General features: G+C 56.9%; 56 protein-coding genes and 1 tRNA gene (2 of these 57 only partly in view). 17 read left to right on the forward strand and 40 right to left on the reverse strand.

Going from position 1 to position 56,488, the window contains the following annotated elements:
* The 8 genes from MN188_RS06805 to MN188_RS06840 all read right to left on the reverse strand — a co-directional run.
* Positions 1-1,150: the 5' portion of an AAA family ATPase gene (locus MN188_RS06805; RefSeq protein ID WP_242106871.1), read on the reverse strand. 1,121 nt of this gene lie to the left of the window's left edge; 1,150 of the gene's 2,271 nt are visible here — the first part of the coding sequence; the start codon lies at positions 1,148-1,150; the stop codon falls past the left edge of the window.
* A 204-nt stretch (positions 1,151-1,354) separates the two neighbouring features.
* Positions 1,355-3,247 carry a type IV secretory system conjugative DNA transfer family protein gene (locus MN188_RS06810; protein ID WP_242106873.1) on the reverse strand — a complete coding sequence of 631 codons (1,893 nt, stop codon included), beginning with the start codon at positions 3,245-3,247 and terminating at the stop codon, positions 1,355-1,357.
* Positions 3,240-5,048: a relaxase/mobilization nuclease domain-containing protein gene (locus tag MN188_RS06815; protein ID WP_242106875.1), complete on the reverse strand. Its 1,809-nt coding sequence runs from the start codon at positions 5,046-5,048 to the stop codon at positions 3,240-3,242. The genes MN188_RS06810 and MN188_RS06815 overlap by 8 nt, the downstream gene beginning before the upstream one ends.
* On the reverse strand, positions 5,035-5,625 hold the full coding sequence (locus MN188_RS06820) for a helix-turn-helix domain-containing protein (protein ID WP_242106878.1): 591 nt from the start codon (positions 5,623-5,625) through the stop codon (positions 5,035-5,037). Before MN188_RS06820 ends, MN188_RS06815 begins: the two co-directional genes overlap by 14 nt.
* A gap of 174 nt (positions 5,626-5,799) precedes the next feature.
* Positions 5,800-6,081, reverse strand: coding sequence for a hypothetical protein (locus MN188_RS06825; RefSeq protein WP_091429010.1), 282 nt, complete (start codon positions 6,079-6,081; stop codon positions 5,800-5,802).
* Entirely contained in the window at positions 6,068-6,292 is a 225-nt protein-coding gene (locus MN188_RS06830; RefSeq protein ID WP_091429009.1) for a hypothetical protein, read from the reverse strand. Before MN188_RS06830 ends, MN188_RS06825 begins: the two co-directional genes overlap by 14 nt.
* A complete protein-coding gene (locus MN188_RS06835) occupies positions 6,289-6,492 on the reverse strand; it encodes a hypothetical protein (RefSeq protein ID WP_242106880.1) in 204 nt (67 codons plus the stop codon). The genes MN188_RS06830 and MN188_RS06835 overlap by 4 nt, the downstream gene beginning before the upstream one ends.
* Positions 6,489-7,367 carry an ArdC family protein gene (locus MN188_RS06840; protein WP_242106882.1) on the reverse strand — a complete coding sequence of 293 codons (879 nt, stop codon included), beginning with the start codon at positions 7,365-7,367 and terminating at the stop codon, positions 6,489-6,491. Before MN188_RS06840 ends, MN188_RS06835 begins: the two co-directional genes overlap by 4 nt.
* Positions 7,368-7,845: 478 nt before the next feature.
* Between MN188_RS06840 and MN188_RS06845 the strand changes: the two genes are divergently transcribed.
* The 7 genes from MN188_RS06845 (at position 7,846) to MN188_RS06875 (ending at position 20,246) form a co-directional block, all read left to right on the forward strand.
* A complete protein-coding gene (locus tag MN188_RS06845; protein ID WP_242106884.1) occupies positions 7,846-8,763 on the forward strand; it encodes a GIY-YIG nuclease family protein in 918 nt (305 codons plus the stop codon).
* A 329-nt stretch (positions 8,764-9,092) separates the two neighbouring features.
* The gene (locus tag MN188_RS06850) at positions 9,093-12,365 is read left to right on the forward strand and encodes a helicase-related protein (RefSeq protein ID WP_242106886.1); all 3,273 of its coding nucleotides are present in this window, start codon (positions 9,093-9,095) and stop codon (positions 12,363-12,365) included.
* On the forward strand, positions 12,362-13,048 hold the full coding sequence (locus MN188_RS06855) for a DUF4391 domain-containing protein (RefSeq protein ID WP_242106888.1): 687 nt from the start codon (positions 12,362-12,364) through the stop codon (positions 13,046-13,048). Before MN188_RS06850 ends, MN188_RS06855 begins: the two co-directional genes overlap by 4 nt.
* Entirely contained in the window at positions 13,045-15,069 is a 2,025-nt protein-coding gene (locus MN188_RS06860) for a site-specific DNA-methyltransferase (protein ID WP_242106896.1), read from the forward strand. Before MN188_RS06855 ends, MN188_RS06860 begins: the two co-directional genes overlap by 4 nt.
* A 4-nt stretch (positions 15,070-15,073) precedes the next feature.
* Positions 15,074-18,148: a type III restriction-modification system endonuclease gene (locus tag MN188_RS06865; RefSeq protein ID WP_242106898.1), complete on the forward strand. Its 3,075-nt coding sequence runs from the start codon at positions 15,074-15,076 to the stop codon at positions 18,146-18,148.
* A 218-nt stretch (positions 18,149-18,366) separates the two neighbouring features.
* Positions 18,367-19,110, forward strand: coding sequence for a DUF6615 family protein (locus MN188_RS06870; RefSeq protein WP_289052999.1), 744 nt, complete (start codon positions 18,367-18,369; stop codon positions 19,108-19,110).
* Positions 19,110-20,246 carry a DUF4268 domain-containing protein gene (locus MN188_RS06875; protein ID WP_242106903.1) on the forward strand — a complete coding sequence of 379 codons (1,137 nt, stop codon included), beginning with the start codon at positions 19,110-19,112 and terminating at the stop codon, positions 20,244-20,246. The genes MN188_RS06870 and MN188_RS06875 overlap by 1 nt, the downstream gene beginning before the upstream one ends.
* A 190-nt stretch (positions 20,247-20,436) precedes the next feature.
* Here MN188_RS06875 and MN188_RS06880 read toward each other — a convergent pair whose 3' ends face one another.
* The 5 genes from MN188_RS06880 to MN188_RS06900 form a co-directional block, all read right to left on the reverse strand.
* Positions 20,437-20,967 carry a uracil-DNA glycosylase family protein gene (locus MN188_RS06880; RefSeq protein ID WP_242106906.1) on the reverse strand — a complete coding sequence of 177 codons (531 nt, stop codon included), beginning with the start codon at positions 20,965-20,967 and terminating at the stop codon, positions 20,437-20,439.
* A 206-nt stretch (positions 20,968-21,173) separates the two neighbouring features.
* Positions 21,174-21,371: a hypothetical protein gene (locus MN188_RS06885; protein WP_035262952.1), complete on the reverse strand. Its 198-nt coding sequence runs from the start codon at positions 21,369-21,371 to the stop codon at positions 21,174-21,176.
* 320 nt (positions 21,372-21,691) lie between these two features.
* Positions 21,692-22,984 carry a type II toxin-antitoxin system HipA family toxin gene (locus MN188_RS06890; RefSeq protein ID WP_242106908.1) on the reverse strand — a complete coding sequence of 431 codons (1,293 nt, stop codon included), beginning with the start codon at positions 22,982-22,984 and terminating at the stop codon, positions 21,692-21,694.
* Positions 22,984-23,229 (reverse strand): helix-turn-helix domain-containing protein, encoded by a 246-nt coding sequence (locus MN188_RS06895; protein ID WP_036560649.1) that lies wholly within the window; start codon positions 23,227-23,229, stop codon positions 22,984-22,986. The genes MN188_RS06890 and MN188_RS06895 overlap by 1 nt, the downstream gene beginning before the upstream one ends.
* 97 nt (positions 23,230-23,326) lie before the next feature.
* Positions 23,327-24,190 (reverse strand): hypothetical protein, encoded by an 864-nt coding sequence (locus tag MN188_RS06900; protein WP_242106910.1) that lies wholly within the window; start codon positions 24,188-24,190, stop codon positions 23,327-23,329.
* Between the two features lie 560 nt (positions 24,191-24,750).
* Here MN188_RS06900 and MN188_RS06905 point away from each other — a divergent pair.
* Positions 24,751-24,966, forward strand: coding sequence for a hypothetical protein (locus MN188_RS06905; protein WP_242106912.1), 216 nt, complete (start codon positions 24,751-24,753; stop codon positions 24,964-24,966).
* Between the two features lie 552 nt (positions 24,967-25,518).
* Here the strand turns inward: MN188_RS06905 and MN188_RS06910 are convergent.
* The gene (locus tag MN188_RS06910) at positions 25,519-26,757 is read right to left on the reverse strand and encodes an L-rhamnose isomerase (RefSeq protein WP_242106914.1); all 1,239 of its coding nucleotides are present in this window, start codon (positions 26,755-26,757) and stop codon (positions 25,519-25,521) included.
* A gap of 22 nt (positions 26,758-26,779) precedes the next feature.
* The gene (locus MN188_RS06915) at positions 26,780-28,882 is read right to left on the reverse strand and encodes a bifunctional rhamnulose-1-phosphate aldolase/short-chain dehydrogenase (protein WP_242106916.1); all 2,103 of its coding nucleotides are present in this window, start codon (positions 28,880-28,882) and stop codon (positions 26,780-26,782) included.
* Positions 28,883-29,069: 187 nt separating this feature from the next.
* On the opposite strand from MN188_RS06915, the gene MN188_RS06920 reads away from it, so the two are divergent.
* The 7 genes from MN188_RS06920 to MN188_RS06950 all read left to right on the forward strand — a co-directional run bounded on the left by MN188_RS06920 (position 29,070) and on the right by MN188_RS06950 (position 36,196).
* The gene (locus MN188_RS06920) at positions 29,070-29,882 is read left to right on the forward strand and encodes a DeoR/GlpR family DNA-binding transcription regulator (RefSeq protein ID WP_242107472.1); all 813 of its coding nucleotides are present in this window, start codon (positions 29,070-29,072) and stop codon (positions 29,880-29,882) included.
* Positions 29,883-29,907: 25 nt separating this feature from the next.
* Complete coding sequence (rhaS, locus tag MN188_RS06925) at positions 29,908-30,903, forward strand: rhamnose ABC transporter substrate-binding protein (RefSeq protein ID WP_242106918.1); 996 nt, start codon at positions 29,908-29,910, stop codon at positions 30,901-30,903.
* A gap of 80 nt (positions 30,904-30,983) precedes the next feature.
* Positions 30,984-32,531, forward strand: coding sequence for a sugar ABC transporter ATP-binding protein (locus tag MN188_RS06930; RefSeq protein WP_242106920.1), 1,548 nt, complete (start codon positions 30,984-30,986; stop codon positions 32,529-32,531).
* Positions 32,528-33,508: an ABC transporter permease gene (locus MN188_RS06935; protein ID WP_242106922.1), complete on the forward strand. Its 981-nt coding sequence runs from the start codon at positions 32,528-32,530 to the stop codon at positions 33,506-33,508. Before MN188_RS06930 ends, MN188_RS06935 begins: the two co-directional genes overlap by 4 nt.
* Complete coding sequence (locus MN188_RS06940; protein ID WP_242106924.1) at positions 33,505-34,506, forward strand: ABC transporter permease; 1,002 nt, start codon at positions 33,505-33,507, stop codon at positions 34,504-34,506. The genes MN188_RS06935 and MN188_RS06940 overlap by 4 nt, the downstream gene beginning before the upstream one ends.
* Positions 34,503-34,820: an L-rhamnose mutarotase gene (rhaM, locus tag MN188_RS06945; RefSeq protein WP_242106926.1), complete on the forward strand. Its 318-nt coding sequence runs from the start codon at positions 34,503-34,505 to the stop codon at positions 34,818-34,820. Before MN188_RS06940 ends, rhaM begins: the two co-directional genes overlap by 4 nt.
* Positions 34,817-36,196 (forward strand): FGGY-family carbohydrate kinase, encoded by a 1,380-nt coding sequence (locus MN188_RS06950; RefSeq protein ID WP_242106927.1) that lies wholly within the window; start codon positions 34,817-34,819, stop codon positions 36,194-36,196. The genes rhaM and MN188_RS06950 overlap by 4 nt, the downstream gene beginning before the upstream one ends.
* A 110-nt stretch (positions 36,197-36,306) precedes the next feature.
* Here the strand turns inward: MN188_RS06950 and MN188_RS06955 are convergent, their stop codons facing one another.
* From MN188_RS06955 to MN188_RS07005, 11 genes are all read right to left on the reverse strand, one after another.
* Complete coding sequence (locus tag MN188_RS06955) at positions 36,307-37,065, reverse strand: hydroxypyruvate isomerase family protein (RefSeq protein WP_242106929.1); 759 nt, start codon at positions 37,063-37,065, stop codon at positions 36,307-36,309.
* Complete coding sequence (otnC, locus tag MN188_RS06960; protein ID WP_242106932.1) at positions 37,062-37,712, reverse strand: 3-oxo-tetronate 4-phosphate decarboxylase; 651 nt, start codon at positions 37,710-37,712, stop codon at positions 37,062-37,064. The genes MN188_RS06955 and otnC overlap by 4 nt, the downstream gene beginning before the upstream one ends.
* Entirely contained in the window at positions 37,709-38,983 is a 1,275-nt protein-coding gene (gene otnK / locus MN188_RS06965) for a 3-oxo-tetronate kinase (protein ID WP_242106940.1), read from the reverse strand. The genes otnC and otnK overlap by 4 nt, the downstream gene beginning before the upstream one ends.
* Positions 38,980-39,690: an RraA family protein gene (locus MN188_RS06970; protein ID WP_242106942.1), complete on the reverse strand. Its 711-nt coding sequence runs from the start codon at positions 39,688-39,690 to the stop codon at positions 38,980-38,982. The genes otnK and MN188_RS06970 overlap by 4 nt, the downstream gene beginning before the upstream one ends.
* The gene (locus MN188_RS06975; RefSeq protein ID WP_242106944.1) at positions 39,677-40,384 is read right to left on the reverse strand and encodes an alpha/beta fold hydrolase; all 708 of its coding nucleotides are present in this window, start codon (positions 40,382-40,384) and stop codon (positions 39,677-39,679) included. The genes MN188_RS06970 and MN188_RS06975 overlap by 14 nt, the downstream gene beginning before the upstream one ends.
* Positions 40,374-41,162: an HpcH/HpaI aldolase family protein gene (locus MN188_RS06980; protein ID WP_242106946.1), complete on the reverse strand. Its 789-nt coding sequence runs from the start codon at positions 41,160-41,162 to the stop codon at positions 40,374-40,376. The genes MN188_RS06975 and MN188_RS06980 overlap by 11 nt, the downstream gene beginning before the upstream one ends.
* Entirely contained in the window at positions 41,162-42,289 is a 1,128-nt protein-coding gene (locus MN188_RS06985) for a cupin domain-containing protein (protein ID WP_242106948.1), read from the reverse strand. Before MN188_RS06985 ends, MN188_RS06980 begins: the two co-directional genes overlap by 1 nt.
* 14 nt (positions 42,290-42,303) lie before the next feature.
* Complete coding sequence (locus MN188_RS06990) at positions 42,304-43,356, reverse strand: ABC transporter ATP-binding protein (RefSeq protein ID WP_242106950.1); 1,053 nt, start codon at positions 43,354-43,356, stop codon at positions 42,304-42,306.
* 12 nt (positions 43,357-43,368) lie between these two features.
* Entirely contained in the window at positions 43,369-44,265 is an 897-nt protein-coding gene (locus MN188_RS06995) for a carbohydrate ABC transporter permease (protein WP_242106951.1), read from the reverse strand.
* Complete coding sequence (locus MN188_RS07000; RefSeq protein WP_242106953.1) at positions 44,181-45,065, reverse strand: carbohydrate ABC transporter permease; 885 nt, start codon at positions 45,063-45,065, stop codon at positions 44,181-44,183. Before MN188_RS07000 ends, MN188_RS06995 begins: the two co-directional genes overlap by 85 nt.
* Positions 45,066-45,134: 69 nt before the next feature.
* The gene (locus MN188_RS07005) at positions 45,135-46,409 is read right to left on the reverse strand and encodes an ABC transporter substrate-binding protein (protein ID WP_242106956.1); all 1,275 of its coding nucleotides are present in this window, start codon (positions 46,407-46,409) and stop codon (positions 45,135-45,137) included.
* 133 nt (positions 46,410-46,542) lie between these two features.
* Between MN188_RS07005 and MN188_RS07010 the strand changes: the two genes are divergently transcribed.
* Positions 46,543-47,196 (forward strand): GntR family transcriptional regulator, encoded by a 654-nt coding sequence (locus MN188_RS07010; protein WP_242106958.1) that lies wholly within the window; start codon positions 46,543-46,545, stop codon positions 47,194-47,196.
* Positions 47,197-47,224: 28 nt separating this feature from the next.
* On the opposite strand, the gene MN188_RS07015 is transcribed toward MN188_RS07010, so the two are convergent.
* The 11 genes from MN188_RS07015 to infA all read right to left on the reverse strand — a co-directional run bounded on the left by MN188_RS07015 (position 47,225) and on the right by infA (position 53,980).
* Positions 47,225-47,461, reverse strand: coding sequence for a hypothetical protein (locus MN188_RS07015; RefSeq protein WP_242106960.1), 237 nt, complete (start codon positions 47,459-47,461; stop codon positions 47,225-47,227).
* Positions 47,462-47,660: 199 nt separating this feature from the next.
* Positions 47,661-48,683 (reverse strand): site-specific integrase, encoded by a 1,023-nt coding sequence (locus tag MN188_RS07020; protein ID WP_242106962.1) that lies wholly within the window; start codon positions 48,681-48,683, stop codon positions 47,661-47,663.
* A 52-nt stretch (positions 48,684-48,735) separates the two neighbouring features.
* A complete protein-coding gene (locus tag MN188_RS07025; RefSeq protein ID WP_242106964.1) occupies positions 48,736-49,176 on the reverse strand; it encodes a helix-turn-helix domain-containing protein in 441 nt (146 codons plus the stop codon).
* Positions 49,154-49,363 (reverse strand): helix-turn-helix transcriptional regulator, encoded by a 210-nt coding sequence (locus tag MN188_RS07030; RefSeq protein ID WP_242106966.1) that lies wholly within the window; start codon positions 49,361-49,363, stop codon positions 49,154-49,156. Before MN188_RS07030 ends, MN188_RS07025 begins: the two co-directional genes overlap by 23 nt.
* A 136-nt stretch (positions 49,364-49,499) precedes the next feature.
* Entirely contained in the window at positions 49,500-50,429 is a 930-nt protein-coding gene (locus MN188_RS07035) for a hypothetical protein (protein WP_242106968.1), read from the reverse strand.
* 28 nt (positions 50,430-50,457) lie between these two features.
* Positions 50,458-51,645 carry a tyrosine-type recombinase/integrase gene (locus MN188_RS07040; RefSeq protein ID WP_242106970.1) on the reverse strand — a complete coding sequence of 396 codons (1,188 nt, stop codon included), beginning with the start codon at positions 51,643-51,645 and terminating at the stop codon, positions 50,458-50,460.
* 163 nt (positions 51,646-51,808) lie between these two features.
* Positions 51,809-51,883, reverse strand: a tRNA-Phe gene (locus MN188_RS07045).
* Positions 51,884-51,963: 80 nt separating this feature from the next.
* Positions 51,964-52,146, reverse strand: coding sequence for a DNA gyrase inhibitor YacG (locus MN188_RS07050; protein ID WP_242106973.1), 183 nt, complete (start codon positions 52,144-52,146; stop codon positions 51,964-51,966).
* On the reverse strand, positions 52,143-53,174 hold the full coding sequence (locus MN188_RS07055; protein WP_242106975.1) for a ribonuclease E/G: 1,032 nt from the start codon (positions 53,172-53,174) through the stop codon (positions 52,143-52,145). The genes MN188_RS07050 and MN188_RS07055 overlap by 4 nt, the downstream gene beginning before the upstream one ends.
* On the reverse strand, positions 53,171-53,752 hold the full coding sequence (locus MN188_RS07060) for a Maf family protein (RefSeq protein ID WP_242106978.1): 582 nt from the start codon (positions 53,750-53,752) through the stop codon (positions 53,171-53,173). Before MN188_RS07060 ends, MN188_RS07055 begins: the two co-directional genes overlap by 4 nt.
* A 9-nt stretch (positions 53,753-53,761) precedes the next feature.
* A complete protein-coding gene (gene infA, locus MN188_RS07065; RefSeq protein ID WP_008186030.1) occupies positions 53,762-53,980 on the reverse strand; it encodes a translation initiation factor IF-1 in 219 nt (72 codons plus the stop codon).
* Between the two features lie 197 nt (positions 53,981-54,177).
* Here infA and MN188_RS07070 point away from each other — a divergent pair, with 197 nt between their 5' ends.
* Positions 54,178-54,927 carry a DUF5765 domain-containing protein gene (locus MN188_RS07070; RefSeq protein ID WP_242106980.1) on the forward strand — a complete coding sequence of 250 codons (750 nt, stop codon included), beginning with the start codon at positions 54,178-54,180 and terminating at the stop codon, positions 54,925-54,927.
* Here MN188_RS07070 and MN188_RS07075 read toward each other — a convergent pair.
* The 3 genes in view from MN188_RS07075 to hisD are tightly spaced (at most 3 nt apart) and all read right to left on the reverse strand, a layout consistent with a single transcriptional unit that may run on beyond the window.
* Positions 54,924-55,376 (reverse strand): arsenate-mycothiol transferase ArsC, encoded by a 453-nt coding sequence (locus MN188_RS07075; protein ID WP_242106981.1) that lies wholly within the window; start codon positions 55,374-55,376, stop codon positions 54,924-54,926. The two genes, MN188_RS07070 and MN188_RS07075, sit on opposite strands and share 4 nt — an antisense overlap.
* Positions 55,377-55,379: 3 nt before the next feature.
* Positions 55,380-55,859 (reverse strand): UPF0262 family protein, encoded by a 480-nt coding sequence (locus MN188_RS07080; RefSeq protein WP_242106983.1) that lies wholly within the window; start codon positions 55,857-55,859, stop codon positions 55,380-55,382.
* 1 nt (position 55,860) lies between these two features.
* Positions 55,861-56,488, reverse strand: the final stretch of a protein-coding gene (gene hisD / locus MN188_RS07085) for a histidinol dehydrogenase (protein WP_242106985.1). Its footprint extends 677 nt past the window's final position; the window shows 628 of its 1,305 coding nt (coding positions 678-1,305); its start codon lies beyond the right edge, outside the window; the stop codon is at positions 55,861-55,863.

A 56,488-nucleotide genomic window follows, 5' to 3' on the forward strand; every position in this document is an offset into this window, starting at 1 on the left:
CGTTGTTTGCTTTGACTTTCGCGTTGGCCGTACCGATGTGCGCATTCACCACAGCAAATAGCGGGGCTGTGTCGGTGAGTGCCGCAGGGGCGCTTGGTTCTTTTCGCTTGGCAGAGATGTGCTCTACATTGCTATCAAGAGCAAGGCGAAGGGCGGCGATGTCCTTCTTGAAAGCCTCGCGGTCGAGGTACGGTGAATCAACAACGTCGGCGGCGTTGTAGCCAATCAGCAAACCACTTGAAGCATCCGTGTAATCGGAAAGCAGTTTGTCGATGTCCGCTAGGTCATTGATGTAAGTCTCGTCGAAATACGCCTCCAGGCTCTGTTTGAAGGCTGCATCGGTCTTCTGCTGGCAGAACGGGCACTGGCCTTTCAATTGATCGAAATACTGCCGCCCTTGCTGTACCCAGTCACTGTTGCCGAGCGTTTCGATCAGGGCAGCGATATCCACATCTTTTTTGCCAATGATCTTTTTCTTGAGGATCGCATCACCTTCCAGCGCCTGTATCTTTGAACTGTCCTGATCGGGCAAAGCGGTTGCCGTTCTCAGAGTTCCTGAGAAGACGATCTCCGCGTCTTTGCGGAGTTCAACTATCTCCTTCAAAGTCGCGATGTTGCTTGAGGCCTCTATCAGATAGCGATCGCGGAATTTTTTCTTGTCGCTGTTAAGGCCACTGAAGGCATCTTTCAGTTCACTGAAATTTCCCTTTGCGTCCCAGACATCCAGCAAGAGCTGTGTATCTAGCGTTTCGCGTTCTTTCTTTTTTCCGCTTTCTCCATCCTCCCCAATTAGGACTTTTCGGAGGTTTCTAAGCTTAGCATCGATCGTATCGGCCTCGCCCTTAAGAGTCTTGATCCTTGTTGCGACCTTGACGTTCTCGCCGAAGGTGTAGATACCCTTGATGCTGCTTTCTGCATCGAAATGCTTTTCGACAAAATCTTTGTTGTATACGCGGGCTTCTAACGCTGTCCCACCTGTCCAGGATATTTCGCAATCGGGAAAACTTCCCGAGCCTTCGACCACGCGAGAGATTGTTGTCTTGCCTGATCCGTTAGAGCCAAAGATGTAATTGAGCTTCTTTAACCCTTCGAGCTTGGTGCCTGTGGCATCATACGCACCTTCATTCGCCAAAAATATACTTTCAATCATTCAGACTTCTCAGCAATAAAATGAAACCGTCGAATCCTGCGACGGCTAGAGGTTATCCCTCACCGTCGCATTCGATCACATATCATGCAATCATAGCGTGTTGGTAGAAGGCAAACTTTGGCCACCCTGACCGACGCACAGCAGGCTCAGAATTGAGTTGAACCGGTATTGCTTGGATACTCCGGAATGTTTCGTGACTTGCCGCTACCTGTCGGAAGCTTGCTCCAAAAACCGCTCCACCCTCGTTGTTCCCGCTTGATAATCGCCTAATTCGGGTTGTTCTACGAGCTGCGCACCTCGAACTCCAGAAGTCATTTCTTCGATCTCTTCGCGCCGTTTTCCACCACCTTCGGGGCCACCAACAGGAACCTCCTTCGGCACCTCAAGCGCGCCTATCTTCGCCTCAAGAGCTTTGATCTGCCCTTGCAGCCCCCGCATTTGATCCCCGGCTGAGGGATATGGCAAATCGCCAGTCTGCTTGTCGAAGATCTGCTTAAAGAACCAATCCTCATAGTATTTGATCCGCTTGGCGCGCACTGGCATTTGCGCGTCAACCACCAAAACGATGTCATCAAGATCCATGCGCCGAGCCTCATCCTCGGGTAGCAAAGCGGTTTCTTCCGTCCGTTCAGACATGCTGCGACCGGCAAAAGGGTTGCGGCCGACCGAGCGCGAACGGGTCACGACGCGCTTGGTGGTTTTGCCGACGGCTTTGCTGAGCTCTTCGATGGTCTTTTCATCTGAGGGGGTCAGATAGAGCTTGATACCCGCGTTGCCCTGCAGGGCACGGCGGGCATTTTCGCCGTAGATCTCGTCCAGCGCCGGGATCGTCTGTGTGACGATCGCGAGATTGGCGCGATATGATCGCAGGGTTTCGATGCTGTCGAGAACGATCGGCATTTTGCCCAGGCGATTGAACTCATCGAGCATGATCATAACCGGCCAAGGTTCGTCCTTGCCGGGTTCATGGTCCTGCAGCGATGCCAACAAATCCGAGAAGAACAAGCGGATCAACGGCGCGAGGGGTTTCACCATGAGTGGTTCAACTACGAGATAGACCGAAAACGGCGTCTTTCGGATGTCGCGGAAATCTAAGTCTGAGGTCGCAGTTGCGCGGTCGATTGCCGGGTTCGACCACTGCTTCAGGCCAGATGTCATCAAGAGCGACAAATAGGACGTTAACGTGTCGTTGTTGGTCGATGCCATGCGCATGAAGATTAGCTTGGCAGCCGGATTAGCCACTTCATCTGCGCGTCTGCGATATTCCTTTTGCTTGTCACCGCCTGATGCGGTGATGCGGTAGATCTCGCCCAGGGTCGGCCGTTTGCGCTCGAACGCCAAAAGTCCCGCCGCCACAAACAGATCGATACCGCCATCAAGAAGCCCCTGAACTCGGTCATTATCAGCTTGCAGGAACAGCGAGGCCAGGAGTTGCAGCTCCATCTGCTGGCGGTCGACGTTGTCCAGCGCCGATATGCGCAACAAAGGATTGTAGCGGTGCGAGCGGCCGTCCTTCCAATCAGTGGGCGCAAACCGGAACACCTTGTCGCCTTGCGCTGCCCTGTGGCGCGCCGTTGCCTCGAAGTTTTCGCCCTTCACGTCCAGCACCACGGCACTGCCCTGATAGGTCAAGAGGTTCGGGATGACGAACCCAGTTGTCTTGCCGCGTCCGGTCGGGGCCACGATCAGAGCATGGGGGAAGACCTTGGACATCACGAAGGGTCTGCGACTCTTCGGCTTGCCCATTTTGCCGAGGACAAAGCCATGACCAGGCTTGCCGAAAAAGCCGTTCCGTTTCATCTCAGACATCTGCTGCCAGTTGGTTTCACCGAATTTGGTCAGCGCATCGTTCATCAAAACTGCGCTAAGCAAAACACCTCCCCCGGTGCAGATCCCGACAAGCAAGTGAACGATCTGCATATCGCCTGGATGGGTCGTTCGGAGAACCCCATAGCTGCGCGCCAGCATCAGGAAATCGATATCGGCCCCGACCCCGAACCATCGGAATGTCAGAAAGGCCGACGCTAGAACATAGCCCAACACCGCTCCCAGAAGGGCAAAGCTCATGACGCCGAGTGCGATCCGCGCCTTACCCATGCGTCACGCCCTTTTCGCCGTCGGCATCGACATGCCGCTCGCGTTGAACATCAATTTCTTCATTGGCGATCTCATCAAGGACATGCTCCATCGCCATACTGTTCGCCAAAGCGGCATCGCTCTGCAGATAGGCCTTGGCCGCATAGAGCCGGTCCAGGCGGTCTTCGATATGTTCCTCCAGCGTGGTCTCGTCGCCGATTGCTAAGTCCGGGGTGCTAACTTCACCGACCAGTTCCTCCAGCTCAGCACGCAAGGTTTCGCGCTCCAGATCGCTGCGGAAAGGATCTGCGGTCGGGTCGTCCCTCAAACGGCTCAGGATATCAGCGATGGTCGGCGGCAACCTGTCGACTATGGCTTCCTGCCGGTCGGCTTCCACCGCCCCACTGTCCTTAAGAACCTCAGCATCGGCCAAGGCACGGCCCAGATCACTATGGACCTGGTCGAGGCGATCGATTGCTTTCTCGAGCTCATCGGCGCGAGACAGGTCAAAGCCTTCCTTGTCGGCAATCGCATTCAAGTCCTGTCCGAGCCATTGCCGCTCCAGCGCGGCATTGCCAGCGCCGATTTCGACACGACGTGTCACCTCCTGCTCGTCAATGCCGGTGCCTCTCAAAGCCTGCTGAAGACGTTCGGCAAGGGCTGGATCCTGCAAAGCGCTTTGGGCGTCGGCCTGAATGTTCGCGGCGGAATAGATCCCACTTTTGGACGCGTCTTCGAGCAAGGTGTGGGACTGCGTCCCCATTGGGCTCAGATGCGACAGTGAACGATAAATGTCGTTCAGCTCATGCTCCAGCGCCGCGCGCCGCTCCACTGGGGCGTCCGCTACGATGCGTTCAGCTTGGTTGATCTTGTCGTGGAAGGCATCCACGACCTCATCAAACGAATGCTGTTCTTCGGCCATGCCATATACCTTTCCATCTGCTTCAATCGGTTTTCCCTGTGCCAAAAGCGTCGCGGCCTTGTCCAAGGCTGCTGCAATGTCGTGCTGGTTCTCGCGCGTGGCTTCGGCCGCTAGACCCAGATAGAGCTGCGCGTTCTGCGCTACTTCTGCCAGGGCACGGTCAAGCTCTGGCCCCACGCGCTCACGCTCGGTCAGCTTCTGGCCGGTGGATTCCGCGCGACGCTGCTCTAAATCGCTTGGCCTCTGCGTCGTGACCCCGCGCTCAAGCTTTCGGGTCGCTTCAAGGCGCAGCCCATAGCGGTCCGACACCTCGACCATAGCCTCGCGAAAACCGTCGTAGTTGAAGTGGTGGCCTTCCTTCAGAAAGAAGAACTCCCCATCCTTGCTGCGCCGGTTCAAAACGATATGCGCGTGCGGGTGATCCCGATCCTCGTGCACGGCCGCGATGTAGTCGAAGTGGCTGCCTTCGCCTTGAAAGAACCGCTCGCAGATCTCGCGCGTGATATCGGCGACATCCTCGCCGTGCGTGCCAATTGGGAAAGCCATCAAGAGATGTGAGGTATGTCCCAGCTTCGGGTGGAACCCCTCATTCCACTGCGCTGAAAACCGGCGCGTGACCTGCTCGATCTCTTTGGCTGACAGAACGCTTTGGCCGTCATAGGTGCCACGGCTGTCAATGATGAAGCTCGACTTAGTGGTCAGGTATTCCAACTGGTTGCGCAGCTGCGCTTTGTTGTGTGTGCCGCCATCGCGAATGGCTTTGAAGATCGCGGGTGAATGCCCCATGGCCGCGCGCGCCATCTGCTTTGCGCGGGCGCGCGGGACGCTGCCGCGAATGCGGCTCCAGTCCCGATCGAAGAAGGCCTCCTGCGCGGCGACTACAGCGCTATTCCGGGCCATCGGCAAAGCCCCCCAGAACGCGGGCAACTTCGCCGGACAAAGCGCTGCGTCGCCGCTGCGCCATGTCCTGAACCTGGTCCGCTATGTCGAAGATCAGCCCTGCCAATGCGCGGACCTGACCATGGGCAGAATTGCCATAGGGCGGCGTCTTGCCCTGGCGCTTTGCCTCGTTCAAGCGCTGTGCAATCTGGTTGATGTTGTTGCCAGTGCGATTGAGCGAGGCCGACAGCCCTTGCATCTGATTGGCCAGTTCATCGTCGGGAACGAAGAGATCGTTTGAGGTATGGATCAAACGCCGAAGCCCCTCGGCGCGGCTGGTGATATCATGCCGCGTCAGCACCGCATCAAAGCCTGCCAGCTCCTTTGGCGTGAGCCGGACATTCACCAGTTCGGAGCGCACGCGCGCATCAAGCTTGCGGCTTTGATCGGCCTTCAAGGTGTAGAAGATGCTGCGGGTCGTCACGCCGAATTCACGGGCCAGATCCTCGATTGGCACCCCTTCGGCACGCTTGCGCACGATGGCAAAACGCTGGTTTTGCGTCAGTCGCTTGTGCCGTGGTGCGCGCGGTCGGCCCATGTGAAGTAATCACCCCTATTTCTTGCCAGCATCATACAGGCAGCCCTGTTATGGCATTTCGCCATAATTGATTCAATATTATAATATTGCATCAACTGCCTGTATTCCGTTTGGAGCAGCCATCGGCTGCAACCGCCGGGCAAAGCCCGGCCGCATGCGCAAGGCATAGCACCACTAATCGTGGTTCCACGCCTCAGCATCGCCAAGCAATTGCAGCGCTATTGCGCGGGCCGCGCCTTCGGCGCTGGCATAGGTTTGATGATCGGGCAGCTCGTGCAGATCAAAGGGCTGTTGCGGGTCGTCCGGGGTCTCAACTCGGACATAGATCGCCCAGCCATCGATCAGTGCCGGATCGTCACAATACTCCTCCCCGCCATCGGGCAGAATGCAAAACCCATGCAGATGCACGCTGGCGCGCCCCTCTCGGGCCGCCTGCTCAACTTTAGAATACTTCATGGCAAACCTCGGTGCTTTCACTGATGAAAAATTTGCCAGGCTTGCCGTTCAGGCAGGTGCCATCATGACTGGTCAAACCAATGGCTGAGCCGTTCCGTGTGAAGGTGATGAGGTATTGCCCGAGGCAATCACACGTCACCACATACCCGCTGTTGACCCAGTGAACGCGGTTGCCCGCGTCCACTGCTGCTTTGATCTCTTCCAAAGTCATCGCAACGCCTCTTCGAGGATTGCGAGAGCCCCAAGACAATCGTCGATATAGGGCTGCTCTTCGCCGTCCAGATCATTGAGCTCCAACCGGTTCAAAACGGCGTAGAGCGTGGCGCGTGCTTCGCGGGCGGCGCTTCGCAAGCTCACTGTGTCTTCCGGACGCGCGGTCTCAAAATCATTGCTGTGATAATCAGGGATCATGCTGCCACCTCCTTGCTCTGACCTGCAGCTGCTAGGACAAAATCGGCAGCCTTTTGCGCCTCAGACGCCGCGCGAAAAATAGCCCTCTTGTCGTCTTTCAATGCCTTCAACCATCCTTCGACATATGCCGCGCTTTGGCCAAACTCCGGCGCAACCCCGATCTGAGCGCCGAGGAAACAGGCTCCAATTTCAGCAACCAGCTCTTCAAAGGCATAGGCCTCACGGTTCGCAAACTTCTTGATGCGCTCCAGCCGCTTTTCGCTGCCGGTCCAATGGATCACCTCATGGGCCAAAGTCCCATAGTAGCCTTCCGCATTATGAAACGTGGCAATCGGCGGCATGTGGATATGATCTTTCGCGGGGCTGTAATAGGCGCGCGGGTCGTCGCTGGTGAGGATCTCCGCCCCTGTCCGGCCAAAAAACGCCTCGAGCTCCGGATCTTCCGCCGTCCCAAGGTCGCGCGGGGCCTCGGGCCGGATGTAGTAATCCTTCGGCAAACCCTCGATTTGATCGGCATTGAACACGCGATAGGCGCGCGCATAGGGCAGTTCTTCCTCAATGCCCAATTCGTTCTCTCGGGTGAACGTCCCGTATTTGACCACGGTCGACGACGTTTCGCCTTTGCGGACTTGGCCGCCCAGCTCCTGCGCCTGTTTGTAGGTCATCCAGCGGCTCGAAACATAGCCATTCTTGGCCGCCATGACCCAGAGCATCAGGATATTAATCCCGCGATACTCCTCGCCATTGTGTCGGGTCGGCAAGGCAACGCCGGACGCGCTTCCGGTCCACGGCTTGCGCCAAGGCGGCGTGCCCGCCTCGATCTCTGCAATAATGGTGTCGGTGACATGGGCATAAACATCAAACTTCGGTGCCATTTGTGGCCTCCTCAATCAAAGTGACGCGGGTGAGGCTTCGTGCCCCCATCCGCCGATGGGCTGCGCCTCGGCCACCTGATCTGACCGAATACGCATGTATTCGGCGGAACAGAGTGGGAGAGGGCAAAGCCCGACCCATGGCCCTGAACGGGGCTGTCAATCGGCCACATTTGCGAAGAAAATGTCTGCGCCAAAATCAGACGCCAATTTGCCTCGCGAGGAATGGCTCGCCCGCGAGACAGGGGAAATTGGTGGCTGATTTTGGGGATGGCCCAAGGTTGACCGCCACGGTCAGGGATGTTGGGCGGACCAAACAAAAAGAAGGATGCCTGGATCGGGGTGAGCGGGCCTGCGGCCCGTTGAACCCCGGTGCAGTCTATTGCAATCAAGCCGTCCTAACGGGACGACAATCACGCAATTTCGTGTTTTAAGTGTGCTGCAAGACCAATTGTTAGAATCATGTTTTCAAGGAAAAATCGTGCAAGCAGAGGGCTCATTCGGTCGAACAATCCAGCTTTTCCTCGTAGACGGGAAGCCAACCGGGCTGCGAAAAGCGACGATCCATGGTTGGACAGGTTTACTTTTTGTAAGCGGGGCTTCAGCTTTCGGCGATCTGACCGCTCGTGAAGAGGTCGATCGGACCGGCATCTACATACTGTCAGGTCCTGATCCAGAAAAGGCCGGTGCATCCCGCGCCTATATTGGCTCTGGGAACTCTGTGGCTGAGAGGATCAAGCAAAGCGCGATCAAAAGAGATTTCTGGGAAACAGCCATCACCATCACCACAAGTGACGACGACCTATCCAAAGGGCACGCGGAATACCTTGAGGCGCGGCTCATAGAACAAGCAGCTCAAGCAGGCCGCGTCACGTTGGACAATGGCACTCAGCCGGACACAAGCAGACGACGACTGCCAGAGGCCGACATCGCCAATATGGAGCAGTTTCTATCAAACCTGCGCATCATCCTGCCCGTGATTGGCCTGGATTTGCTCAAACCACAACCGCGCGCGTTGACACAAACAGCGAAGCCGGTCGACGAGCGGACAGAAGGTGAAGTCCAGTTCGAGATCCGCCACAAGAGCGGCGTCAAAGCGACGGCTGTCGAAGAAGACGGTGAATTTGTTGTATTGGAAGGGTCCGAGGCGCTCACCGAGACCGGCTATGTCCAACAAAGCTATGGCAGCTTGAAGGAAAAGCTCATCTCAGACGGCATTTTGGTCGCGGACGGCAACCAAAAACTCCGATTCACGAAACCTTGGTCCTTCAATAGTCCTTCAGCCGCCGCTGCTGTCGTCTTGGATCGAAACAGCAACGGTCGCCTCGAGTGGAAGGTTAAGGGATCGAAGCAGACATACCATGACTGGCAACAAGCAGAAGCGAACACCCCCGCATAAGTGACGCCCTCCCCAACATCACAGGACTTCTACACCCAGTATTTCAACCCCCAATGATAGATGCCAAGCCCCGATTGAGGGTGCCGGGTGCTCGTTGAAACCCTAATCAGATGATCAGCATTCATCGATCGCGCGCGAACCTGCGGGCTCCATATTCTGTGCTATGCTGATGCTGGCCGAAGAAGGCTGTTTTTGAGACGCATCAAATAGAGGCAGTGGCACGGAGTTTTGGACACGGACAATCCGTGTACATAGGTTGAATTTGGGCTGTGAACACAAGCCGTTAAGCGCTACGTTTACAAAAAATCATTCGGACTCAGGGCAATCTTTTGAAAATCATCGACAACATTTCTGTCCTTTTGGGAGATGAACTGAAAGCAGGGGCCGAAGCTGGTGCAAAAATCCGAGTGGCGGCCAGTTGCTTTTCGATCTTTGCATACGAAGCGCTGAGGGATGAGTTAGAAAGCGTTCAGGAACTCGAATTCATCTTGACGGATCCAACTTTCATTCCAAACGAGGCTCTAGGTCGATCAAAGAAAGAGAAGCGGGAGTTTTTCATCCCGAAACAGCTTAGGGAAACCGCACTCTACGGCACAGAGTTCGAGATTCATCTTCGCAATAAGTTGACCCAAAAGGCCATTGCACGACAATGTGCGGATTGGATCCGGGAAAAAGCCACCTTCAAATCTAACGCAACAGATGCACCGATGCAGCAGTTTGCGCATATCGAAGCACGAAAAGGTAACCGAGTTTTCTCGCCAATCAGCGGGTTTTCAGCGGTCGACTTGGGCTACCAGCCAGGCAACGCTGTGTCGAACTTCACCCATGCTTTCGAAGACGATCTGTCTGCAAAGACATATCTTTCCCTGTTTGACCAGGTTTGGGCCAATCCTGCTAACGTCCAAGATGTGACAGAACAGGTTCTTCAACACATTGAGGCCGTTTACCAAGAGAATTCGCCGCAAAGAATTTACTTCCTGATCCTGTACAACATCTTCAGGGAATTCCTTGAGGAGGTTGATGACGATGTGCTTCCCAACGACCAAACTGGATATCTGGATAGTCTCGTCTGGAATAAGCTATTTAACTATCAACGAGACGCTGCCACTGGGGTCATCAACAAACTAGAAACGTACAATGGCTGCATCCTTGCGGACAGTGTTGGCCTAGGAAAGACTTTCACCGCGCTTGCGGTAGTCAAATATTATGAACTACGGAACAAATCTGTTCTGGTTCTCTGCCCCAAAAAACTCGCCGACAATTGGCGCAACTATAATACGAACCTTAAGACAAACCTATTTGCAGCCGACCGCTTCAACTACGACGTCCTCTGTCACACCGACCTCTCCAGAACATCGGGCGAGTCACTGGGCATCCCACTAGACCGGGTCAATTGGGGCAACTATGATCTGGTCGTCATCGATGAGTCTCACAACTTCCGAAATAACGATGTCTACAAAGATCGGGAAACTCGCTACCAGAAGCTGATGAACAAGGTCATCAGATCCGGCGTGAAGACGAAGGTTCTGATGCTTTCCGCGACCCCCGTTAACAACAGGTTCACCGATCTTCGCAACCAGCTCGCATTGGCCTACGAAGGGCATTCGGACACGTTGAGCCGAAACCTGAAGACCAAGTCTAGTGTTGAAGATATCTTCCGAAAGGCCCAAACCGCCTTCAACTCGTGGTCTGAGCTTCCCCCAGCGGAACGCACTGCACAATCCATTCTTAGAGCACTGGATCTTGATTTTTTTGAGCTCTTAGACTCGGTGACGATTGCGCGTTCTCGCAAGCATATCGAGCAATTCTACGACACGGCCGACATCGGGCAATTCCCCGAGCGTAAAAAGCCAATTTCCCATCACCTCCCTATCACGTTCCGCGAGGATGTCGTGGGGTTCGACGAGATATATGGCGACTTATCCCTGCTAAAAATGGCTGTCTACGCTCCGGTAAACTACATTCAGCCGAGCCAGCTTCGAAAATATGAAGAGCTCTACGACACCAAGACGGAGGGCTCCAAAGGCACGTTGCGCCAGGCCGACCGAGAGCGAAGCCTACAAGCGCTGATGACGACGAACCTTCTGAAACGCCTTGAAAGCTCAGTCGAGGCTTTCCGACTTACATTGGGTGCGCTGGACCGAAACATCGGCGCTATGCTGGATGCAATCGATCGCTTTGAGGCGAGTGGCGGCAACGGTAGGATTGAAGACGTTTTCAATGACGTGGACAACTTGGACACCGACGATGACGACCTGTCGGGGCTCGGCGAATTTACCATCGGCAAGAAGATCCAGATCGACCTCGCTGACATGGATATCCCAACGTGGAAAGTCGACTTGGGCGGTGACCGTGAGATCATTCAAGGCCTGTTGACCGAAATGGATAAGGTTGGCGTCGCAGAGGACGCCAAACTTCAGCACCTGATTGACGTCATCAAGCAGAAGATGGCCGCCCCCTTGAACCCTGGCAATCGCAAGGTTCTGATCTTCACAGCCTACGCAGATACGGCGGAATACCTTTATCGACATGTCGCACCAGCCCTGAAGGCTGCGATGGATTCCGAAACCGGCATCGTCACGGGCTCGGGCAACCCTAAAACGACCTTGAAGCCTCACTACGACTTCCAGTCTGTTCTGACGCTCTTCGCCCCCAAGGCGAAAGAGAAGGCGCTGATCATGCCAGAGGTGCCAGAAGAGCTGGACATCCTCATCGGCACCGACTGCATTTCCGAAGGGCAAAACCTGCAGGATTGCGATTATCTGATCAATTACGACATCCACTGGAACCCGGTCAGGATCGTTCAGCGGTTCGGCCGCGTAGATCGCATTGGATCGCCCAACTCTGCTATCCAGCTGGTAAACTATTGGCCGGACATCTCGCTGGACGAATACATCAACCTCAAAGAACGCGTCGAAAACCGAATGCACATCGTCGACCTCGCAGGCACCGGCGAAGACAACGTATTGACGGCCAAAAGCAGCGATACCGCCTATCGCAAGGACCAGCTACAGCGCCTTCAGGACGAGGTGATCGAGCTGGAGGACGTCAAGACGGGTGTCTCAATCACGGACCTTGGCCTCAACGACTTCCGCATGGATCTGCTCAACTACACCAAGGAACATGGCGACCTGTCTGGCCAGCCCAAAGGCCTGCACGCCATCGTCCCAACCAACCCTGCCAAGGGGCTGCAGCCCGGTGTGATCTTTGCCCTGCGCAACATCCACCCGGATGTGAACGTCAACCAACAGAACCGTCTTCACCCATACTATCTGGTCTATCTCGACAACGACGCACACGTCATCGCCGACCATACCGAGGTAAAACGCCTGCTCGATTTGATCCGTGCAAGCTGCAAGGGGCTGGATAAACCGCTCAAAACCCTCTGTGACGCCTTCAACGCTGAAACCCGCGACGGGCGCGAGATGGGCAAATACTCTGAACTGCTAAGCGACGCGATCAAATCCATGATCGAGGTGAAAGAAGAACGTGACCTCGACAGCCTCTTCTCGGGCGGGCACACCACGGCGCTGACACACACAATCGCGGGGCTCGATGATTTTGAGCTTCTTGCCTTCATCGTCGTGAGGGAGGAGGCATGACGGCACTGTTTGACTACCCCAAAGCCACGCTTCTAAAACGGGTTGTGCCCAAGACGCGGATATATGACCGCGTGCGCGCCAGCACTGCACTTAGGGACAAATTCGTCACTCAGGTGGATCAGATCTCATGGCGCGCCAAGCTGGCCCCTGAGACGATCAACCTACCTGCCACCAAATCTGTGCCGGAAATTCAGGTGTTCCGCGTCACGCTCAAATCCGACTCAGTGCACGATGACGTGCTCAAAGGCATCGACCGCGCCATCCCTTTTCCGATCCTGTTCGAGCTGGAACAGGACGGCCAGATCCAAATCGCCGCCGCCCACAAACGCCCGTCTGAGGCGGACGCGGCAAAATGGGTGCTCTCGGACTATCTGCGCTCGGACTGGTTGCCGATCGATACGCCCCGCAGCCCATTGCCAGTGGCGCTGAACCTTGGCGTGCTTTATGAACAGATCCTGACGGCGCTTATGCCGATTGTGCCGCAAACGGCGGAATCCTTGAGCACGCGGATGGACCGGACGCACGCGCTAAAAACCAAAGAGCGTGAGATCAGCCAGCTGAAATCCAAGTTGAAACGCGAGACGCAATTCAACATCAAAATGACACTGCACGGTCAGCTGCGTGAGGCGCAGGCAGACTTCGAGCATCTGAAAAAGCCGGAAAAGGCAGAGGGACGAGAATGAGTGACGAGATCGAAAAGCTGAAAATGCACAGCCCTGACCTGACGCAGGACAATATCGCCAAGATCCGCGCGCTCTTCCCCGGCTGCGTGACCGAGGCGGCGGGTGAGGATGGCAAGTTGCGCCTGGCGGTGGATTTTGACCAGCTGCGTCAGGAATTGTCGGACAGCATCGTCGAGGGGCCGCAGGAACGCTATCACCTGAACTGGCCGGGCAAGCGCGAGGCGCTGATCACCGCCAACGCCCCTATCGCCAAAACCCTGCGCCCCGCGCGCAATGAGTCCGTGGATTTCGACACCACCCAGAACCTGTTCATCGAAGGCGACAACCTTGAGGCGCTGAAGCTGCTGCAAGAGACCTATCTGGGTAAGGTCAAGATGATCTACATCGACCCGCCGTATAACACGGGGAAGGACTTCATCTACTCGGATAACTTTTCAGAGGGCTCAGACGCGTTTCTTACAAGGTCCAACCAAGTCGATGAAACCGGAAACCGATTGGTCGCAAACACGCTCTCAAACGGACGGTTTCACTCCGATTGGTTGTCCATGATGTACTCACGTCTGAAATTGGCCAGGAACCTGCTTGCCGATGATGGTGTAATTCTTGCATCGATCGACGATGCAGAAACCGCCAACCTCAAACGACTGCTGGATGAAGTTTTTGGGGAAGACAACTTCATCGATACAATTGCGGTTGAGATGTCGACCACTTCCGGCCCAAAAACGGTTAACGCCCAACAAGGTACAATCGTAAAAAACGTCGAGTTTGTGCATGTTTACAGAAGAACAGCTGAGTTTGACAAAAAACCACACACACCTCTTTTTGATGGCATCGACACCTACGACACGCACTATTCAGTGTGGCTGAACAATGATGGAACTCTGGGAACGCTATCCGAAAAGCTTCTTGCCGACGAAAAAGTAGGCGCCGACATTAAGCGTTTTGATCTGTTGCGCCGGAATGCCTTCAGCATCAACGATATAAACCAACTCTTGGCACTTTCCGAAGCTGCGAAAGAGTTTATCGACTCAAATCTAGAAAGCATCGCTCGTATCGACCGCCCGCCAGTTTCTGCGGGAGGGCAGACCCCGCCCATGGGTCGTTGGGAAAAGTTTGAGGCCGAACATCGTACTTACTATTTGACGACACTCCAAAATGGAACGCTTCAAGCGCTTATGCCGCTATCGCTGAACTTTAGAATGTCCGATGACTACAAACCTCGCTTCGGCAGGACGGTTATCCGTGGTGACCTTTGGAAAGGGTTTCATCAGGACATGGGGAACGTTGCGAAAGAAGGCTCAATGGCCTTTGCCAATGGGAAGAAACCGGTTCGATTGATTAAGCAACTAGTCAGATGGGCTAACAACTCCGATGGTGGCATTGTCATGGATTTTTTTGCAGGTTCGGGCACCACAGGACATGCCGTCATGCAAGCAAATGCAGAGGACGGACAAGCCCGAAAATTTGTGCTGGTTCAACTTGACGAGGAACCAGACCCAAAGTCTGAGGCTGCAAAAGCTGGGTTCAAGACAATCGCGGAAATATCTCGGGAGCGCCTTCGTCGTGCAGGCTCAAAGCTGCTCGAAGGCGAGTGTCACAGCGAATGGAACAAGGACGTAGGCTTTCGCTCGATCAAGATCGACAGCTCAAACATGGCCGATGTGTTCTACACGCCGGATCAGACCTCTCAGGCAGACCTGCTTTCGCGCGTGGACAATATCAAACCCGACCGCACGGCCGAGGACCTGTTGTTCCAAGTCCTGCTCGACTGGGGCGTTGACTTGACCCTGCCCATCCGCCGCGAGACGGTTCAGGGCAAGACCGTCTTCTTCGTCGACGACACCGCCCTGATGGCCTGTTTCGACGATGGCATCTCCGAAGACTTGGTCAAAGAGCTGGCAGGCCACGCCCCAATGCGGATCGTGTTCAAGGACACAGGCTTTGCCGACGACCAGACCAAGATCAACGTGCGCCAGATCTTCAAAGCCATGTCGCCCGACACCGAAGTAAAGGCGATTTGACCCCATGAAGATCAAGTTCAAGTCGCAAGACTATCAAACCGCTGCGGTAGAGGCCGTGGTCGATTGTTTTGAGGGTCAGCCCAACACGGCGGCCCAGGTCTACCGCATCGATCCCGGTGTCCGCGCGCAGATGCGCTCCGACGAAGACGGTTTTCGCAACGCCGATCTGGCCATGCCTATGTCCACGGTGCTGGAGAACATCCGCAAGGTGCAGCAGCGCCAGAACCTGCCCTTGTCGGAAAGCCTCAGCGTGTTTTTCGATCACAAGGGCAGACCGAAACCGGCCAGCTACAAACCGGGGTCTGCGATCAATCTTGATATCGAGATGGAGACCGGCACGGGCAAAACCTATTGCTACATCAAGTCCATCTTCGAGATGAACAAGCGCTACGGCTGGTCCAAGTTCATCATCATGGTTCCCTCGATTGCGATCCGCGAAGGCGCGGCCAAGTCGTTGGAGATGACGGCAGAGCATTTTGTCGAAGGCTACGGCAAGAAGGCGCGGTTCTTCATTTACAACTCCAAGCGGCTGCATGAGTTGGAGAGCTTTTCCTCGGACGCGGGCATCAACGTGATGGTGATCAACGTGCAGGCGTTCAATGCGAGCGGCGCTGACAACCGGCGGATCTATGAAGAGCTGGATGATTTCCAGTCGCGCCGCCCCATCGACGTGATTGCCAAGAACCGCCCCATCCTGATCCTCGATGAGCCGCAGAAGATGGAAGGCACGGCGACACAGAACGCGTTGCCCAAGTTCAACCCGCTGTTTATCCTGCGCTATTCCGCGACCCACAAGACGGTCCACAACAAGGTGCATCGTCTGGATGCAGTCGACGCATTCAGCCAGAAACTGGTCAAGAAGATCGAAGTGCGCGGCATTCAGGCCAAGGGTCTGACCGGCACAAATGCGTATCTCTATCTGGAAGGCATCCAGATTTCCAAAAGCGACCCGGTAGCGCGGGTTGAGATGGAGGTGAAAACCAACTCCGGCATCAAGCGGGTGCTGCGCAAGGTCGAGAAAGGTCGCAACCTGTTCGATCTGTCCAAGGGGCTTGATCAATACCGGGATTTCGTCGTCTCTGACATCGACGCTCGCGTGGACGAAGTGCATTTCACCAACGGCGCAGTCCTGAAGGCTGGTGAAGCAAGCGGGGACATCACCGAACGCGACATCCGCCGCATTCAGATCCGCGAGACGATCTCTGCCCATTTTGAACGCGAAAAGCAGCTCTTCGCCAAAGGCATCAAGGTGCTGTCGCTGTTCTTCATCGACGAGGTCGCCAAATATCGAGACTACGACGCTGAGGATGAAAAAGGCGAATACGCTCGGGTGTTCGAAGAGGAATACGAAGCGCTGAAAGCCGAGTATCTTGGCGAGTTGCCCCTGGAAGATGAGGCCTACCGGAAGCACCTAGACGGCATCGACGTCGGTGCGACCCACAACGGTTATTTCTCGATCGACAAGAAGGGACGGCAAGTCGACCCACAAGTTGTAGCTCGAGGGGAACTAGCGGGACAAACGAATGATGTTTCAGCCTATGATCTGATCCTAAAAGACAAGGAGCGGCTACTTTCGTTCGGGGAACCGACGCGGTTCATCTTCTCCCACTCCGCGCTGCGCGAGGGCTGGGACAACCCCAACGTCTTTGTGATGTGCATGCTCAAGCACAGCGACAACACCATATCGCGTCGTCAAGAAGTCGGCCGGGGTCTGCGCATTTCGGTCAACAAGAACGGCGATCGTATGGACCACGCATCAACCGTGCATAACATCAACATCCTGACCGTGGTGGCCAGCGAAAGCTACAAAGACTTTGTTGGTGGGCTTCAGAAAGAAATCGCCGAGAACCTGTCGGAGCGCCCCCGCCAGGCGAACGCAGAATACTTCGAAGGCAAGTCGATCATGGTGAACGGCAGCGAAGCCACCGTTTCCAGGGACATGGCCAAACGCATCGAGCGGTATCTCGTCAAGAACGACTACATCGATGACAACGATGGCATCACGCAAGCGTATCATGACGCGCGTGAGGCGGGCACGCTGGCTTCACTGCCCGATGAACTCCTCGACCAACAGGAACAGATCCTGCAGCTGATCGATACCGTCTTCAACGGAAGCCAGCTCGAGAACATGATGGGCGATGGCCGCAAGCCTAAAGCGATCCCGCGAAACAAGAACTTCGAAAAGAAGGAATTTCAGGAACTTTGGCAGCGCATCAACCGGAAGGCCGTTTATCAGGTCGAGTTTGACTCCGATGATCTGGTTAAACGCTGCGTCGATGCTTTGGACCGGGATCTCGTTGTCTCACCACTGCAATACGTCGTTACTGAAGGCCAGCTTTCAGATGAGCTAACCGAGGCCCAGCTTCGAACAGGAGCTGCATTTAAGCAATCAGGTATACGCAGTGAGGAAAGCAGTTCCGCACACTCGCTCGTTTCATATGACGTCATCGGCAAACTTGCGGAAGGCGCGGATCTCACGCGGGGAACGATTGGGAGAATCCTGACCGGCATGAGCGCTGCAAAGTTCTCGACGTTCCAGGCCAATCCGGAACAGTTCATCTCTGAGGCCTCACGCATAATCAAAGAGCAGAAAGCCACGACTGTCATCGAGCATCTTACCTATGATGCAACTGCCGACAGATACGACACCGATATTTTCCCCGCGACCCAGAGTGGCACTGATCTGACGCAGGCCGTCGGGAAGTTGCGAAACCACATTTACGACTATGCTGTTGTCGACTCCGGGGTCGAACGAAAATTTGTCGAAGACCTGGATACAAGCGATGAAATCGTCGTCTATTCGAAGCTACCGCAGGGGTTTCTGATCCCCACGCCCGTCGGTGACTACAACCCCGACTGGGCGATAGCCTTTAAAGAGAAATCGGTTCAGCACATCTATTTTGTCGCGGAAACAAAAGGTTCTCAGCCGTCTCTCAAGTTCCGCGAGTTGGAGCGCGAGAAAACTAAGTGCGCCAGAAAGTTCTTCGCGGAGATCGCGAACAGCGTCCCAAATGATCGGATAAAATACGATGTCGTGTCGGACTTTTCCGAGCTCATGTCTGCAGTTAGGGGCATATAGCGATGCTTGAAGAGCCCATTTTCTGCGTTGATCTGTACCAACACCGTTTGCCACGTCTGTTAATGAACCACATTGCGGATTAAGACAGCCTTAACCCCCACTTGTAAAAAACGAGATCGAATGCGCGGGTGTTGTGATCATGAGGGTGGCCTAGCGGCTCGGGACATCGCGGCAGTTAAGGCGCGTTGTCGGTCATTGGTTCGTTTCGAGGTTTGTTAATGGCGACACCTATCACTCTTCGCGACTATCTACGTAGGCGTGCAGCATGGGTTTGGAACGAACAGGGGCATGCTTTCACGCGCGGCTTGTCACTCCAGGAAGAGACTCTCACCGAAATGCTGTTGCTTCGGATGGCCCGTGATCATGCCAAGCACGGCTTGAGCGTAGCGATGTTCAATAAAACTGAGGAAGGCATCAACGGTGCCGATTGGGAATGGATCGTGCGCACGCCGTGGTGCGATCTTGGCCTCCGCGTCCAAGCCAAGAGATTGTATCACGCCAGCAAAGGATCGGACTATGGCGGCTTAGACCCCAAATCGGGACAATCAGCAAAATTGATTGCCAACGCGGGAACGAGCATCCCGCTCTATGTTTTCTTCAACCACGACCACGGCACTAACTCCAGCCTCCTCAACGGGGGCGGAGAACACCCTTATCGGGGGCGAAGCTATTGGGGGTGCTCGATCGCGTGTGCCAAGAAAGTCGAGGCCGAGAAGAGCAACGCTCTAAGCAAGCTGAAGAAGCATTCTAAGCCCTGGCACCGCCTATTCACACCGTCCGGCAACTGTAACGCGATGGGCGCACTGGGCATTGATCCTGGCGAGGCAGATCGCTCGATGCCAGGAGATAGGCGTCAGATTTTTGAACGCATCCGCGACCGTAATTTTATGTCCCAGTACATTATCCAGCATGATCTGGCTGGTGTTGCGATAATAGATTTCTCCGATTTTCGAGGTGAGTGATGTTCCGTGTTGATTTGAATCAAAACCGTTTGTCCCGCCTGACCCAGAAGCGCTTTTCTGACTTGAACCTACGTGAGCGTGACCACTTGCAGGAGTGGCTGGCCAACCAACCTGACGCCCTTGGTGAGGAATTGCTGATCATTCAGAAAGAGTTCGACGGGTTTGATGAAACCCGTGAACGCTTGGATCTGTTGGCGCTCGACAAGGACGGAAACCTCGTTGTGATCGAGAACAAGCTTGATGACAGCGGCAGGGATGTCACCTGGCAGGCGCTGAAGTACACCGCCTACGTCTCGGGCCTAACCAAGACGCAGATCGTCGATATCTACCAACAATACCTCGACCGCTATGCGGGCGGTGGCAATGCGGCCGTGCGGATCTGCGAGTTCATGGAAGTCGAGGAGTTAGAAGAGACCGTCCTGAACCCCGGCAATGACCAGCGCATGATTTTTATCGCAGCCAACTTTCGGCGCGAGGTCACGGCAACGGTCCTGTGGCTCCTCAGCCGCGGAATTCGCGCACAGTGCTTCAAGGTGACCCCGTATTCGTTTGGCGACGAGCTGATGGTCGACATTCAGCAGATCATACCCACGCCTGAGGCTGCCGACTTCATGATCGGAATGTCGAGCAAAGAAAATGAAGAGAAAGCCATCCAAGACACGCAGAAAAAGCGGCACAAGCTGCGCTTGGACTTCTGGGAAGCGGCCCTTGAACAGCTGCGTGTCGACGGCGTAACACTTTACCAGAATATCAGCCCGACCAAGGATCATTGGCTCAGCGCAGGATCTGGGACCCGGTCTTGCCCCTATCAGATGATCTTCTCGAGAGATGAAGCACGGGTCGAGATAAGCTTGCAGCGTTCTGAAACCGCAGAGAACAAATGGCTTTTTGATCAGTTATATGGACAGAAAGACACGATCGAGGCGGCGTTCGGTGCAAAGCTTGATTGGCGGCGCATGGACGACAAAAAGGCCAGCCGCATCGTCTACGCTCAACCCTTTGACGGCTTCAACCGGGAAGCATGGCCCGAGATGATTGGTTGGCTCGCGGCTCATATCCAAAAATTGGAAGCTGCCTTCAGCGAACCGCTTTCGCGCCTGAACCGGCAAGTTCGATCGCAAGATGAAACAATCTAACTGACAACCCAGTTTTCAGCGATGAAGGCCAGGACGGGAATCCCGCCCTGGCGCTCAGGTCACTCACTCGGTGACCGGATCTTCGTCCCGGCGCGGAAAGGAAATCATTTCGACGTCGGGGATCCTATCGGGAGTTCGACCTCAGAACAGAGGCAGCCCAATTTCGCACGCTTTGGGCCGTCCGCCGACTTCACTCAACTGCAGCGAATTGGTCTTCAGCCCAGCGACGGATTTTTTCTTCTCGCGGCATGCCTCGATATTGGCGCGGAATATTCCAGGCTTGGGCTGATGGGTGCCCTGTTCGGTAGGCTCTTATGTCAGGCATATGCGCTTCAAACACTTCGTGGGCGAACTGTGCCGCCTTTCCCAGATAAACGATGATTTCGGGCTGAACGCGTTGCAAACGGGCAATGAGCCTAGCTCGGTTCTCGGGTGCAAGAACATCCTGTTTGCGTGGCTGCGTGCTCCCATCGTATCCCTCGCGCTCGGGATATCGTGGCAGTGAGTGTGCATTGACTAAGCTGTAGGCATCCAGTTGCGGCGATGGAAAAACCAGCGGATGCAGGACCTGCAAGCGTCGCAGCATGATTTCAAGATTTTGTCCGGACTGCCCTGCGAAAGGCCGTCCGTCCCGTTCTTCTTCACGTCCAGGACAGGCCCCGACCAGCAGTACTCTTGGATGTACATCGACAAATCTGAAATCAGCAGCGTTCCTACACATCTCGAAAACCTAGCCGACCATGATCGGAAACCCAAGGGCACTGGCGACGGGGTGCGAATACATCCTTACAGTCCGGCCGATAGCGAAGTGAATAAGGCAGAAATCAATCGGCCATGCCTACGAAATTTCACCTGAAAGCCGAACTACAGCTTAGCTCTATCGCCCCCGAAGAAAGCCAGGGCAGGAAACCCGCCCTGGCGCTGAGGTCACTCGGTGACCGGATCTTCATCACGGCGCGGAAATGCGACCATTTCGACGTCAGGGAACATGCTGTGCTTGACGTTGATCGACGTGATGTTGCCGCTGTCGTCGGTGTTGACGAAGAGGACGCCGCAGCGGTCCCAGAAGTTCTTGCCGTCTTTTTCGCCGGATTTGACGTTCAGTTTCAGAGTTTGAGTAGCCATTTTTTGATCCTCGCTTTGAGTGTTTCGATGAACATGACCAAAGCTGGCACCAAGGGGCTGTCAGCGAGAAACTTGCCTCGCGAGGAATGCGCTGGCGCAGGGGAATTTTCTTATTGAAGCGGGGCTTGCCCCGCGTCTGACACGGATGCCCGCTTATGTTCAGCAATCAGAAACACGGCATTGAGGATCTGAGCTTGGCTACCCGTCTCTGAGCTAGCCGATCAAGACGAGCATGGAAAATCCAAGAGCTGCATCGGGACAGCAGATTGCTCGAAGCCAATATGATCTACCGATCATAAATCGGAAATATGATCTGCGGATCATACGGCATGAAAGGCAATCGCCCGACGTCGTATGCCAGCGGCAATGGCTTCCGCCAATGGCTGTGGGAACCCATACGGCAAGTCTGCGAGTGTCTTGTCCAAGGCGGGTTCAAGTTCTGCCGCGATGTCCGACAAGACTTCTTCAGCCAGCACCACACCAAAACCAGCCGCCTTTGCAGCCTGCGGGAAATGGCGCGGCACCACCTCATTGATCCGATAGTGCCCGTCGACCGCCATCGCGAGACGCATCCGGTTTTGGCGAATTTGACCGTCATCCACGGCTTTTTGTGCGCTCAGCACGTCATAAAGCGGGGTCAAAAGGAAACCGCCAGGGCGCAATGCAATACTGAAATTCTTGGCGTGCCCGTCCGTCGCGCCCAACAACCAAAACAGCACCTGCGCGCGGAAAAAGGCGCGTTGATCTTCGTCAGGGTCATCACTGCCCTGCAGCAGCCCGATCCCTTCGGTGATCCCTGGCCCGCCATCCATTTGGTATTTTTGACTGGGTGGGACTGAGAGCGCTTGGCAAAAGTCTTCCTGCGGGAGGCGGATCAACCGGCCATCTTTGGTCCAGCGCCGATCGAACCGGGTCACAACAAGGCTCCGCACGTCCTCGAAGTCGGCAATCTCGACTTCAGCCACATCCATGCCCATGGCCCGACAGAGGTTCATGCAGAAAAACTCGTTCTCAACACTGTCAGACAAATCGATCCCTGCGGGCAGAACGCCAAGCTGCGTCTTGAGGATATGGGTTGTTGGGGTGAGCCCCGATGGACGGATCCACGCGCCCTCGTGGCGTAGCAGCGCCGTTTTTTCCTGCGCCCCTGCGATAGAAATGCGGAAGTCGTCTTCCTCATCTAAGCCTAGCGGAGCGTTTGCGAGGTTGCGTAACATATCCGCAACCTGTGCCTCTGAAACGGGCTCTCCCTCGAGTGCGCCAAACTCGGGGATCTCGCCCGAAACGAACTGCAAGGCCCCTACGCAATCGCGCCCGATTTTCTCCAGCATGTGCCAGGCGTCCGTACCGCCTGCACGCACCCGAGCGGCTACGCGTTCGCGTATCGCCTGATTGTCGGGCAACAGGTTTTCCAGGTAGGCAATGACAGGGCCACCTTGGTGCGCCTCTTCGCGCAAAGGCAGGGATAGAGAGATGGGCATGGCGTGTTCCCACGACAGCCAGTCCGGATCATAGGTGAAGTTGATTGCGCCCGAGCTTGCGAGACGCAAAGCCCCCACCAACTTTCCATTCAGAAGCACCTGCATAGTGCCGCTACGCCCGCGTTTGGCCATCAGAAGATATCCTCGATTTCAAGCGAGCCACCGCGCTCCACCAATCGGAACTCAAGCCCAAGTGCCGCCATGACAGCGAGCACTGTGGCGAGCTTGGTTCCCGCATCGCCATTCTCCAGCGACGAGATTGTCGCGACGCGCAAATTCGTACGCGCGCTAATGTCGCTTTGGGTCCAGCCGCGCGCTTTGCGCGTCCGGCGAAGTGCCTCGCCGATCTGCTCGGCCGTTCGTGCTGTGAGGTCCATGATGCAGCTCCTTTTACGGCGTAGCGTAAATCAAAATAAATTACGCTGCAACGTAAATATTTCAATTTTATGCCACAGCGTAACATGCGAGCTACACTCACGCCTGCAGCCCCGCAGCGCGGACCTGATCGGGCGTCACCAGTTTTGACGCAATCAAATCCTCGATCTGTCGGTTAGTGATGTGGCGGCACAGAGGATGACGCTCGTGAATCCATTCGGCGAGGCTCGCTCGGCCTTTGGCTTCGGCCTCTCGCGCCTTCTCGCGGTCGGCCCGCACCTGGGCAAGCCCCTTCTCCCACCGGCGCATCTTGAACCAGTTGTCCGAGAAACAGACCTTGCTGCGCGTGTAGCCCTCGCTTTCCTTCGCATAGGCTTTGACAGCCTGAAGCAGGTCATCGGGCCCCACACCGGCTTTCACGGCCGCTGCGATCAGCTGCAGAGTCGTTCTCTGGTCTCGGATCCTGTCTTCGGGATAAGTCGCCAAGATCTTCTCAGCTTCAAGATCTTCAACCTCCTCCGCCGCCTCGCGCCTGCGCGTAGGTGGTTTATGGATGGTTTTAGGATGGTTTGGGGTCCACCGTGAACCCCGTACCCCGTTCACCGTGGACCCCGTGCCGGGTTCAGGCTGGACGGGGTTCACAGTGACCCCCGTCTCGATTTCGGGCTCAGCCGTGGGCTCGAGCGCGGCCACGCGTTCCAGAACGATGCGGTAAATGACGGTGTAGCCGTTCTTGCACTGCCGCCGCCCCGTCTCGATCAAAATGCCTTCGCGGAGGAAGTCGATGATGGTGCGCTTCACCGTGCTCTCGCTGAGCTCAGTGTGGCGCTGGATGGTCCCCTTGGAGCACCAGATGCCTGAGCCATCATCGCTCGCCTTATCGGCCAGGAACATGATGATCTGCTTGCGCGCGGCGCTGCCAAAGCGGCGCTCGGCGCATTCATTTGCGATGCGCCAGCTCATTGGATCACCTCACCAGTCAGAGGCCACGAAAAAGCCGACTGAGCATTTGCGATGCGACTCCGGCTCGTGCTAATGTGCTGCGAAAGCTGACAGGCTTTTTCTATTTGGCCCCGGTTCACAGTTGCTGCTGTGACGGGGCCTTTTTCGTTTTGAACCGGCGAATTTGGCTTTGAAACTTTCGCTTTTTGTTCACTTTTTGTCAGGGGGTATTTTGTACCTGTAAGACGTTGTTTTTGCTGTCTCTCTTTCTGGATTGCAAATCCGTGTACACCGGTTCGATTCCGGTACTCGCCTCCATTTCCTTTCAATGACATATGCTATGTGCCGGTCACTGGGAGGGTTTTTGTCTTCCCAAGCGGAAATTTGCGATCCAGAAAGCGCGGCAAATGGTCATTCAGCCAGCAGTCGGCAGGAAATCGCTATCATTACCTCCCCGAACAAGCAGAGCTTTGCTGGCCCTTTTGACCGACCTTTTATCGTAATCAGTTCACCGTATGAAGGACCATAGGCGCTGACGTCAGACAGTGCTGATTTCCGAACCTCTCACAAAAGAGAAACCAATGAAAAACCTTTTCCTCTCCAGCGCAGTAGTCAGCCTTATCGCGTCTCCGTTGTTCGCAGGGCATGCCAACCCCTGGGCCTCAGAGAATGATGCAATAAACAGCCAATTTCACGAGATAAACCTTGCACAGAGTGTAGACACACCAGGTGAAGATGAAATGCTGGGAAACATGGTGCAAACTGCGCGTGGAAAGCTGGATAGCGACAAAAGCTAAAGTAGAAACGCTGGGTAACTGCGACTTGAGCACGTAGTTACCTGACATCTGCTAGAATTTGGTCCCGGGGGTCATCTTGAGCGCGGGAAAACGCACATTCAAATGCGTGTTCACAGCCAGTCTTGTTTTGAATTTTTGATTTAAATGGTGCCGGGGGCGGAGCCACATTCTAAAGCTAAACGCCTGTAGTTCATTGCAAATAAATCTCCTGAAATCCGCAATGCCCCCAATAATGCCCCCAATGAAAAGTCTATTTGCCAGAAAACGAACCTTGTTGAGAGTATCATTGCGTCCAATTACTCGTGAACGCCTGCTTGGTCGTCTGTATCTCTAGGTGTGCCCAGTTTCCAATGTTGCAACATCATCCGATAGCCGACATCCGCGCATCGCGCAGAAATCGGCACTTTGGCTCACACAGCAGACCTTCGCCGCACCAAATTCCCATGACTGCTATGCGGGACTAAGCTGCCGAAGTACGATTTGTCTCGATTGTCGGCTCCCCGACCCAAAGCTGCCGCTCGAAATCGCCAAACACGTTGCATTGCAGCATACTCAGCCGCGACCGGCGACACTTGCTTGGTATCGGTTAAGGTCCGAGGCAAGAGATTGGCCGGAAGGGACGCCCAACCGTTCGCAGAACTCTGCCCAGACGGTTGCATAAGGCAAGTCCTTGACCTCTTCGGTGACAACCAGTCGGGACGTGTAGTCGAGGGTGTTTTCCGCTGACTTCAGCCTATCCCAAGGGGCCAGTAGCGCACGCAAAAGTGCCTTTTGCATGTTGCGCGTTCCGATGACCCAAGCTGCTGTCCGGCTGATCGTTGCGTCAAAGAAATCAAGCCCGATATGGGTGCGTCCTAATAGATCGGCGCTCACCAGTTCCTGGGCCATCTGCAAGATCGCGTCGTCCAAAAGGATCACGTGGTCGCTGTCCCAGCGCATGGGGCGGCTGACGTGGAGTAGGATTTCATCGACGGACAATGCAACCGAGCTCAGTTTGTCGGCAACGTTCTCTGTCGGGTGGAAATGCCCCATGTCTAGGCACAACAAGGTTTCTTTGCGGATCGCGTAACCCATGTAGAATTCGTGGCTGCCGACAGTGCAGGCTTCCACGCCGATCCCGAATAACTTGCTTTCGACGGCATCCAGCATCTGCGCATTGTCGTGTTGCGTGGCCATCATCGCGTCGAGCGAATCTTCCAAACGCTGGCGCGGTGCCATCCGGTCAACGGGCGTGTCTTTGTAGCCATCGGGCACCCAGATGTTGTTCACGCAGGGCGTGCCAAGGGCCGCACCCATCTGGGCTGCAATATCGCGTGACCGTTTGCCGTGCTCGATCCAGAAATCGCGAATGCCCTGATCTGGATGGCTAAGCGTCAGGTTGTCGTCTGCCTTTTCGTGGGCAAAAAACGTCGGGTTGAAATCAAGGCCGAGGCCTTGGTCCTTCGCCCAATCGACCCAAGGTGCGAAGTGGCTGTACTCGATTTCGTCCCGGTCAGGGTTCTGGTCGGTATCAAGGTAGCACGCATGCAGGTTCAGCCGGTGCTTACCGGGGATCATGGAGTAGGAAAACTCAAGATCGGCGCGTAATTCGTCAGGCGTGCGGGCACGGCCGGGGTGGTTGCCTGTGGCCTGAATGCCGCCGCCGGAACTACCGGTTTTTTGCTCGAACCCGACGACGTCGTCCCCTTGCCAGCAATGCATGGAGATCGGGATGTCAGCCAGCCGGTTTAGTGCTGTTTCAGTATCTACGCCCCAGTCTGCAAAGGCGGCTTTCGCGCTGTCATAGCTCATGTCGTGTCCTCCCTTGGACGCCTTAGCGCGTGAACGCTTCTTTGTTGCCGGCATCGACGTTGATGATGTTGCCCGTGGATTTGGCCGACAGATCGGACGCAAGGAAATAGGCGGCTTCGGCGATGTCTTCTGGCAGCACAGAGCGCTTCAGCATGGAGCGATCGCGATACATCTCTTCCAGCCCGTCTTTGTCGGTTCCGTAGGTGCCTGCACGCTGGTCGAGCCATTCACCCTGCCAGATTTTGGATCCCTTCAAAACCGCATCAGGGTTCACGACATTTACCCGCACTCCCATCGGTGCGCCTTCCAGCGCAAGACACCGTGCGAGGTGAATCTCGGACGCTTTTGCAGTGCAATAGGCCGATGCATTGGGAGATGCAGCGAGACCGTTCTTAGAGGCCACGAACACAACCGCGCCGCCCATATCCTGAACCTTGAACAGCTTGAATGCCTCACGGCTGACAAGGAAATAGCCAGTCGAAAGGATCGACATGTTCTTATTCCAAAGATCAAGGCTGGTGTCCTCAATGGGGGCGGAACTGGCGATGCCCGCATTGGAAACGAGGATATCGACGCCACCAAATTCAGCGGCGACGTCATTGTAAGCCGATACAACGGCGTCCTCGCTCGTGACGTTCATGTTGACTGTGCGCACCACGTCTGCGGAGTATTCCGCGCTGAGGCCTTCGAAAGCCTCGGCGAGGGCCGCATCATCAATATCGGCCAACATTACGCAGGCCCCTTCGCGCAAGTATCTCTCTGCGGTGGCAGCCCCGATCCCACCGGCTCCTCCAGTTACCAATGCGACACGACCAGCCATGGATTTCGGCGCAGGCATCCGCTGGAGTTTGGCTTCTTCCAGAAGCCAGTATTCGATGTCGAAGGCTTCCTGTTCGGGCAGGCCTTGATATTCCGACACAGCATCCGATCCGCGCATCACGTTGATGGCGTTGACATAGAACTCACCCGAAATACGTGCAGTGGCTTTGTCTTTAGCGAAGGTAATCATGCCGACGCCCGGGATCAGATAGACCACCGCGTTGGGGTCGCGGATGGCGGGGCTGTCGTCGTGTTTGCAGCGATCATAATAGGCTTGATAGCCGACGCGGTATTCGGCGATAGCCTCATCGAGGCCAGCGATAGTTGCATCGACGTCCGGCTTCGCAGGATCAAAATCGACCACCAATGGGCAGATTTTCGTGCGCAGGAAGTGATCGGGGCAGGATGTGCCCAGGGCGGCAAGCCGCTCCATGTCTTTGGCGTTGACGAACTCCAGAACAGCGTCGCTGTCGGTGAAGTGGCCCACCATATGCTGCTGGCCGGACACATACCCACGGATCGCAGGCATCAGGCGCGCGGCGGTTGCGCGGCGTGTATCCGCATCAAGACTGGCGTGAACCACCCCGCCGAACGCATCCTTGCCAGCGGTTTCCTTGGCAAACCAATCCATTGCCGTCTGAATGACGTCCAGCGTCAGCTCATAGCAGTCCTTTGCGTCATCGGCCCAGGTGAACAACCCGTGGCTTTCCAGAACGACGCCCTTAGCATCTGGGTTCTTTTCGCAGAAATCCGACAGCCAAAGGCCCAATTCGTAACCGGGTTTCTTCCACGGCAACCAGCCGATGCTGTCACCGAAGATTTGCTGCGTCAACGCTTTGCTGTCCTTGGCCGCTGCGATCGCGATGATCGCATCGGGGTGCATGTGATCCACGTGTTTGGCTGGCACATAAGCATGAAGCGGCGTATCGATCGACGCCGCACGCGGGTTCAGGTTGAACGTGCAGTGGGGGAGATACGCGACCATCTCGTCTTCGAACCCAACTCCGCGATACAAACCCCGCAGGGCGTTCAGCTTGTCCATATAAAGCGTTGAAAAACCGTCCATCTTGATCGAACCAACGTCCCCACCAGATCCTTTGACCCACAGCACCTCCGTCGCATCACCCGTCAACGGATCATCTTGCATCACCTTCGCAGAGGTATTGCCGCCGCCGTAGTTGGTGATTCTCTTGTCCGACCCCAGCAGATTTGACCGGTACAACAGTTTCTCCGGCTCGCTCATCTTGCTGGCGTGGGCGGCATCCCATTTATTTTCAAGACGTTGTCTGTTTTTGGAAGAGGTCATGTGTGTCTCCGTGGACGGCGGGTTAGGACTAACTATTGGAAATCAACGTGACGGCAGGGCGTCAGCAAGTCAATCATTTTCAGTCATAAACAATCATGCTGCAGCGCAGAATGATTGAAGATGACAAAAAATGATTGACAAACTGTCGCGATTCGCCCCACGTTCAGAGCAATCAAAGGGACACCCCATGCACGAAAACGATCGCCACAGAGTCATCCTATCTGCCGTTCAAGACCGTTCACTTGTGACTGTCATTGACCTGTGCACGTTGACTGGCGCATCCGAAGCGACGGTGCGTCGTGACATCAATACGTTGGACGAGAAAAAGCAGCTGCGCCGGGTGCGCGGTGGTGCCGAAGCCCTGACGACGACGCCTTTTGTTGGCCTTGCCGGGCGACCATTTTCCGTTAACGAGACGCTGAACAGTGCTGAAAAGCAGGCGATTGCTGCCGCTGCTGTCGAACTATGTGAAGACGGTGAGCCGATCATCATCAATGGCGGTACAACAACTTTTCAGATGGTCCACCCGCTGGCATCGCGACGGATGCAGGTCTTTACCAATTCATTCCCGATCGCCGAACATCTGCTGAAGAACACCCAAAACACGGTGATGTTGTCAGGCGGGATCATTTACCGCGAACAAAACATCATCCTGTCGCCGTTTGATAATGACGTGACACGCAACTTCTACGCCAAGCGGATGTTCATGGGCGCGCAGGGCATCGGCCCGCTGGGCCTTATGGAAGGCGATCCATTGCTGATCCAGGCCGAACAAAAGCTGATTGGCCAAGCCGAAGAATTGATCGTTCTGGTGGACAGCACCAAGTTTGAACAACGCTCCAGCCTTGTGCTGTGCCCACTTGAGCGGATCGACACAATCATCACCGACGACAAGATCGACGACCGCACTGCGGCCATGTTGGAATCGGCGGATGTGACACTGATCGTGGTGCCCTCTAGCGCTGCGCAGAAAGAGGGGGTGGCGACTCTGCCAGCCTGACCACAACCACTCCAGGGAGGAAACCATGAGTGTACTGAAGAAACTGGCAGCATCTGCTGCAATGGCCGCCGCGATGATCGCCACGCCAGCATTTGCTCAAGATGATGTGCGCATCGCGCTGGTCGTCAAGGCGCTCGGAATTGGGTTCTTTGAAGCCGCCGCAGAAGGCGCAAAAGAAGCCGCAGCAGAGCTTGGCAATGTCGAGATTATTTATACCGGCCCAACCGATACAACCGCCGAAGGCCAGATCGAGGTGATCAACGCCCTTATCGCACAGCAGGTCGACGCGATTGCGATTTCAGCAAACGATACAGACGCATTGGTCCCCGCCCTGCAGCGCGCCATGCAGCGCGGTATCACGGTGATCAGCTGGGATTCCGGCGTGGCCCCCGAAGGCCGTCAGTTGCACCTGAACCCATCTTCCAATCCGCTGATCGGCAATATGATCATCAAGCTGGCGGCCGATCATCTGCCAGATGGCGGTGAAGTGGCTCTGCTTTCTGCAACAACCACATCGACAAACCAGAACATCTGGATCGACGAGATGATGGCCGTCATGGGCGACTACCCAGGCATCGACGTTGTCGCTACGGTCTACGGTGATGACCTCGCCGACAAATCCTACCGCGAAGCGACAGGTCTGATGCAGTCCTATCCTGATCTGGACGCGATCATTGCGCCGACTTCTGTTGGTATCGTGGCTGCGGCACAGGCTGTCGTGGACGCTGGTAAGGTCGGGGAAGTGAATGTCACCGGCCTTGGTCTGCCGTCTGAAATGGCGGGTGCCATTGAATCCGGCGCCTCGCAGTCCTTTGCCATCTGGAACCCGATTGATCTGGGCTATTCCGCGACGATGCTCGCTTATGAGCTGAGCCAGAACGGTGTCGAAGCCACCGCAGGTGCCGAAGTGCCAATGGGCCGCATGGGCAGCCTGACGCTGGATGAAAACAGCGAAGGCGCGATGGCGGACCCGTTCGTCTACGACGCAAGCAACATCGACCAGTTCAAGTCGATCTTCTAAAGCTTCTCCCTAGCTTGGTCCGGCGCTCCACTTGCGTCGGGCCGTATTACCCCAATCCCCAATCCTGAGAGAGTGTTCGGATGTCGACTCGCCCCGCGCCCCCCATATCGCCTGACGTGTCCCCTATGGTCTCGATGGACATGATCACCAAGACATTTCCCGGGGTTAAGGCCCTGGATGAGGTCAAACTGAACCTTTATCCGGGACAAGTGACCGCGCTAGTCGGTGAGAACGGCGCCGGAAAATCCACGACCGTTAAAATCCTGACAGGCATCTACCAGCCGAACGGCGGCACAATCCGCATCGACGGCGACTCTATTTCCTTTGCCTCCCCGAATGACGCCGCAAAAGCGGGCATCACGGCCATCCATCAAGAGACCGTTCTGTTCGATGAGCTTTCCGTGGCAGAGAACATTTACATCGGCCACGCCCCTCGCATGCGGTTCGGTCTTATTGATACCGCGCAAATGCACCGCTCGGCCGCCAAGCTGCTGGCCCACATTGGCGCGCCCTTCAGTTCCCACACCCATTTGCGCGACTTAGGTATTGCCAACAAACACCTCGTGGCGATTGCCCGCGCTTTATCTGTGGACGCGCGCGTGGTCATCATGGACGAGCCAACTGCGGCCCTCTCCCACAAAGAAATCGAAGAGCTGTATGAGCTGGTCGAAACTTTGAAGTCACAAGGCAAAGCGATCCTGTTCATCAGCCACAAGTTCGATGAGATCTTCCGCATCGCCGACCGTTACACCGTGTTTCGCGATGGCGCCTTTGTTGGCGATGGCAGGATCGACGACATCTCCGAAGGCGATCTTGTGACGATGATGGTCGGACGATCCGTCGATCAGATTTTCCCGCAAAGCGACCACGACATTGGCGACGAAGTCCTGAAAGTCGTGGGATATGAACATCCGACCGAATTCGCCGACATCAATTTCAGCCTCAACAAGGGCGAAATCCTCGGCTTCTATGGCCTCGTTGGCGCTGGCCGATCCGAGTTCATGCAAGCCCTGTTCGGGATCACCAAACCCTCCAAAGGAGTGTGCCGGGTCAATGGCGACATCAAGGTGATCCGGTCTCCGGCGGACGCGGTATCCAACGGGATCGTCTATGTCCCAGAGGATCGCGGCAAACAGGGTGCGGTCATTGGTTTGCCCATCTTCCAAAATATTACCTTGCCGTCCTTGAGCAAGACATCCCGAAGTGGCTTCTTGAAGCTCGCCGAAGAATTCAAACTTGCACGCGAGTATTCGCAGCGGCTGGACCTCCGGGCGGCATCTCTTGATCAAGACGTCGGCAATCTGTCAGGCGGAAATCAGCAAAAGGTCGTCATTGCCAAATGGCTGGCGACCCAGCCTCAGGTGATCATCTTGGACGAACCCACCAAGGGTATCGACATCGGATCCAAGGCGGCCGTGCATGAATTCATGTCCGAACTGGCCGCGCAGGGCCTGTCTGTCATCATGGTCAGCTCTGAAATCCCCGAAATCATCGGCATGTCAGATCGTGTTATCGTCATGCGTGACGGACGTATCGCCGCCGAACTGACGAAAGACGAACTGTCCCCTGAAACCCTCGTGCGCCACGCCGCGGGGATTACATCACCAACCGAAGGGGCCGCAGCATGACCCGTCTTATCCCAGTGCGCGAAACGATCTTGGGGGCCGCCATTTTGGTGCTCCTCCTTCTGGTTTCATCTCGCTTCGCAGGCTTTGTCGCCCCCTCAAATCTGGCCAATGTGTTCAACGATACAGCCCCGTTGATCATCCTCGCGCTTGGACAAATGGTCGTGATCCTGACCCGCTGTATTGACTTGTCGGTCGCCGCGAACCTCGCACTTACGGGTATGGCCGTGGCGATGATCAATGTCGCGATGCCTGGCCTGCCGATCCCTGTGATTATCGCGATTGCTGTTCTACTGGGTGCGATCATGGGTGCGATCAACGGCGTGCTGGTCTGGAAACTCGCCATCCCTCCTATCGTTGTGACGCTCGGCACGATGACCATCTTCCGCGGCATTATCTTTTTGATCTCTGACGGCAAGTGGGTGAATTCCCACGAAATGTCACCCGCCTTCACCGACTTCCCGCGCATGGTTCTGCTGGGCCTGCCCGTGTTGTCATGGGCCGCGATCATCACGATCATCCTGTTTGGGATCATGATGGCGCGCACACAGTTCGGGCGCTCCATTTTCGCAGTTGGTGGCAACCCACATGCTGCCGTATACACGGGTATTGACGTTGGCAAGACACAGTTCTGGGCCTTCGTCGTATCCGGCGCTTTGGCCGGCCTGACCGGATACCTCTGGGTGTCGCGATTTGCGGTGGCCTATGTCGATATCGCGGGCGGGTTCGAGCTTGAGGTCGTGGCCGCCTGCGTCATCGGTGGCATCTCCATCGCTGGTGGGGTCGGGTCAGTCGGCGGCGCGGTGCTGGGCGCGATCTTCCTTGGCGTCGTCAAGAATGCACTTCCGGTCGTGAATATCTCGCCTTTCTGGCAGCTCGCCATCTCTGGCAGCGCGATCCTGATCGCCGTCGCCTTCAATGCGCGAGCGGGCCGCACTAAGGGCCGCATCATCCTTAAGACTGCGGAGGCCACCCAATGACGGATGCAACCCAAACCCGCCATGTCCCCGACCGCCTGAACAGCCGCGCGACGCGGATCTTCAAGAGTTGGGAGGCCTTGTTGCTGGCCGTGGCCATTGCGATATTCGTGATCAACAGCTTTGCCTCTCCCTATTTCCTGAGCGCGTGGAACCTGTCTGATGCGACATTCAACTTCACTGAAAAGGCAATGATCGCCTTCGCAATGGCGCTGCTGATCATCTCAGGCGAAATTGACCTGTCTGTCGCATCCATCATCGCGCTGGCAAGCACGGCGATGGGCCTTGCTCTTCAATACGGGGCAGGCACGCCGGAGCTTGTTATCATCGGTTTGACGGTAGGTGTGCTCTGCGGTGCATTTAACGGGTTCTTCGTCACGGTGCTCGGCTTGCCGTCAATCGTAGTGACAATTGGCACCATGAGCCTGTTCCGCGGCATCAGTTTCATCATCCTTGGCGATGATGCATTCCGTGGATATCCATCCAGCTTTTCATGGTTCGGACAAGGCTACATCTATTGGGTCTTCACGGTCGAAATGCTGCTCTTCGTTATCATCGCGATTATCTACGGCGTGCTTTTGCACAAGACCAACTTTGGCCGTGCCGTATATGCCATCGGCAACAACCCCACCGGTGCATTGTTCAGCGGCATTCGTGTGCAACGCGTCAAGTTCATCCTGTTCCTGCTGACGGGCCTGATGTCCGGCATCGCAGCGGTCTGCCTGACGTCGCGCCTTGGGTCGACGCGGCCCAGCATCGCGACGGGGATGGAGCTTGAGGTTGTAACAATGGTTGTCCTTGGCGGCGTCAATATCCTTGGTGGGTCTGGCACGATCCCAGGTGTGGTCATCGCTGCATTCGTGATGGGGTTGGTCACGTTCGGGCTCGGCCTCTTGAACGTTCCCGGTATCGTGATGTCGATCTTTATTGGCCTGCTTTTGATCGGGGTCATTGCCCTGCCGCGCCTTTGGGCGATGGCTGCCGCACGGCGCACGTCATGAGCGAGCGATACGTCTTTCGCATGCGGCTGAACGATGGGATGGCTGCGGAATACAAGCGTCGGCATGATGCGATTTGGCCCGAGCTTGTTGACTTGCTTCACGATGCCGGTGTCAGCGACTATTCGATCCATCTGGACGAGGAAACGCGCCACCTCATTGGCTTCCTGACCCGCACGGACGATCATATTATGGAAGCGTTGCCCGACCATCCTGTCATGCAGAAATGGTGGGCCTATATGGGGGACATCATGGAAACGAACGAGGATAACTCGCCCGTCTCCGTGCCCCTCACACCGCTGTTTCACTTGCCATGACCGCGCCGCGCCACATTGCTGTCATCGATATCGGTAAGACCAACGCGAAGCTCGCGCTGGTCGATTTGTCGAGCCTGACAGAAATGGCCGTTGTCACGCGCCCGAACATCGTACAACCCACCCCCCCATATCCGCATTATGACGTCGATGGGCACTGGGCATTCCTTCTGGATGCTTTGGCGCAGTTCCACCGCGATCACCGTGTCGACGCGATTTCCGTGACGACCCACGGCGCCTGTACCGCGCTGCTCGATTCCACAGGCGCACTGGCTGCGCCCATTCTGGACTACGAGCACACCTACCCCGCTGAGGTCGTTGATGCTTACGATGCGATCAAACCCGACTTTGCCCAGACCGGATCGCCCAAGCTTGCGGGTGGCCTGAACATTGGCGCGCAACTGCATTGGCTTTTTACCACCGATCCAACGCTCAAAGAACGCACCGCCCAAATCGTGACCTACCCGCAATACTGGGGGCATCGCCTGACGGGCGTGACCGCGACGGATGTCACATCCATCGGCTGCCATACAGATCTGTGGAACCCTCATAAAGGGACGTTCTCGGACCTGCCGGCAAAGCTCGGTGTTCGCGACAAAATCGCACCCGTTCGTCGCCCCAGCGACATCTTGGGTCCGATTTTGCCAGAGATTGCAAAGGCCACCGGCCTTGTGCCCGACACGCCTGTTTGCGTCGGCATCCACGACTCTAACGCCTCGCTCTATCCGCACGTTGTTTCGCAGAACGGGCCAGCCTCTGTTGTGTCGACGGGGACTTGGGTGATCGTGATGTCAATGAAAGCGGGCGGGGCGGCTACACTCGATCCAGCCCGTGATACCCTCGTCAACGTCAACGCGCGCGAACAAGCGGTGGCCAGCGCGCGCTTCATGGGCGGACGTGAGTATGAAGTGATTCAGCAAGGCCAACAGGTCGACCCAACGGAACAAGACTTGATGGCAGTGCTGGACGGGGACTGCATGCTCTTGCCATCGGTTGAAATCGGTGCAGGGCCGTTTCAGGGGCGTCAAATGCAATGGCACAGCGGTGAACCGAAGGCGGGATCTGGCCAACGCTCGGCCGCACTCTCGTTCTACCTCGCTCTGATGACAGGCACCTGCCTGAAACTCGTCGGGGGGGCCGGCCCCACGATCGTGGAAGGCCCTTTCGCAAGAAACCCCGAATACCTCGCCATGCTGCATGCCGTCACGGCACGCCCGGTTCTCACGAACGCAGCCGTCACGGGAACGAGCATCGGCGCGGCCATGTTGTTCAGCGATGATGAGTTTCCACCTGAGCTTGACCAAGTCGAAACAAAATTGCCTTTGGACAGACTGAGGGCTTACGCCGATCTGTGGTCGGGGCTGGCAGGCGCCGAGTAACCGTATGCTGCACCGAGTGGCGTCTCAGGTCAAAAATGGTTGCAGGGTCGATGTCTATCGCTTTGGCTGTTGAACCGGCAAAAGGCACCCACTCGCCAGTTTGGACGAGGTCAACGTCTGGGCAACCAAAACAAAGTCTCATCAGTTGGCAACTTTGGCTTATATTCTGCCCCCAAAGGCTTGTTGTAACCAAGCGAGCCGATCACATTGAAGATGTGGTCATAGTTCACCTCTCCGGTATAGGGCGGCCCGCGATCTGGGACCGATGCAAACTGGATATGCCCGATGTAGGGCATCAGGACTTCCAGTTTGTGGGTCAGATCACCCTCCATCAGTTGCACATGGTAGCAGTCGAACATGAGTTTGAGATTGGGCGCATGCACGGCGTCGATCAGATCGACGGCCTGCGCCGTCGTCGTCAGGAAATATCCCGGTGCGTCATAGCGATTCAGCGGTTCAATCAGGATTGTGATCCCGTGCGGCGCGGCATGGGCGCAGGCGTACCCTAGATTGGCGACAAAAGCCTTGCGGGCCTCCGGACCACTTGAAAACCCGGCCATGACGTGCACTGCTTTGCACCCTATGGCGCTGGCGTATGAAATCGCTTCGTCAATTACGGCGTGAGCGTCGTCGACACGTTCAGGCAGTGCGGCAAGGCCGTTTTCACCTGCCGTTACGTCGCCGCGCGCCGTGTTCAGGCCGAGCATTTGCAGGCCGGTTTCATCTAGCGCGGCGCGCACGTCCGCCGCGGGTGTGGCAAAGGGCCAATGACATTCGACAGCATCAAAGCCTGCGGTTTTTGCCGCTCGGATGGCATCGGGGAGTGGTAATTCTGCCCACAGGAAGCCCAAGTTGGCAGAAAACCTCATGCCTCCCACTCCACGTTGAACGTTGTCACAAGCCGCTCCACATCCGTCTCAGAAAGCCCGCGTGGAGACATGCCGCGTGTCATCATCGCCAAGCGTGCGGTGTCTTCGAGTTCTTCGATGGCGTTGCAGGCGGCTTCGATATCCTTGCCGGCCACCACAGGGCCATGATTGGCCAACATCACCGCAGAGCGTTTTCCGGCCAGTCCGCGCACCGCGTCGCCCATTGCCGGATCGCCGGGCAGAAAGAACGGCAAGAGTTTAACGCGCCCCAGTTTCATGATCGCATAGGGGGTAAGGTGGGGCAGGAAATCATCCTCATTCGCGTCGGGCATCATCGACAGCGCTACGGAGTGACATGAGTGCAAATGCACCACGGCCCCCGCTGTGGAACGGGTGTCATAAAAAGCAGTATGTAGAGGCATTTCCTTGGTCGGTGGATCACCGTCGATCAACGCCCCTTGCGCGTTAAAGCGGCTGAGCTTTGCGGGGTCAAGGCGGCCAAAGCTGGTGCCAGTGGGCGAGACAAGCAGCCCGCCGTCAGGCGTGCGCGCGGATATGTTTCCGGTGCTGCCGCCCGTCAAGCCACGGTCAAACATGGATTTCGCCAAGAGGCAGATATTTTCGCGCAAATTGGTTTCGGCGGTCATCGGCTGTCCAGTTTCGCCTGTGCATCGGTGAAGAAGTCTTCGCGGCCAAAGTTGCCGGATTTGAGGGCCAGAGCGATCTGCGCGCCATCCGAGATGCAATAGGTCCATGGTATGCCGGGCGCGATTTCGGTGCCTATGTCGAGCTGGGCCACCCCCAGTGCCTTGGTGACGGCGCCCGAGGTTTCGCCACCCGCCACGATGATGCGGCGCGCGCCTGCGTCACGGGCAGCAGTGGCGCAATCGGCGAGGGTGTTTTCGATCAGTGCGCCGACTTCCGCTACTCCGATCCTGGCCTGCGCGGCCTTCACGCTGGCCGGGTCCGCGGTGGCATAGATGAGCGGGGCCTGCGCCAGATCCTGTTTCGCAAGCCAATCAAGCACGTCTTGGGTGCCGTGGTTTGCCAGTGTCAGCGGATCGAGTTGATAGGACGGCGCGCCCGTGGCGATGTAGGATGCCACTTGGGCGTTTGTCATGGCCGAGCAGCTACCGGACAAAACGATTGTAGCTTTAGGGATGCGATGGCGCGGTTGTTTGGGCGCATCTTCCGAAAGCAGCCCGTCGGCCAGATAGAGGGCGGGCAGCGGCATCGCCACAGCAGAGCCACCGGTCATCAGCGACATGTCACGGCAGGCGGTCGCAATGGTCACAAGGTCACTGTTGGCGACAGCATCAACGACAACATGGGCGATCCCCTCGGCGCGGTGCTGCACAAGGGCGTCCTGCAAGGCCTGCGCCCCTTGGGCCACTGTCAGGCGGTCAATCAGGCCGACCTGACCCTGCACTTGCGGGGCCAAAAGGCGCATCAAATTGCTATCGCGCATAGGGGTCAGCGGGTGGTCCTTCATCGGGCTTTCAGCAAGCGGCTGTTGGCCGACAAAAAGGTTGCCCATGAAGATGGAGCGTCCGTTTTCGGGAAAGGCCGGACAATAGATGGTTTGATCTGTGCCGAGGTCCTCCATAAGTGCTTCGGCCACGGGGCCGATATTGCCCTCTTCGGTGCTGTCAAAAGTAGAGCAATATTTCCAGAAGAAACGACGCGCGCCCGCATCTTGCAACCATGCAAGCGCCGCGCGAGTTTCGTCAATCGCCTCCTGCACGGGGGCGGTGCGGGATTTCAACGCAATGACCTCAAACGCGCTGGTGTCGTTGGGCTGGGTGTTGGGCACACCAATACGTAGGGATACCCGCACACCGCTGCGCGCCAGAAGGCCCGCGATGTCTGTCGCGCCGGTGAAATCATCGGCGATGCAGCCCAGAATGGTTCCGCTCATGTGCGTGCCTTCTCAAAACCGGCCCAGAGGGTCTTAAAGGTTTCAAAATCAATAGGCCCGTCTTTCAACGGGTCTAGAACGACGGCTTCGGCCGCAAAAAGCCGATCGAGGGCGGCGTTCAGCTTCGGGATCACATCGGCGGGGATGCAGACAGCGCCGTGGCGGTCCGCATGGATCAAGTCGCCTTCAGCGACGGTCATGCCAAAGATGGAGACGGGGATGCCGATGTCTTGCACGTGTACAAACGCGTGGCTGGGGCCGACTGATCCGGCCAGCACCGGGAAACTGTCGGGCATATCACCCAGATCGCGCACCACCCCGTTGGTGACGGCCCCGCTTAGGCCGAACACACCTTTGTGGACCTGCGCGTGGACCTCGCCCCACCATGCACCAATGGCGGCGTCCCCGTCAGCGTCCTCGATCACGGCCACGCCGGGGCGCGGGCCTGCGTTCATCGCCTCGAAATAGGCCATGCGTCGCGCGCGAATTTCGTCGGGTGGTTCTGAAGGGGGCATGGTGCCCGTGATGCGCGCGGTGCGTGCGAAGCCCACAATCCGAGCGTCGTCGTTCCCTGCCCAGACGACAGTGCGATGGGTAAATTCCGCAAATCCACGCCTGGCTTGCGCGACTTCGATCGCGTTGCAGACTGTGGGCGTGTCGCAACCGTGCAGTCGGTCGATAAGCGCGGAGATGTCAGATGTGTTCATGTCGTGCCTCGTGCCAGTTTCGCACCACTGTGGCGCAGACGTCAGGATTTTCCATCAGGGCAAAGTGCCCCAAGCCCACCAACTCGCAAAACTGCCCGTTTGGAGCGCTTTGCGCTGCGGCGCGTCCTTGGTCGGGCAGTGCGGCTTGATCCTGTGTGCCAGTCGCGGTCAGGACCGGTATCGCGGCCCGTTTCAAGGCGGGCAGCGCGCCGGATCGGCTGAGGGCCAGTTGGGTTTGCGCGCTGATGAGGGGCGCGCTTTCGTCAGCCATCTGGCAGATCGCGGTCCGTGTAGCATCGGGATCGGGGCCGAAAACATCCGGCAGTCGGGTCCGCAGGGCCGCAGCGCCGCCTTGGGCGGCGACATCCTGCGCCAAAGCGTGACGCGACGGGGCCTTGGCGGGGTCATCAGCGTAAGGATTGAGGCCGAAGAAGATCAGTCGGTCTGCGGTTATGCTGTCTGCAAAATGGGCCGCCACGATCGCCCCAAGGGAAAAGCCGCAAATGATCGTGTCGTCGGCAAGGCCTTCGAAATCGGCGCGGTAGTCGTCCACCGAAGGGCGGTCCAGCGTCACGTAGGTGCGCTCGCCGTCGGCAACACCGAGGGCATTCAGAAATCCGTCAAACACGGCCCCTGTGCACAGCGTGCCGGGCACCAGCAGCCACGGCTTGTCTGATAATCCGTCAGTAACCATCTTGGGCGACGATTTCTCTGCTCGTGTCTTCAAGGGTGACGCGCACAGCCTCGCGCATGCTGCGGGTCAGATGGGCAAAATCATTACCGGGTGTCACAAGGCGGAAGCCCTGTTCGATACGGGTGCGCGCCTCTTCACCCGATCCGCAGAAAATGCCGGCGGGAATGCCGCGTTTGGTGGCTGCGGCCAGCACATGAAGCAAGGCAGCCTCGGATTTCGGGCGGGGATGGCCAGAATGACCATCCAGTTCAAACGCCAGATCGTTGGGGCCGATATAGACCATATCGACGCCGTCGACATCGAGGATATCTTCGATGCGCTCGACCGCTTCAGCGGTTTCGATCATCGGGATGGCCATCACAGTCTCATTCGCCTGCGCCACATAGTCTGGCCCGCCATAAAGCAGCCCGCGTGAGGGGCCGAAGCTGCGGTTGCCAAGGGGCGGGTAGCGGCAGGCATCAATCAGCGTTTTGGTTTGTTCCGGCGTCGAGATCATCGGGCAGATGATACCGTAGGCCCCTGCATCCAAGAGGTGCATGATCTTCGCCGGATTAAGCTCGGGCACGCGGACCATAGGCGTGGCGGGCGTGGCCGAGATGGCCTGCATCATCGCCAGTGCGTCCGAAAAGCCCAGCATGCCATGTTGCAAATCGACGGTCACCGCATGCACACCGCTGTGGCCTACGCCTTCGGCCGAGTAGGAAGACGCTATCGACAACCAGCCATTTACTACGATTTCAGAGGCTGCGAGACGGGTCCGGACGGAGTTGGCGCGCATTAACCCGCCCGCCCGTAGATTGGCAAAAGGCTGGCCTTTGCAACAAAGCCCCCTGCATCAAGGCCAAGCCCAGCATCTTGCGCGGCATCGAGCACTTCAGCGGCGAACACAGGGCGTTTGCGGTGATCGCCACTCAGGACGACAAGTGCCTCGACGGGCGTGTCGCCCGTGGCCGTCAGGGTGCGATTCGCACCGCCGGGGACCGAGTATGTGTCCCAAGCGTTCAAGGTGACGGACGCGTCACCATCGGTATAGTCAAGCCGGGCTTGGCCCTCGTGCATCATCAGCACCATCTTCTCGTCCAACAGGAACGGGCCGACGGACTGGCCCGGCTCGATGCGCAGCCATTCGGCGGAAAAGCCATGGGGGTTAGTGATTGGGGCCGCGTGATCGCGGTTCTGCGTCATGCCGTGCCCGATCACAGGAGCGATCTGGGCACCGCCTGTGGGGAGGGATTGGTCAATAAAAGCGGGCCGGAAATCGCGCGCGTCAGCGGCGACGATGCGCGACATCATTTCATTACGCGACACATTACGAAGTGCGGCGACGTCTTCGTCGGGCAAGGGCGGGATGCGGCCGCTTTCGGGGGGCACTTCATCCCCACGCGAGGTGTCGATGAGGCGGTTTTCCGAGGAGATATAGAGGCCGTAGTCGGCGGCTTCGCGGATAATTTCGGGGTGGAAAATCACGCCGCCGGTGTTGTCGCCTCCCAGTATGGTGAACAACCAGCCATCATCGGGACCAGTGTTCGTGAACCCGCGAAAAATCCACGTCGGCACCGAGACGATATCCCCCTTGCGGCCTGTGACTTCGTTTTCTCCGTTCGAGCCCCAGCGGAACGTCCATTCGCCCGCCTGAACGATGAAAACCTCTGCTGTGAAGTGGATATGCAAGTTGTTGGTGATGCCGTGTGGCATGGCAGCCGCGCCGATGTTGAAGCCATGCGCTTCTGGCAGGTTGATTACCTGATCGTCCGACGACGTCACACCGGGGCCGATGATAGAATAGTTTTCCTTGGTGTCCGAACCAGGCTTTTTGCAGTCGATAAAGGCCACGGTGCAGGATACATAATCATCGCGCTTGATGTGGCGGGCGTCGGCGATGTTTTGAGTGATGGGGGTCGTCATTTGGTTTCCTTTTCTTAGAGGAGCCGTTCGCCCGTTGCGCGGTCAAACAGGTGGATGCGGGCGCCCTCTTTGGGCGCAAGATGGCAGGGGGAGTCGATGTCAGCCTCAAAATCCGCATGGCCGCGTGCGCAGACCGAGGATGGCCCGTTGCGCAAAGTCACCAAGGTGGATTCGCCCGTCAACTCGAGCGCATAAAGCTTGCCGCTGATCGCAGCGCCTGGGTCTTGTGTAATGTCGAGTTCCTCTGGGCGAATGCCCAGAACCACACCATCATGATCCGCCAGATCGACGGGCACCTCAACACCGTCGGCGCGGAACACCCCATCTTTGACGGCCCCGTCAATCAGGTTCATCGAAGGCGATCCGATAAAGCCTGCAACAAAGAGATCAGCGGGTTCTGCATAGATTTTCTTGGGTGTATCCAGTTGGACGATCTTGCCTTCACGCATCACCGCAACACGATTGGCAAGGGTCATCGCCTCCATCTGGTCGTGGGTCACGTAAACGGTGGTGACACCCAATTCATGGTGCAGGTGTTTGAGTTCGGCCCGCATGGTGACGCGCAGTTTGGCGTCCAGATTGGAAAGCGGTTCGTCCATCAGGAAGATGCTGGGCGTGCGCACGATAGCGCGGGCAAGGGCGACGCGCTGGCGTTGGCCGCCGGACAACTCGGAGGGGCGGCGTTCAAGAAGCGCGTCCAGTTCGACCTTTTCAGCGGTTTCGCGGACGCGGTCCTTGCGATCGGCCTTCGGCATACCGCGCAATTTGAGCGGATATTCGATGTTCTGACGCACAGTCATATGGGGATAAAGGCCGTAGTTCTGGAAAACCATCGCGATGTCGCGGTCTTTGGGCGGTTTGTCGTTGATCCGCTCGCCTTTGATCATGATGTCGCCCGAGGTGATGTCCTCAAGCCCTGCGATCATGCGCATGGTCGTGGTCTTGCCACAGCCAGAGGGGCCGAGCAGCACGAGGAATTCACCGTCATGGATGGTCAGGCTTTGCTTGGGGACGGCAAGGAAATTGCCATATTTCTTTTCGATATCGACAAGACGGACTTCGGCCATGATCGCGTTCCTTTATTTGACGGCGCCGGCCGTCATGCCGCGCGTAAAGTGTTTCTGGATGAACAGGGCCATGATAAAGATCGGCACGGTAATCATAACGCCTGCAGCGCTCATCAATTCCCAAAGATCGCCGCGTTCGGTGCGGAAGCTGACAAGGCCCACTGGTAAAGTGACCGCATCGCGGCGCGACAGGATCAGGGCGAAAAGAAATTCGTTCCACGTCAGGATGAAACAAAAGATCGAAGAGGTCATGATGCCCGGTGCGGCCATAGGCATGACAATGTCCTTGATGACCCGCAGGCGCGACGCGCCATCAATCATTGCGGCTTCTTCGCTGTCGGTAGGGATCGCGTCGATGAAGCCTTTGATCATCCAGATCACGAAGGGCGTCACGATGGCGAGGTTCACGATGATCAGCGCAAAGCGTGTATCCAACATATCAAGTTGGCGGAACATCAAGAAGAACGGCAGCACGATGACCACGGCGGGGATGAACTGGGTGGACAGAATCAGGAAGAACAGGAACTTGCGTCCCTTCACCCGAAAACGAGAGAATGAATAGGCCGCCAATGCGGCACAGGGCACCGCTATTGCCACCGTGACAGTCGCAACGATCACCGAATTCATAACCATCGAACCGAGGTTCCAAGGATCAGAGAACACGGTAACGAAGTTCTGCAAAGTGGGCTCGAAGTTCAGCGACAAGGAATAGGCGTCGCGCGGTTGTTTGAAGGCCGTCAAGAACATCCATGCAATCGGGAACAGAACTACGATGGAAATGAGGACAAGGAGCGCTCGTTCGGCCAGATATGAAAGTGTCTTTCTCATGCGGTTGCCATCTTTCTTTCGCTCAGCAGCATGCGGACATACCAGATTGAGATAAACATCATGATCGCTGTCAGGATCCACGCCAGTGCAGAGGCATAGCCCATGTCGAACCAGCGGAAGCCAACGTTGAAGATGAAATAGGCGAGCGTTTCTGTTGATGTGCCGGGGCCACCGCCCGTCAGGGTTACGACTTGGTCAAACATTTTCAGCGCGAAAATGGTTTTTAGAACCGCCATCACAAGGATCACACCGCGCATCTGCGGTAGAATGATGCCAAAGATGATACGCAGGTTGGATGCACCATCAATGCGCGCCGCTTCTTCGGTTTCGCGCGGGATGGATGCAAGTCCACCAAGGCACATAAAGGTCATGTAGGGGGTCCAGTGCCAAACATCTGTCAACACCAGAATGCCCATTGCCAGTTGCGGATCAGCGAGCCAAGGCACCCCTTGCAATGCGGGGAACACAGCGCCCAGGCCATTGGCGATCACGCCGAATTCCGGGTTGAACATAAAGCGGTAGCTGACGCCGATTAGGGCTGGGCTCATGGCAAAGGGCAGGATCAGAATAATGCGCGTGAACGTATGCATTGGCCCTTTGCGGCGCAGCAGAAGCGCCAGCGCCATGGCCAAGATCACGGTCAGGATCACGCTGGTGATGACGAATATGAATGTCACCCAGAGCGAGTTCAGAAATTGACTTTCGCTTGCGGCGTAAATGTAGTTGTCGAGGCCGACAAACCCCTCGGGCCGACGGCTTTTGGTTAGGTCCCACGCGCGAAACGATGTGATGAAGGAATAGGCGAGCGGGTAGATCGTCGTTGCCAACACAATGATGAAGGCCGGGATCAATAACCAATATGGAAGTAGCCGATCTTTCACGGGGACACCTCATCACGTCTTTGGAAATGAAATGGGCCGGGCGACAGATGCCGCCCAGCCCTCGGGAGGTTAACGGATCGCCGCGATATCCTCGGCGGCGGTGTCCAGGACGGCCTGCACATCTGTCGCTTCGCCAGAGGCGAGGCTTGAGATTGCCGTCTCAAGGATCAGAACAATGCGCGGCCAGTTGTCGCCGAACTCCACACCGTCTGCCGTCGCCAGAGCATCAGCCGCCGCTTGGTGCATGCCGCCCCAGCGCTCATTGACTTCCGCGTCGGTCAGGTTGGACATGTGAACGGCAACAACCTCGGACAGATCAGGGTCCATGAGCACGTCACGCTCAAGCGCCGGGTCTGTCAACCAACCAAGGAATTCGGTGGCTGCGTCCTTGTTGTCGGACTCGGCCGTCACACCAAAGATCCACGTGTTGGTGAAAGTTGTGCGATCTGCACCGGTGACCGATGGCAGGGCTGTGAATCCGATCTGGTCAGCCGTCAGCGTGGATTGCTCAGGATCACTCAGCTGTGAGCGCACCCACCACCAGACAGGAAGCATCGCCGAGTTGCCCTGCTTAAAGCTGGTCACGGCGTCTTGCTCCACAAACACGGCAGAACCCGCAGGCACGATTTCTTCCTCGGTCAGGTAGCTGATGTAGGTCTCAGTTGCGGCAACGCCAGCTTCGGAATTGAAGATCGCATTGCCGTCTGCATCAAACAGATCGCCACCATTGCCCCAAAGCAGGTTCATCCAAACCATCAGGTTCTGACCATTGAGCTTGCCATAGGGCAGAGCCACGCCAGCGGCGTCGGTATTCTCCTGAATGGCTTTCGCTGCTGTGACCATGTCTTCCCACGTTTGTGGTGGCGTGACGCCGGCCGCTTCAAGGATGTCCGTGCGATAGAACATCAACTGAACATGGCCACGCACGGGCAGTCCGATCAATTCGCCGTTCAGCATGCCATGGCGCATGTGTGCGGCTGGAAAATCGCTCAGGTCGGTGCCCTGAGCCTCAATGCCCGGCCCAATCGGCTGCATGAGCATCTGAAGCGAATGAACCCACTGATCCATCACCGACACGACATCATAGTCGCCGCCTGCAACCATCTCAGTTGTGAGGGCTTCTTTCATGTTTGGGAAAGGCACATAATCGTAGACAACGTCGATGCCGGTCGCTTCTTCAAATTCGGCCAGCCGCGCCTCGTGGGCTTCGAACTGGCTGGACTTAACTGCAAGGACATTCACGGTCTGCCCTTCGAAGGGTCGACCTTCAGTGGCCTCCCACGCGAAGGCCTGTGCGCCGTAAAGTGATGCTGCGATCGCAATCGCACTGGCAAGTGTTTTCATGGTTTCCTCCCTAAACTCCGATTAGCTTAGACGCAGACCGTCAGTTTCGTCAATAAAATTATTGATAATACAGAATGGACAGATTTTTCTGACCTGTTAGAATGACTTTATTGAAAGAAACGGAGTGATCAGAATGGCTGATCCGCTGACACAAGAACTCGAGAACGACGTTATTTTCGGGGTGTATCCGCCAGGTGCGAGAATCATCGAAGACCGCGTCATGGAAGATTACGGGGCGAAACGGCACGCCGTCCGAAATGCTTTCGCCGAGCTTGAAGCCCGTGGTCTTCTTGTGCGGCGTCCCAATCGTGGTGTCGAAGTGGTGGATTTCACCCCTGATGAGGTCGACGCCCTTTACGACGTGCGCATCATCCTCGAAACAGCCGCCGCGGAACGCACTAACCTCCCCTGCGATCCCGAGATTGCAGAGAGGTTAGATGACGTTGCGCGTCGTCATGAAAAGGCGGTCAACGAGCACGACTTTCGGGCGGTCTTTTGGCTCAATCAAGAGTTTCACGAAGTGCAGTATTCCTGTTGCGGCAACCCACGCCTTGCTGAACTGATCAGCAAACATGCCCGCGCGGCGCAGCCTATTCGCGTCGTCAAATACGAGGATGAAACCCATATGAAGCAAATTGTCAGCCAGCACTTTGACATCATCGCGGCGCTGCGTGGCACGTCACAAGACGCGCTTGTCGCGGCGGTTCGCGCCCATTTGCCTGCATCTGCCGAGGCCTACCGAACCCTCTACAACCGTCGGTTCGGAGCAAGGGCCCGAACCGCATAAAGCTACCCGCGTTCCCAAGGGACACCAGTCAGGGGATATCCGAACGAAGGCAACCTCGGTTCCTTTTGGTGTATTTGTATGGATCAAAGCTAGGACTGATCTCCATTTGTGCATCGAAGGCTTTAAAGGCAGGCATCGGCACCGTTGCAGCTAAAGGCACTTTTACTGTGATGTGGAATTTTGGCATCTGTTCTATGCTGCGACCTGTACGAATGACCGCATCGCCCGCAGCGCGGCGGCATCGGGATTTTCGCTGACGCAGCATTCTCCACGCTGCAGGCCTATGCCGCACAGAAACAGAATTCACACAATGGGCTCGGAGCAGTCATTCGTTGCGAAACGCACTAACGGCGGCTATGCCTACAGCTTGAATGATCCGGCGAACCTAAACGATCCGAACGGGAATTTCGTCCCGCACGTCATTTGGGGCGCAGTCGCCGCCTACAAGGCCGTTTCCGTGGGAATCAAGGCTGCCCTGCGTACTTTATCAGTTCCGCCTGACGCTCGACGGAAACCGGGCAATATGCACTGACCGTTGTGATAACACTCGTGTGCCCGATGTTCTGCGAAAATGCTTTGAACGCCTCGCGGGTCGGATACTGGGTGTCTGCCCATTTGACGAGGGTTTTCCGGAATGCATGGGGGGTGAACTGGGGAAGATCAGCGCGACTGAAGGCCTCTTTCACCAAGGCTCGGATTGCATTGGCATTTTTGTAGGTATCCCGCTGGAGACCCACGACTTTGAATTCCCCGTCAACGGGTTTAATCAGCGCCGGTGGAAACAGCGGATCATCCGGTCCGAAGAGCTTTTCAGTCTTCAAAAAGGCGACCCATGCGGTGAAACAGGTCAGGTATCCCGGATCGACAGGTAGGAAATAGGTTGTGAACGTCTTGGCATTCTTGGTTCGCACGTCGCGTGCGTCCTGATACACGCACCCGTCGATCATATTGATATGCTTGAGGCGGAGCGACGCGACAGCGCCGTCACGCGCACCAGTCAGCATCAGGAAGGCAAACACGGCTTTGTTGCGCATGTCCAATTCGGAAGCCTCAGGCATGATATTAAATGCGTGACGGGCCATTTCCATGGAAGGATACGGCGTTTCCCGTGACGCACTGGCAACCCGAGCACCTTTCGCATCCATGTTGAAGTAGTCGGCATCAGAATGGCGGATACGGCTCTTGTATCCGCTTTGATCAGCCAGCCAGAAAATGAAGCCCCTGTTGGCGGCCAACACTGTGCGGATCGTGGATTTCGACAACGGTTTGCCTGTAGCCTTGCTGATTTCGGCATTCAACCTGTCGTGAAACTTCACTGCCTGCTCAATTTGGAACTTCTTGAAGCTGCTGTAGTTCACGCTGGCCTCGAACCTCAGAATGCCTTCAGCGGCCTTCTGCACCGTGCTGGCGTCCTTGCGTTTGGCAGCCTTCAGATATTGCAAGTAGCGGCGTTTGATCCGCTCGTTTTCTTCGTTGATTTTGCGCATGTCCGGGCGCTCCTTTGTAAGTGGTAAATCAGGCGGTGAACGGGGGTATCTATTAGGCCTCGTTGTGCGCGCCTGTCTTGAAATGGAATGTCGCAGCGAACTCATCCCGGCGTTTGTTCGAAATCAGGCGGCTTGCAGCACCGCCGCATTGCTCACACTCCCCGACAAGGCGCGATGTCTTTGAGGTGTTGGGCAAACAGGCCACGGCCATCGCCAAAGGCTTGCGCCCTGCCCTGCAACCGAAACAGGTCAGCTCATTTTCGTTGAGCGGTCTCTTTGAGGCTTCGTTCTTGGCGCGCAGATAGTCGCGCAGTTCCGCACCCGAAATCAGGAAGGGCTTCTTTGTCGCCATGATCGGCAAACCATCCCTTACCCAATTGCGGATCGTTGCCACGCTGACGCCTAGCGCGGCGGCGGCTTCGGACACTTCGTATGTGAGCGCCATTTTGATCGCCATAGGATTCACGCGCTTACTCATCGGCTTGCCCTTCAAACAGGGCGCGGATGTCTTCGACTTTCCAAACAGTCGTGCGCGGACCAAGTTTTTGGGGTTGGGGGAACCGTTTATCCTTGACGCCCTGCCACCATGTTGATTTGGAAACCGGGATCGGACCCGTCGGGGCAAGTATTTGCGAGAGACGAACCAGGCCGGTTTCTGGGAAGCTGGATTTGTGTGTCATCATGTTGCCTCGTGTGCTGCGATGCTCACAAGGGTGACATGATCTAAATTGATTTGGTGCGATCAGGCCCTAAGCCAATCCAAGGAAAGAACGCCATTAAAAACACTAAGAAAAACGGCCACTAATCGCAGTACGATTAGTCAGTCTCCCCTGGGAAGAACGTCGCTCCCATTCTCATGTACTTCAGGATGGTTTCCCGACTGACAGGCACACCGAGCTGATCGCACAGGCTTTCAAGTTCACCCGGAATTGGGCTTCTCAGGTCTTTGTGGTTCCAACCGTACCCGTCTTTCGCCATAGCAGCGATCAGTTTGGAAATTGAGCGGACGGCGCGGGGATCTATCTTGGCGTCTTCTTTTTTCAACGGCGGAGTCGAGAGAGACCCATTTGAGTTAAACTCCGCAACACGCCTTCCCGATGTTTCCAGCATCGTTCGAAAGCCGCTTGGAGTTCTTAAATCTATAGACTTTATCCACTCCCAAGCATCCTGGGCTGATGCCCTCCTGCTGGAATTGTAGTGAATTCCCAATTTCTTAGAGCAATAGATGATCTCAAGGCGCTTTTGCCTTTCCTTAGCAACGAAAGGGTCAATCCTGTTCGACTTCGAACCCAGTCGCCCTGACCCACCCTCAAGGTCGTCAGACGGTTCGAGACCAATGGAAAGCCAGGTAAGTTCTGGGGCATTGTAGCTGTCTCTCAGGCTCCACGTTTTGTAGTCGGCGACGTCATCTGGCCGCGCTCCTAGCGCTGTGAGAGTAAATCTGTTGTACGGCGCAAGTGCGTTACGTGCTTTCTTACGGAGATCTTCTATTTCGGTCTCACGTAGGCCAAAACCTTCGACTTCTTGCTCACCGAGAGCTGCACGAAGATTGGCGGCATCGAAGCTCCCGAAGTATCCTTCAAAAACCTTAACCTGCGCATCGCGCGCATGAACAACGCGTTCAACCTCTGCGCTAAACTTGTCACCAAGAACAAGTTGCCACTCATCCACTTCCACATAGGCCCATTCAACAAAGTGTTGCTTCACGGCGCGCCGGACCATCTTTTCTTTTTCGTTATAGGACATCTGAAACTGACACCAAGTTGAGACGGGCCTAACTTGACCGCACCTCATCCAAAAATCCAGCCCACCAGTCAGCCAACCTCACCCGTTCCTCCCAATGCTCCCCCCGTGCATAGGCGCGGCGCACCTCGTTCTTTTCGACATGCGCAAGGGCGCGTTCGATTGCATCCGGATTCCAAAGACCGCTTTCGTTGGCCAGCGTTGAGAAGCTCGCGCGAAACCCATGCGCGGTCATTTCGTCACTGGAGTATCCCAGGCGGCGCAAAGCTGCGTTCAAGGTGTTTTCAGACATCGGACGATGAAACGAACGCAAACTCGGGAAGAGAAAGCGACCATTCCCAGTGATCCTGCGTAGTTCATCCAAATGAGCAAGAGCCTGTTTCGAGAGAGGCACTAAGTGCGGGCGGCGCATTTTCATTCGTTCGGCAGGAATGGACCAGATCGCTTCGACGAAGTTGAATTCGGTCCATTCTGCGTGACGCAACTCCCCCGGCCTTTGCGCAAGAAGTGACTGTAGATGCAAAGCGATCCGGGTTGTGCGTTGCCCTTCAAAACCGTCGATAGCCCGTAGCAAGCCCCCAAGCGACTTTGCGTCAAGGATTGCAGCGCGCGGTTTTGGTGTAGGCCTAATCAAAGCATCACGCAATGCGTGTGCCGGATCGGCGTCCGCAATGCCACTCGCCACGGCGAAACGAAAAACCGCACTTATCTTGGCACGCAGCCTTTGGGCAGTTTCATAGTTCCCCTTTGCTTCAACTTTGCGCAGACAGTCGAGGATCATAGGGGCCGTAATCTCATTAATTGCGTGGTGTCCAAAATCGGATTTGGCTTTGGACAACAACCACTCGTTTTTTGTTTGGGTTGCCTTCGCACGCCCCTCCGCCGCGCCCTTTGCCAGGAATGCGTTCGCAAGGTGCTCAAAGCTGTGCTCGACGACAGCCCGTTTTGCCCGTTTCTCCTGCTGCTTCATCTTCCCGGGATCAACGCCCTTCGACAACAAGGATTTGGCCGCATCCCGGGCGGTGCGTGCTTCGGCAAGTGACACAGCCGGATACGCCCCAAACGACAATCGCTTCTCACGACCCTCAAAACGGTACTTCAACCGCCACAACCGTGATCCAGTGGGGCGTACTTCTATATAGAGCCCAGCAAAGTCGGCGATCTTGTAGGGTTTATCCCTGGCTTTCAGGTTCTTGATCTTGACGTCGGTAAGCGGCATTGGGGGCATCCTTGAAGCGACCACATCACTGGTGCCCCCAATAGCGCCCCCAATTTGGGGGCATCTTGTCGAACATGAAAAAACTTGTTCGGACAAACAGAGGCAACAGTGCCTTATATCAAAGGCTGTCATGGATGTAGTTAGCCACTATCGGATTTTGAAGTGGTGCCCGGGGGCGGAATCGAACCACCGACACGAGGATTTTCAATCCACTGCTCTACCCCTGAGCTACCCGGGCACGGGTGAACGATGTCTCGTTCGGGTCGTGGCGTTCTAGACGTCGGTCAGGGCGGTGTCCAGAGGGAAAAGGCGGTTTTTTCAGTGCGGGCGCTGGGTTTCTTGTGCAAGCGCTTCTGCCGCCTCCTCCAGGTCCTCGGGCGCGTCGGCGGTGACGGCGTAGGAGCCGTTCAGCCAGCGCCCAAGATCGACGTCGGCACAGCGGCGCGAACAAAATGGGCGGTATTTCGGCTCGCTCTCTTTGCTGCAAATCGGGCAACTCATGCCAACACATCGCTCAGAGGCTGACGTTCACGTTTGCGCTGCAGTTCGAAATTACCCAACGTGGTCCATCCGACCAGGGACGTCTCGATCCCGTCGGCCCGAAAGGCGGCCTTGAGTATCTGTTCCAGCTGGCGGCGGTCCTTTTTCGGCATCGGCGCGAAGTCGACGATGATCTGCCCCCCCAGGCCGCGGGTGCGCAATTCGCGCGGCAGGGCGCGGGCGGTGGCGATATTGGCCTTTAGCCCGGCCGCGGGGGAGCTGTCGGACCCGGTGTTCACATCCACGGCCACGAACGCCCGCGTAGGTTCGATAAATGCAAAGCTTCCACCTGATAGTGGCACTTTCGCGGTCAACAATCTTCGAATTTTCTCATCAACCCCATGCGCTTCAAAGGCGCCCTCGCGGTCCTCCAGCTGCTCTGGTGTGGCCCAGTCTCGCCAAGCCAGCAGGTGCGCGTCAGGGCCATCGACCAAAAGCTCAGGCGCACGGCCCTCGGCGTCCGCCAAAACCGCGCCGGACAGCTGCAACATGGCGGCAATGTCCTCGGCAACTTCGTCGTCCGACGCCTCGGCCGCGACCGAGCGCAGGATCAGTCCGGGGCCGGCGCCGTCCATTACGTCGTGGGCGATTTCCAGCAGGCGTTCGCGCGCGTCCTCATCGCGGATCGCGCGTGACACGTTGATGCCGGGGGCGTCTGGGGTGATGATAGCAAAGCGGCTTTTGAACAACACGCGGGTGGTGACCGGCGTGGCCTTGCCCGGCTCGGCGCGGGTAGCGACCTGCACCAGCAGCGCCTCGCCCGGTTTCAGCCCCTTGGCGCCGCGCAGATAGCCGGTTTCACCATCTGGCAGGCGCAGCATCATGCCCCCCTGCCCCTTCAGCGGCCGATCACAGATGCCGCGACAGATCGCGCCGGGGGCAAGACCGGTGCCGCTGTCGATCAGCAGATCCTCCAGCACGCCATCTTCTATCAACGCGGCGGCCTTGCGCCCGTTGATCTGGTCCAGTGCAATCACGCGACCCTTCATGCATCACCTTTGTAAAGCGGCAAGCCTGCCGCCAGAAGCAGCCCGGCGGTTTCGGCAACCGGCAGCCCCATCACGGCCGAGTAGCTGCCCTGGATCCACGGAATGAACGCGCCAGCCGGGCCCTGGATGGCATAGCCACCGGCCTTGCCGCGCCAATCGTCGCTGCCGATGTAGGACGCCAGCTCATTTTTGGACAACCGCTTCATCTTCACGCTGGTGACGACGTCACGGGTGAAGGTCTGGGTCGCATTACGCACGGCAACCGAGGTGATGACCTTGTGGCGCCGCCCGGCCAGAGCGCGCAGAAACTGCGCCGCCTCGCTGGCGTCGGCGGGTTTGCCGAGAATGCGGCGGCCCAGCGCAACGGTGGTATCGGCGCACAGCACAATCTCATCTGGCGCAACTTTCATCGCAGCGGCCTTTTCGGCGGCGATGCGACGGCAATAGGCCAGCGGCAGTTCGCCTTTCAAAGGGTCTTCATTGATGTCCGGTGGGCGCACCTCGTCCGCCACCAGGCCCAATTGCAACAGCAATTCTGCCCGGCGCGGGCTTCCCGAACCGAGAATCAGGCGCGCCATACGCTGCGCTTACTTGAAGCGGTAGTTGATCCGACCCTTGGTCAGATCATAGGGGGTCATTTCGACCTGCACCTTGTCGCCAGCCAGAACACGGATGCGATTCTTGCGCATCTTGCCTGCCGTGTGCGCGATGATCGTATGGCCGTTTTCCAGCTCGACCAGAAATGTCGCGTTCGGCAGGAGTTCCTTAACGACACCGGGAAATTCGAGCAGTTCTTCCTTGGCCATGTTCACTCCTGTTTGATGACCCGCCAATCGCGGGCGCCGCATAGATGGGACTAAAAGGCGGGGTTTTCAAGGGAAATCGGCGCGCGAACCGGCAATCGGGCCGCAATGTCACGCCCCAGCACATGTTAAAGGCGATTTGATTTGTTCGAACACCCGCGATAACTCTGAAAGGACGGGGTTTAAGCGGAGGCGATCTCATGTGTTGGAACACCGGTGTATCGGCCGCGATGGCGGTGGGCGGGGTTGTGTTGACCGTCGTGTCGGCCCGACGCGGCGATCCGCCCGCCTTCTGGATGACACTGGGGTTCTTCACAATCATGGAAGTCGTGCAAGCGGTGTCCTACCCTGTCATCGGACAATGCGGACAGCCCTTGAACCGGTCCCTGACCATATTCAGTTTCGGCCATATCACGCTACATCCGTTCTTTTTCAACGCCTTGGCGCTGGCGATGCTGCCGGATGCCGCGCGCCGACGAGTGCAGGGCTGGGTCTTTGCGCTGTGTGGCATCGCGATGATCTATACAATCGCGCAACTGGCCCCGCTGACCGGAAATGGCACCTGCGCGCCGCACCGCATGATGTGTGGCACCGATTTTTGCACCGTGCCGGGCAATTGGCACCTGGCGTGGGAGATGCCGTTGAATTCCTGGGGCAACGGGCTGGCCACGTCAGACTGGTGGCTGTTGCGGCAGTTCCGTGACGGCATGGTCGGCTATGGCTTGGCGGTCTTCGTGCTGCCGCTGCTTTACGGGGCTTGGCGCATCACAGTATTCCAGTTCCTGATCGGGCCGATCCTGAGCCGGCTCATCACGCCGAACGTGAACGAACAGCCCGCGATCTGGTGCTTGGCGGCGGTCGGCATCGCGGCGTTGATCGTCTTCACCCCGCTGCGCGATCTGTTCAAGGTGCAACGTGGGCCGCTGGGGCACCTAAAGCACGCGGCCTAGGCCGTCGGCGGGCCGAAACGTTCCAGTATCCGGCCGCGGATCTGGTCGCGGGTCTGGCGGTAAGCCTCAAGCTTTTCGTCCCGCTTCGCGCCCAAACCGGTCGGGTCCATGATCGGCCAGTATTCCACATCAAGGTGGTAGACCCGCGTCAGATCCAGCGCGCGACGCTGGCTGGCGGGTGACAACGCCACGATCAGGTCGAAGGACGACAGGTCGTCGCCCCATTCCTGCATCTGGTCGAAACTGCGCACCGTGTGGCCGGACAGGGAAATCCCCAGCTCCTCACAAACCGCGACGGAAAAACCATCGACCTCCAGCTCACTGTGAACGCCGGCAGATTGCACATAAATCTCGTGGCCATAAAAGGCCTTCATCATGCCCTCGGCCATAGGGCTGCGGACCGAATTGTGGTCGCAGCAGAACAGCACGGATTGAGGGCGATCCACCATGCGTCAACCCCAGTGCAGAACGCAGATCAGGGTGAACAGGCGTCGCGCGGTGTCGATGTCGATCTCGGCCTTGCCTTCCAACCGTTCCTGCAACACCCGCGCGCCTTCGTTGTGAATGCCGCGCCGCGCCATGTCGATCGCTTCGATCTGGCTGGGGGGCAATTTCTTCACCGCATCGAAATAGCTTTCGCAGATCGCGAAGTAGTCCTTCACCACCTGCCGGAACGGACCCAGCGACATGTGGAATTCCGCCGCAGGATCGCCAGCTTCGGTCTTCACATCGACCACCAGCCGCTTTTCACGGATCGCCAGCCCCATGTGATAGGGCCCGTCCGGCGCCACCTGATCGCCGCGCGGTTCCAGCTTGAAGGAATTGTCCTCAAGCAGGTCAAACACCGCGACCTTGCGCTCCTGCTCGATCGCGGGGGTGGGGGCGGCCAGACCGGTGTCGTCGATCTCGATATGGGTGATGCGGTTGGTCATGTCACTGCTCGTTCAGACGGTTCAGCCGGGCGCGGACGGACAGGCCGTGGGCCTCCAGGCTTTCGGAAATGGCAAGGGTTTCGGCGGCGGGACCGATGGCCGCCAGCGCGGCGGGGGTCATGCGCGCCAGCGTGGTGCGTTTCAGGAAATCCATCACGCTAAGGCCCGAGCTGAACCGCGCCGAGCGTGCGGTGGGCAGCACGTGGTTCGGGCCGCCGACATAATCCCCGATGGCTTCCGGCGTCCATTGGCCCAGGAAGATCGCGCCCGCATGGGTGCATTTTGCCGCCAGCGCGTCAGGGTCGGCGACGCACAGCTCAAGGTGTTCAGGTGCGATGCGGTTGGACAGTTCTGCGGCCTCGTCCATGTCGCGCACGATGATCGTGGCACCGAAATCGCGCCAGGAGGCGCCGGCGATGGCGCGCCGCTCCAACGTTTCCAGACGTGTCTCAACCGCGGCCACGACCCGGTCCGCAAATGCCGCATCATCCGTGATCAGAATCGACTGTGCGCTTTCGTCGTGTTCGGCCTGGGAGAGCAGGTCCAGCGCCAGCCAGTCGGGGTCATTGTCCGCGTCCGCAATGACCAGGATCTCGGACGGGCCTGCGATCATGTCGATGCCGACCTTG

The sequence above is a fragment of the Aliiroseovarius subalbicans genome, from assembly GCF_022678625.1.
Lineage (GTDB): Bacteria > Pseudomonadota > Alphaproteobacteria > Rhodobacterales > Rhodobacteraceae > Aliiroseovarius_A > Aliiroseovarius_A subalbicans.

Excerpts from the sequence above, each read along its gene's own strand:
- MN188_RS06810 (WP_242106873.1), bottom strand. The coding sequence starts at position 3,247 with ATGGGTAAGGCGCGGATCGCACTCGGCGTCATGAGCTTTGCCCTTCTG.
- MN188_RS06815 (WP_242106875.1), bottom strand. The coding sequence starts at position 5,048 with ATGGCCCGGAATAGCGCTGTAGTCGCCGCGCAGGAGGCCTTCTTCGAT.
- MN188_RS06820 (WP_242106878.1), bottom strand. The coding sequence starts at position 5,625 with ATGGGCCGACCGCGCGCACCACGGCACAAGCGACTGACGCAAAACCAG.
- MN188_RS06825 (WP_091429010.1), bottom strand. The coding sequence starts at position 6,081 with ATGAAGTATTCTAAAGTTGAGCAGGCGGCCCGAGAGGGGCGCGCCAGC.
- MN188_RS06830 (WP_091429009.1), bottom strand. The coding sequence starts at position 6,292 with ATGACTTTGGAAGAGATCAAAGCAGCAGTGGACGCGGGCAACCGCGTT.
- MN188_RS06835 (WP_242106880.1), bottom strand. The coding sequence starts at position 6,492 with ATGATCCCTGATTATCACAGCAATGATTTTGAGACCGCGCGTCCGGAA.
- MN188_RS06840 (WP_242106882.1), bottom strand. The coding sequence starts at position 7,367 with ATGGCACCGAAGTTTGATGTTTATGCCCATGTCACCGACACCATTATT.
- MN188_RS06855 (WP_242106888.1), top strand. The coding sequence starts at position 12,362 with ATGACGGCACTGTTTGACTACCCCAAAGCCACGCTTCTAAAACGGGTT.
- MN188_RS06860 (WP_242106896.1), top strand. The coding sequence starts at position 13,045 with ATGAGTGACGAGATCGAAAAGCTGAAAATGCACAGCCCTGACCTGACG.
- MN188_RS06865 (WP_242106898.1), top strand. The coding sequence starts at position 15,074 with ATGAAGATCAAGTTCAAGTCGCAAGACTATCAAACCGCTGCGGTAGAG.
- MN188_RS06870 (WP_289052999.1), top strand. The coding sequence starts at position 18,367 with ATGGCGACACCTATCACTCTTCGCGACTATCTACGTAGGCGTGCAGCA.
- MN188_RS06875 (WP_242106903.1), top strand. The coding sequence starts at position 19,110 with ATGTTCCGTGTTGATTTGAATCAAAACCGTTTGTCCCGCCTGACCCAG.
- MN188_RS06880 (WP_242106906.1), bottom strand. The coding sequence starts at position 20,967 with ATGTGTAGGAACGCTGCTGATTTCAGATTTGTCGATGTACATCCAAGA.
- MN188_RS06885 (WP_035262952.1), bottom strand. The coding sequence starts at position 21,371 with ATGGCTACTCAAACTCTGAAACTGAACGTCAAATCCGGCGAAAAAGAC.
- MN188_RS06890 (WP_242106908.1), bottom strand. The coding sequence starts at position 22,984 with ATGGCCAAACGCGGGCGTAGCGGCACTATGCAGGTGCTTCTGAATGGA.
- MN188_RS06895 (WP_036560649.1), bottom strand. The coding sequence starts at position 23,229 with ATGGACCTCACAGCACGAACGGCCGAGCAGATCGGCGAGGCACTTCGC.
- MN188_RS06900 (WP_242106910.1), bottom strand. The coding sequence starts at position 24,190 with ATGAGCTGGCGCATCGCAAATGAATGCGCCGAGCGCCGCTTTGGCAGC.
- MN188_RS06905 (WP_242106912.1), top strand. The coding sequence starts at position 24,751 with ATGAAAAACCTTTTCCTCTCCAGCGCAGTAGTCAGCCTTATCGCGTCT.
- MN188_RS06910 (WP_242106914.1), bottom strand. The coding sequence starts at position 26,757 with ATGAGCTATGACAGCGCGAAAGCCGCCTTTGCAGACTGGGGCGTAGAT.
- MN188_RS06915 (WP_242106916.1), bottom strand. The coding sequence starts at position 28,882 with ATGACCTCTTCCAAAAACAGACAACGTCTTGAAAATAAATGGGATGCC.
- MN188_RS06920 (WP_242107472.1), top strand. The coding sequence starts at position 29,070 with ATGCACGAAAACGATCGCCACAGAGTCATCCTATCTGCCGTTCAAGAC.
- rhaS (WP_242106918.1), top strand. The coding sequence starts at position 29,908 with ATGAGTGTACTGAAGAAACTGGCAGCATCTGCTGCAATGGCCGCCGCG.
- MN188_RS06930 (WP_242106920.1), top strand. The coding sequence starts at position 30,984 with ATGTCGACTCGCCCCGCGCCCCCCATATCGCCTGACGTGTCCCCTATG.
- MN188_RS06935 (WP_242106922.1), top strand. The coding sequence starts at position 32,528 with ATGACCCGTCTTATCCCAGTGCGCGAAACGATCTTGGGGGCCGCCATT.
- MN188_RS06940 (WP_242106924.1), top strand. The coding sequence starts at position 33,505 with ATGACGGATGCAACCCAAACCCGCCATGTCCCCGACCGCCTGAACAGC.
- rhaM (WP_242106926.1), top strand. The coding sequence starts at position 34,503 with ATGAGCGAGCGATACGTCTTTCGCATGCGGCTGAACGATGGGATGGCT.
- MN188_RS06950 (WP_242106927.1), top strand. The coding sequence starts at position 34,817 with ATGACCGCGCCGCGCCACATTGCTGTCATCGATATCGGTAAGACCAAC.
- MN188_RS06955 (WP_242106929.1), bottom strand. The coding sequence starts at position 37,065 with ATGAGGTTTTCTGCCAACTTGGGCTTCCTGTGGGCAGAATTACCACTC.
- otnC (WP_242106932.1), bottom strand. The coding sequence starts at position 37,712 with ATGACCGCCGAAACCAATTTGCGCGAAAATATCTGCCTCTTGGCGAAA.
- otnK (WP_242106940.1), bottom strand. The coding sequence starts at position 38,983 with ATGAGCGGAACCATTCTGGGCTGCATCGCCGATGATTTCACCGGCGCG.
- MN188_RS06970 (WP_242106942.1), bottom strand. The coding sequence starts at position 39,690 with ATGAACACATCTGACATCTCCGCGCTTATCGACCGACTGCACGGTTGC.
- MN188_RS06975 (WP_242106944.1), bottom strand. The coding sequence starts at position 40,384 with ATGGTTACTGACGGATTATCAGACAAGCCGTGGCTGCTGGTGCCCGGC.
- MN188_RS06980 (WP_242106946.1), bottom strand. The coding sequence starts at position 41,162 with ATGCGCGCCAACTCCGTCCGGACCCGTCTCGCAGCCTCTGAAATCGTA.
- MN188_RS06985 (WP_242106948.1), bottom strand. The coding sequence starts at position 42,289 with ATGACGACCCCCATCACTCAAAACATCGCCGACGCCCGCCACATCAAG.
- MN188_RS06990 (WP_242106950.1), bottom strand. The coding sequence starts at position 43,356 with ATGGCCGAAGTCCGTCTTGTCGATATCGAAAAGAAATATGGCAATTTC.
- MN188_RS07005 (WP_242106956.1), bottom strand. The coding sequence starts at position 46,409 with ATGAAAACACTTGCCAGTGCGATTGCGATCGCAGCATCACTTTACGGC.
- MN188_RS07010 (WP_242106958.1), top strand. The coding sequence starts at position 46,543 with ATGGCTGATCCGCTGACACAAGAACTCGAGAACGACGTTATTTTCGGG.
- MN188_RS07015 (WP_242106960.1), bottom strand. The coding sequence starts at position 47,461 with ATGCTGCGTCAGCGAAAATCCCGATGCCGCCGCGCTGCGGGCGATGCG.
- MN188_RS07020 (WP_242106962.1), bottom strand. The coding sequence starts at position 48,683 with ATGCGCAAAATCAACGAAGAAAACGAGCGGATCAAACGCCGCTACTTG.
- MN188_RS07030 (WP_242106966.1), bottom strand. The coding sequence starts at position 49,363 with ATGACACACAAATCCAGCTTCCCAGAAACCGGCCTGGTTCGTCTCTCG.
- MN188_RS07035 (WP_242106968.1), bottom strand. The coding sequence starts at position 50,429 with ATGTCCTATAACGAAAAAGAAAAGATGGTCCGGCGCGCCGTGAAGCAA.
- MN188_RS07040 (WP_242106970.1), bottom strand. The coding sequence starts at position 51,645 with ATGCCGCTTACCGACGTCAAGATCAAGAACCTGAAAGCCAGGGATAAA.
- MN188_RS07050 (WP_242106973.1), bottom strand. The coding sequence starts at position 52,146 with ATGAGTTGCCCGATTTGCAGCAAAGAGAGCGAGCCGAAATACCGCCCA.
- MN188_RS07055 (WP_242106975.1), bottom strand. The coding sequence starts at position 53,174 with ATGAAGGGTCGCGTGATTGCACTGGACCAGATCAACGGGCGCAAGGCC.
- MN188_RS07060 (WP_242106978.1), bottom strand. The coding sequence starts at position 53,752 with ATGGCGCGCCTGATTCTCGGTTCGGGAAGCCCGCGCCGGGCAGAATTG.
- infA (WP_008186030.1), bottom strand. The coding sequence starts at position 53,980 with ATGGCCAAGGAAGAACTGCTCGAATTTCCCGGTGTCGTTAAGGAACTC.
- MN188_RS07070 (WP_242106980.1), top strand. The coding sequence starts at position 54,178 with ATGTGTTGGAACACCGGTGTATCGGCCGCGATGGCGGTGGGCGGGGTT.
- MN188_RS07075 (WP_242106981.1), bottom strand. The coding sequence starts at position 55,376 with ATGGTGGATCGCCCTCAATCCGTGCTGTTCTGCTGCGACCACAATTCG.
- MN188_RS07080 (WP_242106983.1), bottom strand. The coding sequence starts at position 55,859 with ATGACCAACCGCATCACCCATATCGAGATCGACGACACCGGTCTGGCC.